The following is a 57,671-nucleotide window of genomic DNA, read 5'->3' as shown; positions in this document are numbered from 1 at the left end:
AAATAGGACTTCCAGCTGTCCAGCTTCAACTAGCATGCACGTATAGTGGTCATGCCGATGCGGATTCAGTGCTTTTAGGATGCCCGGAGTTGAATCGTCCCATATTCCAACAGCCATACTGCTGCTGGAATTCATGCTGTTCACTAAAATAGAATCTCTTTTTGGCATGCGGCGTAATTTTACTTTCAAATTTAGTTTATATACTTTAAGAATTACTATCGATTACAAAATCAACCACGTACCGTATTCAGCAGATCGTGCGGATACCCGAGGCTAATGGAGCTTAAAGCATCCAGTTTGATCAGCTCATCAGTTGTCAAATTAATTTCAGCCGCTTTGATACTTTGCTCAAATTGATTTATAGTGCGTGCTCCCAGTAATGGAAATGCCTCTTTTGATAAATTCCATGCAAAAGCGATCTGACCGGGCGTTGCTTCCTGTTTTTCCGCGATTGACACCAGTTCATCAATGATCAGTTTGGTTTTCTCGTTTTCCGAATATTCAGCGTCAGAAGAATGACTGATGCGCCCGGCTTCTCCCTTTCTATATTTTGCGGTGAGCAGTCCGCCGGCTAGTGGCGAATACATCATTACACCAAGACCAAATTCCTTTGCCATCGGGATCAGTTCACGGTCTGCGGTACGTTGCAATAAATTATATTCAATCTGTAAAGCGGTGAGTTTTGTTGCTGATGCAATGGCCGATGCCTTCCATGCCGGGAAATTAGTGAGCCCTGCATACACTATTTTCCCTTCGCTGACCAGATCTTGAAGTCCCATGGCAATTTCTTCCCACGGAGTTACTCCATCATCATAATGAGGCATATAAATATCGATGTAGTCCGTCTTCAATCTTTTCAGACTTTGTTCAACAGCCTGTCGCATAGATTTACGGTTATTCCCAAAATTACTGATGGAAGGGTTGGGATCACTACTTCGAGTATATTTTGAACAGATAATAAAATTACTTCGCTGTCCCTCTAAAAAGTTGCCTACGATTTCTTCTGCCTCTCCAAATTGGTAAACATCGGATATATCGATAAAATTACCACCTGCATCTGCATAAGCTGTTAAGATCTTTTTCGATTCTTCGGGATCGGCTCCATAGCCTTTTCTGGTTCCAAAGTTGGCAGCTCCCAAAATTATTTCACTGGCATGCAGTCCTGTTTTTGATCCAAATAACTTGTATTTCATATTTTTATATTTACTTTGTTTCAAAGGTAAGGGCATAAAGTAATCGTGTCAATTACGGATAAATTTATCTATACCCACTTTATACCTTCGTAAATTATAGCAGCTATGTACGAAAAAAAGCTTCCGGTTAATTTAGATTGCGGTTTACATCTGTTCCTACAGGTGGTCCAGGGAAAATGGAAAATAAACCTGCTCTGGGCCATTCATTCAGGTATCAAGCGTCCGGGCGAGCTGCAACGTAAAATCCCCAATGCAACCCGCCGTGTACTTGATGCGCAGCTTGGACAATTGATTGAACATGGATTGATCAATAAAGTCGTCTTTGATCAGCTTCCGCTGAAAGTTGAATATGAACTGACTGGGCTGGGTGAAAGCCTTATACCAGTCATTGCGGTAACGGCGCAATGGGGTGAGGATCATAGAAATGAACTTGAGCAGCTGTTTAAAATCTAATCATTAACTTTTTAAGCATATGCTATTTCAATCTGCGTGAGGGGTTACAGTGCATGCTATATTCCTACTACCATGGCAATTCACCATCTTCTCCAAAGAACTTTCCCGTAGGTCCATTCTTATCAAGCATAGCGTACCTGGCAAGGTTAATACAATTTTCTGCGGCAGATTTCCCACCACTGTTACCGTTAAAATCCGTGGAAGTCCAGCCCGGGGTAACACAGTTAATTTTAAATCCAAGATCTTTATATTCATATGCTAAGGCAACCGTATAAGCATTTAAGGCTGTTTTAGAAGGGCCATAACTTATAGATTTAGCATTATATAGAAGCCATTCAGGTTCCTGGTGCTTTGTGAGTGAAGAGAGATCACTGGTGATATTTTCTATTACAGGGAGGGCAGATCTTTTTAAGTATGGTAGAAATGCTTCTGTTACTGCAATTGTCCCGAAAAAGTTTGTTTCAAAAACTTCCCGCACATCAGAGAGATTTAAAGGGCTTTCTTTGCTTTGTCTTCTGCCTAGAATGCCGGCATTGTTGATCAGGATATCAAGAACATTGCTATGTTTTCCGAATTCTTCGGCAGCTTTCTTTACAGATTCTTCATCTGATATATCGATCTCTAATAGAATACAGTTTTCTAAACCTGAACTTTTTAAATCATTAATGGCGCTTTTACCCATTTCAATATTTCGGCAGCCTAGGTAAACAAAATATCCTTTTTGAAGAAGATATTTGGCAAGTTCAAAGCCAAGGCCTTTATTGGCACCTGTAATAAGTACTTTTCTCATTGTAATTTGTTTCGTTGTATATAAAGTAAAATGTGATTATTGAATTCAGCGGGGAATCTTTTCAGAAGAGGCATTAAAGCCATAATATTTTTTAAATACAGTGGAAAAATGTGAAAGATTTCCAAAGCCAACCTGTAAATATATTGAAGAAGGAGCTTGCTTTTCTTCAAAAATAAGCCTTTTCGCTTCTTCAAGGCGCATTTTCATGATCCATTTGTGCGGTGGTAGATGATACATCCGCTTAAAATCTCTCTTGAAGGTGGCCAAGCTGCGGCCCGAAAGGTAAGCAAATCGTTCCAAAGTAATATTATGAATATAGTTCTTACTCATAAACTCTCCCAATTCTATTTTTACTGGTTCGGTAAAATCAAAAAGGCTATTTTTGATACCAGGCCATAATATTTCGAGCAACAAAAAAATCTCTTTCGTTTTGGTGGTACTTAATTGACCTGGAATGTTCTGTCCTGAAGTGATGTAGGGTTTTAACGATTCGAAAAAACCTGACATAAGATCATTTTTAGCAACAAGAAATCGATCACTATATTCTTTACAGGTACCGGAATTTGTAACTGCTATATTTGGGTCTTCCAGTAATAGTATATTCAAAAAATCGCGTGTAAGTAAAATTTTCACCATCTCAAACTTTTCTCCATTTTCGCTGTCCATCAATGAAGCTTTTACCAGCTGGTTTTTTCGTAGTAAGATGGTTTGCCCCGCATCTGCCCGGTATGTCTTACCATTTTCATAAAATAATATGTACCCTTTTTGGATATGCCATATCTTATGTTCTACCATAAAGGATTCGATGGGTGAATTATTTTGTTCAGTGCAGTAGAAAAATACTTGAGGCTGTTTGATATCTGCCATTTCGTTAAAATTATAAAGCAAAATTAATCGGATTTTTAAATTCTTGGTTTTCTATAAGGCTCAAATTAACTTTTCTATTTAGCTCATTGGTAAACGTTGCCCAACCTGATAGAAACAGGTATTAAAAGCGAAATGCTAAATAATGCCCATCATGCCTGCTATATGACATGCTTCAAGTGCACTTTTTACCCGAAGTTTTTCCATAATATTCTGCCTATGACGATCGACGGTGTTTATTCTTAACTGCTTTATTGCCTTTCCTGTCAGGCCTGTTTGACTGTTTAGAAGATGTATTGATTATAAAGATGCTTCTCGCTTATCCTACGACCAATCCCACTACTAGTTATCTTGCTTCAAAGATCACAACCTTAAAGGGCTATGCTCTTAGCTTCACCGTCATTTCTCTATTGGTGAATCTTATTATTTTCCTGTTAAAGAAAATGAAAAAGTGACATACATGAATGAAGTGCAGTAAATCAAAATTTGACGCCCGATTCATAAATTATCTGCTAAAACAAGACGAGCATAACTGAGGCCCAACTATAAACAATAACACCAAACAGTCGAACCATTTAGTGTTATTCTTTGGAAATGCAGGGTATTTTACTTCGCAAACAGTGCTTTTCGCAAAACAGTCGCTGCATCCAACACAGATTCCTGTACAGCGTGGATATGCGCTAGCGGATTCAGCATCCCGTAATCGTGAATAACGCCTTTATACTCTGTAAGAGTAGTTGGAACACCGGCATCATCCAATTTTCTTCCATAGGCGACACCCTCGTCATGCAGAATATCATTCTCGGCCACCTGAACAAGTGCAGGAGGCAAACCTTTCAGCTCTTCCAGAGAAGCTTTCAGTGGTGAGGCATATTTGTTGTCGCGTTCTTTTAAATCAGGCAGGTAATTGTCCCACATCCATTTCATCAACGGCGTTGTTAAAAACCGTTCCTGTGCAAATTTTTTGTACGATGCTCTGCTGAAGTCGGAGTCTGTTACGGGCCACAAAAGTACCTGCTGTTTTAGCTTGGGACCATTTTTGTCTTTGGCCATCAATGCCACCACTGCGGCCATATTTCCACCGACACTGTTTCCGGCAACAGCAAGCCTGCTCGCGTCGACCCCGATTTCTTTTCCATGCTCGGCAACCCATTTTGTTGCGGCATAAGCCTGATTGATGGCTACGGGAAATCTGGCTTCCGGAGATGGGGTGTAATCCGGGAACACGGCTACTGCACCACTGTTGACAACAAGGTCACGAACCAGTCTTTTGTGGGTAGGGTAGTCTCCCAATACCCATCCACCGCCGTGAAAGAACATAAATACGGGCAGGCCAGCTTGGGCACCTTTGGGTTTTACGATATGTATTTTTAAGGTCTGCCCGTCCTGGGTTATGGTTCTGTCTGATTCCTGGATATCGGAATAATCGAAGCTTACTGATTTTTGAGCGCCTACCAACACCAGTCTAGCGTCTTTTGGTGAGAGTGTTTCCAGCGGTTTTCGGTCGCCGCTGTTCAAAGCTTTTAAGAATGCTCTTGTTTCCCGGCCAATGTTGGGGTCTTGAGATGCGGGGTTTGATTGTGCCATGCTATTGGAATTTATGATGGCGAGTGCCGCCAATGTTAAAACTGTTGAATAGATTGTCTTCATAGTAATTATTTTTTTAGGTTAATGCTTAAGATGATTTTGAAGCTGAATGCTGCGCTTACTGGACAGGTTCTTTCGGCCTCTCGGGCAATTTTTTCAAATTCTTCCGCTGAGATGCCGTCTACTTCTGCATCAAGTAGCAGTTCCGACTGTGTGATTTTACCATTATCCAAGGTAATAATGGACTTTGTTTCGAGTCTTTCAGGGGTATAACCTGCCTGTGTGAGATCAAGGCTCAGCTTCATTGTAAAACATCCTGCATGGGCAGCAGCAAGCAGTTCTTCGGGATTTGTACCGACACCTTCAGCGAAGCGGCTGTTGAATGAATACTGGGTCTGGTTCAGAACGGAACTTTGTGTGGTCAGATGTCCGTTTCCTTCTTTGATGGTGCCGTTCCAAACGGCGGTAGCATTACGTTTCATACGCTTTATTTTTGATTGTTAATTTCTTATAGGACAAAGGTATGTCATATAGGCAATCTAAATAAAGAGCAAAAAGTCGATATAAATTGTACTTTTTTCCTTTTCTAGTCTAATTTTTAATTCCTTTCCGAAAAGCCGCAGGAGTTTTTCCTGATTTCTGCGTAAAGATGCGATTAAAGTAAGCCGGATCTTCATAGCCCAATTGATAAGCGATTTCCTTTATAGTAAGCTCGCTGTAAAGGAGCAGGCGTTTAGCTTCAAGGACGATCCTGTTTTTGATCATCTCGTTCGGATTTTCAAGGTTGAGTTTATGGAATTTGTTGGAAAGCGTTTTCGGGGCAAGGTTCAGTAGGTCCGCATAATCGGCCACACTGTGTTTTTCCTTGTAATGAATATTGACCAGTCGGCTGAAGTTTCTGAAAAAATCCTGATCCGTGCTGACAAGGTCGAGCGTTTCATTTTGGAGGTTTTGCTTTTTCCACTGCCGCGTTGCACGGATGATAATCTGCTTGAGGTATGTTCGGATCATTTCTTCAGACGAACGGTCCTGCGCATGAAGCTCATCGCCGATCTGAGCGAATAATTGCGATATGCTATGTAGCTCATCACCCTGCAGGTCCACTGTCGGATTCTCAAAAATATTATTGAACAAGAGTCCGTCGCAGGCAACCTCATCATCATGAATCTGAATACAGTAGAAATCCCTGTTGTAATGGATTAAAAAGGCTTTGTCTTCATTAGCCGACTGAATGTCAAGATATTGATTGGTATTGATGAAAAGCAAGGAGGGATTTTGGGTTTCATAAGCAGTGAAGTCCACCGTTAGTGCGTAACCCGCTGGAATGAGCAATACTTTGATGTAATGGCGGAAAGTTTCGCCGTTTACCAGGTCCAGCGAGGAGGAATCGAAAGAAATCAGGCCTAATTTTTTATGGTTCGATTCGAAAATGGAAGTAGCACTGTTCATAAGGACGTTTGTTTATGTTCAAATGTATCTCTTTTGCTGATAAAACTAAAATAAGCGATACAATTTCCAGGCTATAAAAAAATAGGGCTGTTCCGGTTATTCACAATCGTCTCTGGACGTATTGATCTGTAAAATGGCATTCTTGGTTATGGTAGAATAGCTAGTTGTCGCTTTTTTTTAGGATTAGTGTGTGCTTGTTTATTGCTAAGCGCTGCCTATTCCTCTTTTTATAAACTATGGTAAATACGATAGCAAAGGCAATGGTAGATCCCCTCAATATGTTCGCGTAAACACCTCCTAACGATGTATTGTCAAAGTCGAACAAAATCCAGGTCAAGTTCATCAGCGTATGCGTCCATATCGGAACCCATAAGTTATAATTCCATTCCGCAAAAAGCCAGGCAAAAAAGACTGCTCCCAGAAATGTGAGCATAAAAATGCCCATCATCCTGTTGATATCTTGGCTCTGATATAAATGCCCGGAAGCAAATAGGACTGCACCAAAAAATATCGCTGGAATAAAACCCAGTTTTGTCTTTCGGAATAACTGGCCAAAAAGAAAACCCCTGAAATATAATTCTTCCATAAAACCGGCGATAACTGTTTGTGCAATCAAGGTCTGCATACTGATCTCCTTATTCAGACCGAATATAAAAAGACCTCCAGCCAGCATGGGCGACACAAAAAGAAGACTTAATGTTATTCCGGTCGCAAAATTGCCAGAAAGGCCCAGACTTTTAAATACTCGTTCGCGCTTGCTGAGGACGTAAGTTCCTAGAAAAATAGGTACTCCGATGATGAAATAAGTAAGTATATAGCTCAATAACCCTTGCCGGGTAAGTGTATCGAGTTCTCTTTTGATGGGGCCGAAAAATAAAAACAGCATATAATAAAGAGAGAAGCTTATTAAAACAACAAGTATTACGCTTAACGTTGGGCCGGTTTTCATAACATGGAGATTAGTTTTTTACACGATAGCAAATAAACATCTTGTGATAGCTTATTTTTAAATTTGGTCAGTAACAATCAATGTCTCAAATATAAAACATTGATTGTTATATAGCAATTATTCATCATTGTGCATTAAGCCGCTTTCGGGACTATGTGCTTTGCAAATACTACAATGACTAGATGACCGAATGTTTATTTTAATACAAACGATCTCAATTTCAAGCTGTTCTAGCTAATAAGACAGAATTTCGTTTCTGCTGATTGTTAAGGATGGCTGAATGGGGGATTCAGCCTCCTTTAACACCAATGTTTTGCTGATAAAATAGCTCACAGAATTCCCAAGTTTTATAGGATAACCCAAGATGTAAAAATGATAATGCTAATATTATTATAATACGTATATTTACCTTGTTGACAAACACTTTTAAACCCAATCAATTGTATGATTAACTTGCACGGTACGGATTCTACCTTTACAGTATCCCAAAAGCATCTCGCGCAAGCGCTCGCACAGGCACGTATGGGCTTCTGGGAAGTTAGCCTACTGGAAAAAAATTACATGTCCTGTACGGATCAATGCAAAAGAAATTTTGGTTAGGATATAGCAAGGGAATTTAGCTATAGTGATTTGTTGGGCTGTATTGTGGATGAAGACCGGGAGGCAATGCAGGCGAGTGTCGCGAGGTCTATTGAACTACAGATACCCTATATTGCGCAGTATCGTGTAAGGCATGGTGATGATAGCATCCATTGGATTGAGGCACGTGGATGGGTTACTTATGACGAGAATGGCTGCCCGCAGGTCATTCCGGGAACGACGCTTGATATTACAGAGAAGAAGGAGCTGGAAATTTTACGCGATGAGATGTTGAGCATCGCCATGCATGAAATTAAGACACCGCTATCATCCGTAAAAGGAACCCTGCAGCTTCTGAACAGGCAGTTGACAGCGCAAGAAAATGCTTTGTCAAATAAACTCGTAGAAAATGCGCTCAAAGCCACTGACCGTATTAATCGTCTTCTCAATGAGATGGTAGCCCCCGTGATGGTAATGGCCAAAGGAATCGAACTCGATAAATCCACGATAGATTTGACCCAGCTTATCCTTGAAATAAGCCAAAATGCTGCTCTCATATTTCCCGAAAGTGAGCTGCACTTACATTTGCCCGATGATACCGTATTTCTGGGCGCGGACGGTTATCGAATCGGACAGGTAATTACCAACCTGATCAATAATGCCATTAAGTATAGTGATAAAAGATCACCCATACACATCACGATGACAGCAGATCAGCATGAAATATCCGTACTGATAAGCGACCTTGGGATGGGAATAAAGCCTGAGGATAGAAAAAAAGTATTTGAGAAGTTTTATCGCTCCAATGGACACAATCATATCGAAGGTTTCGGTATCGGGCTTTTTCTATGCGCCGATATCATATTGCGCCATGGTGGTCAGATCCATGTGCTCGATAAAGAGGGGCCGGGCACCGATATCGCTTTTACCCTTCCATTAAATAATACCGCTAATCATTTAAATTATTAGGGCAAGTAAAGCGACTAGTAGGGCGGGAATCATAATGATCAGTCCCAATTTGAGGAACCTCCATGCGCTGATATCGTAGCCATGGCGCCTAAGTTCTTTGAGCCATAAGATTGTTGCCAGTGATCCCGTAACGGACAGGTTAGGACCCAGATCTACACCGATTAGTATCGTGCTCCTAACAATATCGGGCAGCTGGATCTGAGATAGCGCAGTTCCCGCAATCAGACCGGCGGGCAGGTTATTGATCACATTGCTGCCGTCGCATCGTTTGACATAAAGATCGTAACGACGGTCCCGACCAGGTAAATAAGCAGAAAAAGTTTCGTCGTCGAACCCGCGGAAAGTTTGATGGCATGGGAGGCGAGCCAGTCAAACAGACCCTCGCGTCGCGCCGACTCCGCCAAACTCATCATTCCTATCAAGAAGAGGTAAACATCAAGCCCCTTGCCGATACCCGTCCAGGCGGCTTGGAATGAGATCAGTCCGAAGAGTAATAATAGGATGGCACCAGTGGTAGCCCAAATGGCTTCCTGGATCTTAAACGGCCGGATGATAACCCCCGCAGTAGCAAATGCCGCGATGAGGAAAATGTAAAAATTGGAACTCATTCTTTATGTGGTCATAAAATAATCAAAACTATATCAGTTTGAATGGTGTTATTCACCTGATCTTAATTTAAAATTGATTATTTCAAAAAGCGGGCTGCTGCGTGTAGCCCGCTTTTAATTTTTCATGGAAATATACGTAATAATAAGAAACGAAAATTGTACTAAAGAAAAACTGTTACACTTTTAAAATGGAAAAAATAGCGAATATTCAAGCAACAGGACAAGTTGTAAAAGCTGATCGAGCTAAATTGTATTAGCAGTGTGTAATACTTTTGATTGTTTGACCATATTTTTTAATAAATTGCCTTTTTTGTGCTAACAGGCCATAGTTAGAGGAAAGGATAGGTGTTTTAGGGCGATGGACTAGCAAAGTCATATTAATAAAGCAGTAAATTGAGCCAACATATTTATGAATAGGAGAATAATTATTTGCGAGGACGATACACTTATATTAGATGTGTTAGGGCTTGCATTAGCGAACGAAAACCAGGAGGTCATATCCGTTGCCCATAGCCCGGAACTCATGGCTACGATAGACGAAAGACAACCTGACCTGTTGATTGTGGATCTACAGATGCCATGGCTGGCCGGAGACGACATTGTGCGGCAACTCAAGGCATCCGAAAAATACAGCTCAATAAAAGTGATTATGATGTCGGCGAGCCTTCAAGGCAAAGCGATAGCTGATGCTTGTGGGGCCGACGCCTTCTTGGCCAAACCATTTGAACTGGATGAACTTGAATATTTAGTGGATAAATTCCGCACGATCTGATTTTTGGTGTAGAATTTTTAACTAAATACCATAATTCGTCATTGGTACAGCTGGGTTCAAAGTCAGTCAGGGAAGGCGGGGTCTGAATTTTATTCTTACCTTTAGCACTATTAAGATATTAAGGATGATTCAATTTTTCGCTGCATCGGGTAATGAGGCACTCTTCGATTTGCTTCAGCAATCCACTGATCCCACCGCAATTTATACAGGTGAGGATTTAAATATCAAGTTTGCAAATGATGCAATGCTTAAGATATGGAATAAAGATGAATCCATCCAAGATAGATCTTTGGCGGATGTATTTCCTGAGCTAAGAGGACGGGCCACCTTTGATATGCTCCGTGACAGCTGGTATTCGGGAAATATAGTTGAGGTTTGCAATGTATCTTCAACGACGACAGTGAATGGTAAAACGACCACTTTGTATTATGATTACAAATATAAACCAGTTGCCGATAAAGCTGGCAAGATCTATTGCATATTGCAGACGGCCAGTGATGTCACGAAAAGACAAGAAATCTATGAGCTGCTCAGCAATCGAGGAGATGATGAAAGTACTTCTAAATTTACGCTTCAAAAGGAAGAACCGCATAGTCAGAATGACCACCTCGATAATTTGAATGACACAATTTCCCTGCTTCATGAGAAACTGACAACTAGCGAAATGAGTTTTCGCGACCTTTTTACGCAGTCACCCAGTGCCATGATGCTGGTAAAAGGGGATGACTACGAGGTGACCATGGTGAATATGGCTATGCTGGAGTTGTTGGGCAAAGATGTGGCTATAATAGGGAAGCCCCTATTCCAGGAATTTCCCGAAGTTAGCGAGCAAAAAGTTGCCCAGATGTTGGTCGAGACCTACACAAATGGTGTAGGGCAATCTGATAATGCTGCACTTGTAAAGATTGAAAAGGATGGCCTGCTGACAGACTGTTTTTTCAATTTCAGTTATACGCCATTTATTGAAAATGGTAAAATATCCGGCGTGATCTGTATGGCAGTTGATGTCACCGTGCAGGCGGAAGCTATAAGGCGCTTGGAGCAAACTGTCGAAGAGAATATATCACTCGGAACCAGTCTCCGGGAAAGCGAACAGCGACTGAGGTCAATATTGGAAACCATGGCTGAAGGTGTTGGCGTCACAGATGCTTCAGGGCAAATGGTCTATGCCAATCCCATGGCTCAGCGAATTCTGGGATTAAAAGAAAGCGAGATCAAGAAGCGCACGTATGATGATCCCCAATGGCAAAATTTGCGTATAGATGGAACTCCGCTGCCATCCGAAGAGCATCCCATGTCCATTATGTTGAAAACGCTGCAGTCTATCACCGATCATGAGATAGCAGTACAGCCTCCAAATGGAGATATAATATATCTTTCGATCAACGCAGCACCCATGTTTGATGAAATGGGGGTACTGACAGGGGGAATAGGAACCTTTATGGACGTAACCGATAGAAGGCGCATCACACAGGGCAAAGATGATTTTATCAGCATCGCAAGCCACGAACTCAAAACACCGGTAACATCGCTCAAAGCATCATTACATCTACTTCAAAAGAGAGGCATGGAGCTATCCGAAGAAGTTAAAGTTAAACTAATTGATCAATCTGTTAAAAGTCTCGATAAACTTAACGTTTTGATCAATGAGCTGTTAGACACCAGAAGGCTTGAGCAGGGGCATTTGAAGTTAGATAAAAAACTTTTTGCGCTATCGGAATTGTTCGAAGATTGCCGTGCTAATTTTACCCTGCAGACGACAAGAAAAATCACTTTTGGAGGTGACCTGAAAGAAAAGGTTGTTGCCGACAGCCATCAGATTGCACAAGTTATGGTCAACCTGATCAACAATGCGATTAAATATGCGCCAGAATCCGACATTGCTGTCAAAGTAAATAAGCTTGATGAAAAAGAGCTGATGATCAGCATCAAGGATAATGGCCCCGGTATACCAAGGGAAAAATTGTCACGGCTGTTTGAAAGGTATTATCGGACAGACTATCAGGGACAAAAATTTTCTGGCCTTGGCTTGGGACTTTACATCTGTGCAGATATCATTAAGAATCACGGTGGTACTATCGGCGTGGAAAGCGAGGTAGGGCAGGGAGCAACCTTTTGGTTCACATTGCCCTTGTAGCTTTCTGCGATATTTGTAAGAAGCAATGTAATTGCAACATGATGTTTACAAAAGCTTTCGCTACGTCAATGTTACATTGGGCTTCTGCGTCATTGTTTATATTTGTAGTGTACGCAAATCAAAATGCTGTACATTAGATATCATACAACCTATGTTAAGACGAGTCATATTTCAATTTCTCTTACTGGTAAGCGCTATGCTGCTGATCGTGAAGCCTTTGATCGGTTTTTCATTATATCATCAGGCAAAGACGCAGGGCGAGAATGAGTTTATCACCGTTATCAAGGCCTTTAGTAAACGAAAACAGGAATACCTGGATTGGGTTGATGTTAAAGATAGTGTCTGTCTGACGCTCTCGCCGGTTCGTCACTTTGTCGCTAAAGTAAGGGAGTTTTTTATTACCCACTTTTTCAACACCTTCTTTCCGAATTCCAGCATGTTTTCGATTGGTAACTTGCTATCCAAAGTAATATTGCCGCTGGAACGGCTATACCTGCGTAATCTTCAGCTGACTTTATGATAAAAAAGCCATTTTAATCGTATTGAGTGGGTCCCAATTGGACCGCAAACATTCATTTATCTTAAAATAAGCTTTTTATATGTTTCAAAAACTTGTCCTTATGGGGCATGTGCTGCTCTGCTGTAGCTTCTTTAGCTATGGACAGGAGAGTCATGTGCCTATCAAACTCAACCAGCTGCTGTCTTCGGTAACGCAGCATGCGCCATCCTTACGTACCGACTACGTGCGTACACAGGTGCAGCAGGCCCGCGCCGCAGAAGTCAAAAACAACTGTCTGCCGAGCCTACAGCTGTCGTATCAGGCAGACGTCGGCTCCAATAATAATGTGCCAGGGCCTTACTTCGGATTTGGCCTCGTGCCGACCAATAATGGTGGTATCCGTGCCGCTAATAATTATCAGGCTGTGAGCAGCAATCTTGGCATTGCCGCCTTCCAGTGGGAGGTCTATAATTTTGGTCAATTTAAAGCCCAGGACCAGCTCGCGCAGGCGGAGGTGGCCGTGGAGAACCGTCGTTTTGAACAGTCGAAATATGACTTACAGTCCTTCACGATCTATAGTTATCTGCAGTTATTGAAATTGCATGACCTGATCGAAATCCAATCGCGCAGTATAGCCCGAAATCAGGAAATACGTCAATCGATATTTGCGCTGGTCAAAAGTGGTATCCGGGCGGGCGTGGATACCAGCATGGCCGATGCTGAAATATCCCGTAGCCAGCTTGGCCTCATTGAACTGGACAATCAGCAACAGCAATTACAAATTCAACTGGCTACTTTGGCGGGTATGCGGCCAGCGCAGATTGTAGCGGATACCACTGCCGAAAAGATCCTGTTCGAGCAGGTAAAAAACGCGCCTATTGAACTCGATGGCGGCCGTCAGCATCCTATGGTAGCCTATTATAATGCTTTGTTCGACAAGGCGAAGATGGAAGAAAAGCTGGTTGTCAACAGCTACCGTCCCAAGCTGTTTCTCTCGGGGGCTGTATGGGGCAGGGCATCCAGTGTACATAGCGATAATAGTTATGGTTCGCTAACCGACGGCTTTGGTCTACAGCGTGGTAATTACCTCGTTGGTCTGGGAATCAACTACAACCTGTTTGATTTGCGCCGCAAAAAGGTAAAACTCCATACGCAGCGTCTTATGGTGGATGAGGCTGGTCAAAAGCTACAGGAACAACAGGCCAACATCGCCATGAATATTGCACAGTCTACCACTGAAGTGGCAACTGCTGAAAGACGTCTGAAGGAAATTCCGCGTCAGACCAAAGCTGCCAATGCCGCCTACCGCCAGAAATTTTCCCTGTATAAAAATGGGCTGATTGATATTGTGGAGGTCAACGTTGCCCAGAACATGCTCAATCAGGCAGAGCGCGATTACATCACCGCCAAGTATAATTATTATCTGGCATTGTTCCACCAGGTGGTGGCGCAGAACAATGTCGATGGCTTTCTTCAACTTTTTAACTAATTACTTATGTCACTAGTCACAGCTGCTTTACGAAGGCCGATTACCACAGTGATCATCACCCTCAGCCTGCTGCTCTTTTCGGTCCTCGCTGTACTGAAAATACCGATTGATATCTTTCCGCAGCTCAATTCACCGACCATTTACGTCATTGAATCTTACGGCGGGATGTCCCCACAGCAGATGGAAGGTTTTTTCTCCTCCCGGATGCAGGATCAGTTTCTCTATGTCAACGGAATCAAAAATATATCCGCCAAAAATATTCAAGGGCTTACGCTCCTAAAACTTAGTTTCTACGAAAATACCGATATGGCCGAAGCCTCAGCGCAGGTAGCGCTGCAGGTAAACCGGGCCATGAAGTTTTTTCCGCCAGGGGCATTGCCACCACAGGTGGTCCGTTTTGATGCTTCCTCTTTACCCGTGGGTCAGCTGGTGCTTTCTTCCAAGACAAGAAGCCTCAAGGAGATCTACGATATGGCGAGCACGCTGGTACGCCCCATGTTTTCTGCAGTACCGGGCCTCTCGGCACCGCCGCCCTTTGGAGCCAACTCCAGGACGATCACGGTCAATGTAGACCCCAATAAATTACGGAGCTACAACCTGACTGCCGATGAGGTGGTAATGGCATTGTCGAAATTTAACGTGATGTCCCCATCGGGTAACCTGCACCTCAACAATACGATGTATGTGACCACGATCAATTCACTGATCAAGAATGTTGCAGATTTTGCTGATATCCCTATTCTGACAAAAAATGGGATCCCGATTTATATAAAAGATGTCGCACGCGTATCGGACGCCTCGGATGTGACGGTAAGTTATGCACTTATCAACGGTCGGCGCTCCGTTTATATTCCTGCCGTTAAGACATCGGATGCGTCCACCTGGGCAGTGGTCAGCAACCTAAAGGCTAAGCTTCCGGAAATTCAGAATCTGCTGCCAGAGGATGTGAAGGTGTCTTATGAATTTGACCAGTCCGTAGCGGTTATGAACTCGGTGCAGAGTCTTTTGCACGAAGGTGGGCTCGGTGCTCTGCTTACCGGCCTGATGGTACTCTTGTTTCTGCGCGACTGGCGAAGCAGCTTGATTGTGATCGTCACCATACCAGTATCCATTCTGATTGGCGTCCTGCTGCTGACATTGTTTGGCCAGACCATCAATATTATGACCTTGAGCGGTTTGGCCCTAGCCATTGGTATCCTTGTCGATCAGGCCACGGTGACCATCGAAAGCATACACCAGCATCAGGAACAGGGTACGCACAAGCGTAAGGCGATCTATAAGGCCTGTCAGGAGATTTCCGTGCCGCTGCTCTTGATTCTGTTCTGTATTTTGGCGGTTTTTGCACCTTCTTTTATGATGACGGGGATTCCCCGGGCGATGTTTCTGCCACTTTCTTTATCGATTGGATTGACGATGATCGCTTCGTATTTTATGGCCCAGACCTTGGTACCTATTTTATCCAACTGGCTGCTCAAAGAGCATCATATCGGTCATTTCAAGTCCGACTCGCCGGGCTTTTTCGATAAGATCAAAAAACGTTATCGCTTCGGATTATACCGCTCCATGCGCCATAAGGGCAAAATTATCATCGGTTATCTGTTGCTCACGCTGGCGCTTGCGGCAGCGGCATTTGTTTACATCGGCAAGGATATGATGCCCAAGGTTAACAATGGGCAGTTTCAGCTCAGGATTAAAGAGCCCGATGGAACCAGGCTGGAGCGAACCGAAGAGTCTGTCAAACAGGTGCTGCAGGTAATCGATAGTACGGTCAACCATCAGGTTGCCATCAGTTCGGCCTATGTTGGCCTGGTGCCCAGCAGCTATGGCGTCAGCAATCTTTATGTATTCAACACCGGAACGCACGAAGCCGTGATCCAGGTGAACCTGAATGCGGACTACCATGTGAATATGGACGAACTCAAAGATGTTTTACGACGTAATATCCATTATAAACTGCCCAAATTGCGCCTGAATTTTGAGCCTATTGATATGACCGAAAAGATTATGAGCCAAGGCGCTGCAACGCCGATCGAGGTGCGGATAGCGGGAAAGAAAATGGACGAACTGAAGGTCTATGCCGATCAGGTTGTCAGCTCATTGCGGCACATCGATTATCTACGGGATGTGCAGATTGCGCAACCGCTCCGGTTGCCGACCATTTCGATTGCCATCGACCGGCTCAAAGCCTCACAGCTTGGTCTGCAGATGGATGATATTGCTCGTTCGGTAACAGCCAGCACTTCCTCTAGCCGGTTTACGCAGAAGATCCAATGGCTTGATGAAAACAATACCTATACCTATCAGGTTCAGGTACAGGTGCCTGAATATGTGATGAATACGATGGACGAGCTGCGCGAAATCCCGCTCGTGAAAGGGCAGCTCACACCGACCTTGGGCGATATAGCCAGTTTCAATACACAATATCTACCAGGTGAGTATGACCGTCAGGGGCCAAGGCGATATTTGACCGTGATGGCAAATATCCATAAGAAAGACCTGGGGACAGCAACAGCGGATGTGCAACACGCTATTCGTGAACTCCCAGCTCCGCCGCGTGGTGTTGTGGTGGAAATGAAAGGTATGTCGACACTATTGCTCGATACCATGGGTAGTTTGCAGTTGGGGCTAGCCTGTGCAGTTGTTGTTATATTTCTACTACTGGCAGCGAATTATCAAAGTGTGAAGCTTTCGCTGACCGCATTGGTGACTATTCCTGCAGTGATCCTAGGATCCTTGGCGATGCTATTGCTCACAGGGTCAACACTCAATCTGCAATCATACATGGGGATGATTATGTCTACTGGTGTCTCCGTAGCCAACGCCATTTTGATCGTGTCCAATGCGGAAGCATTGCGGCTGGAATTCCGAAATGCCAGGACGGCAGCGCTGGCCAGCGCAACAACGCGGCTACGGCCGATCCTGATGACCAGTATGGCAATGATTGCCGGCATGATTCCTATGGCCATGGGAATGGGGGAGACGGGTGAGCAGGCAGCTCCATTGGGCCGGGCCGTGATCGGTGGCCTGTTTGCGTCCACATTTGCTGCTCTTTTTATTCTGCCGCTCCTGTTTGTGTGGATGAAGGAAAAATCCACGTTCAATTCCGAATCACTTTTGCCGCAGGACGATCCTGATCATCAAAAGCCAATGGTGGAAAAAACACAAATAGTGTAAATTAAAAAAAATGTAGTGGTCTTTCCTAATCGAAACCCAGCAGTATAAACTGGTAGGATAAAGACAGAAATTACTATGCAACAGAAAGAGAATTGTATTTAAAGATAAAATCGCCAAAGGCAGCATGTATGCCTTAAAGACACAATTGAGTAATGAACAAGAATATCAAACGGATGAAAAAAATAGGCTATTTACTAATACTGACAGGATTACTTTCCGCTTGCGGTCAAACCGAAAAGCCCATTGACCTGACGCCGAAAAATCCGGCTAAGGCCAGTACCTATCAGACCACAGTCATACAAGAGAAAGTCATGTCCAGCAGTGTGCGTTTACCCGGTAAGCTCAAACCTTTTAATGAGGTAAATATCTATGCCAAAATGAACAGCTTCGTCAAGCATATCTTTGTGGACAGAGGTACAGTTGTCAAAAAGGGACAGCTGCTGATGCAGCTGGAGGCGCCAGAAATGCTCGCTGCGGTGCAGGCCGCGCATTCACGTTTTGTGCAGGCACAGGAAACCGCTTCTGCGAGCAAGGATAAATATAAAAGGCTCAAAAATGCCGCACAGGAGGAAGGGGCGGTATCACCACTTGATCTGGACAATGCGCTATCAAAGATGAAAGCTGACGAAGCGGTAGCCATGTCGGAAAAAGCAAATGTGGAAGAAGTTGAAATGTTGCAGTCTTACCTGAATATCAAAGCGCCATTCAATGGTGTGATTGTACAGCGTAACGTCTCCGAGGGAGCACTGGTCGGACCGGGAAAAGGAAATGATCAACCCCTGTTGATCCTACAAGATCTCAATAAATTAAGATTGGAAGTGCAGATCCCCGAGACCTATGTCGATAAAGTCGACCTCTCGAAAAAGGTCGTTTACCGTTTTAATAACACCCCGAACAAGGTGTTTGAAGGGATGATAGCCCGTTCAGCGAATTCCTTGGGCGCCATGCAGTCTGAAGCGATAGAGGTCGATGTCGCTAACTCGGATAATAAGCTCAAACCTGGTTTATACTGTGAGGTCGATATTCCATTGTCTGCCGGAGCCAATTCTTTATTGGTACCTTCCAATAGTATTGTGCGTTCTACAGAGAGGCAGTATGTGATCCAGCTCATAGATGGTAAGACACATTTTGTGGATATCAAAGAAGGTGTATCCACACATGATTCTACCGAAGTTTTTGGAAAGCTAAACAGGAGTGATCAGATTTTGCTGCATGCCAATGACGAAATCAAAGAGGGAGTCAAACTTCCCTTGGATAAGTAGGTATACATCATTATCTCCAAACAGTATGAAAGGTCCTTTTGGGCCTTTCATTGCTTACATTGTATTTTATAAAGAAACGCTTGTTTACTAATTAAGGCCAGAAAAATAGCTTCAGCTAAAAGCTGCAACCATCATGAAATCAACCTCGAAAAATGGCTGGTATACATAATAAGGCTAGGCGTTTCTATATGAAATCCGTATATACAGGGGAGTCGCTTCTGCTTTAGCTCCCCCATCGAGCCATTCGTCGACCCCGTATATACAAAGCTCTGTGAAATCTGGATCCTCATCTTTCTTTTCGTCTTTTCGAACTTGAAGTACCTGGTCCTCCATGAGGTAATTGCTGATCGCAATGCCAAGTTTTTGACTAAGCTCAGCGGGAAGTTGGTTAAGTTTATCCGCCTGATTGGAGCCTAGATTAAAGTTGTGCTCCATCCAGTCCACAAAATTATCTCTCATAAGCTGCAGCGCTAGTGCGCGATCTACCCTAGGTAGCGCGAGAAGTGTGGCAACTTTAGCTGCCAAACCAAACTCGTCTAAGTTTTCTTTCATAAAAATTCTCTTTTGGCAAATATTTATTTTAAAGATTACTTAAACGAATGCCAAGGAATAACCTCCGTGATTTTGGAGGATAATCTTCTTTTTGAAGATTCAATTTTGCTTAATACTTGATTAATTTTAATAAATTAGATGTTCAAACAATATAAACCTTAGTCTAATAACAGTATTTGGTGGAATGATATGAAAATGTTAAGATTATTCGTTGAGAGCTTTTTCGTCTCTTCGATTTTTAATTTAATTGCAAATAATGGATTTAAGTTAAATAGAATTTGGACGCAAGCCTATTGGACCTGGACATTGGCATTTGCTTTGGCAATAGTCGTTGCTGCGCTGCTCATTCGTGTTCGGTTGAAAGTTTTGTGGATCCACTGGCAGAAAAAATATACGCAATTGCAATTATTTAGAAGGGGACGCGTGCAGACCAATAGTTTACCAAAATCAGAACTGGTATGGGCCATTCTGTCCACATCCTTAGCACTTTTAATGGTCTATCTCTGCTTTATCTATCTAATCGCTTTTGTACGTAGCGGTAGTACGTATATGATTTTTATAAATTATTTGCTCCATTATATGCCTTTTGTTGCTACAGGATGCTTGATCTATGTAAGCTATGTTTTTATGAGAGGGCGATTATGGTGGTTTACGCCAACAAACGCATTGACGCTTTTCAGCGATCTGTTACCAGAAAAAACAGTTCCTGTAGAAAAAGTGGTCACCATACTCCCTCCAAGCGCATTGGATAAAAGTATCCCAATCGGATCACTCTATGATGTGCTTTACATCCAAGCTCGATTCGATCTAAGTGCATTGCGAAAAGATGTTGTTCGTATGTTTGATGTTCCTTTCTATTTTTCTAAAAGAGGAGAAAAACAAGTTGTACTGATTGATGGTACGCGATTAGAGGCCGGTCGTTTTTTGCAGGAGCTAGAAAAAAGAGGGCTTGACAAATGGTTTTTCCGTATAAGTAGCACCTGTAGAGTGAATATGATGCATATCCATTTCCCAATTTCGCCTAATGCGTCCCAGCTGGAGTTTCGCAAGGAGGTGTTTCAATGCCTGCGGTTGAACATGACGGAAATGGAGATCGGAAACCTGCTTCTGGTAACCGAATGGATGCGAAAAGAAAAAAAGCTAAAAGATTTTTTGGATAACGTACATAATCTGCGGCATAAGGGCTGGGACCAACTTATACCATTGAACTGATAAATTCTGCTATGATAAAGATCAAACGGGTATACTTCAAATATGGTGCATCATTTCCCTGACCGACTAGGCGTTTAAAAAACAATTTGCTTACAGCCCGAAGAGCCTACCCAATACCGAAAAGTCCACCTAATATTTAAAGGACTAGGCGGCTTTCTGCACTTCTTTTTGTGAAGGCAAGCCCCTTAAATTGGCTCCGTCACTTGGCTTAATTTTGAAATACTCGATTAAGGATAATAGGGATAAGCCAGCAATTAACTGCAATGCCAAACTGAAATCCCGCATCTGATAAACGGTATCCTGATAATAGCTGCTTGCTAGGTGAAGTGTTACCGCTCCCAGGGCGATACCCATACCCAGTGCCATCTGCTGTGCCGTATTGTACAGCGTATTTGCATTGCTGAGCTGTCCATTGGGTACGTCTGCGTATGCCAAGGTATTCAGGCTGGTAAACTGGAGCGACCGTGTAAGTCCTGAGAAGAAGAATACGATGGCCACAAGCCAGATCGGCGTTTGCAGGGAGAGCAGGGAAAGTCCGGCCGTAAAAATTGTTAAAATAATACCGTTCCCGATCAAAACCTTACGGAAGTCAAACCGCCGTGTGATCCAAATGGCCACCGGTTTCATACTCATACTGCCGAGCATGTTGGCCATATAGAGGAGGCCCGCATGAAATGGGCTCAGTCCAAAACCCAGCTGTAGCATCAGCGGTAGGATAAAAGGAGCAACATTGATCACCATACGGGTAATCGAGCCGGAATATACTGTGACACGGAAAGTTTTTATTTTGAGGATACTATAATCGATCAAGGGATACTGGATACGTTTGGAGTGCCATACCGCAACAGCCATCAGCGCAAAGCTTGCCAGGATAGTGACCAAAGGTTTGGTATAATCTCCGTTGGCAGCGCCGATCATTTCGGTGCCCAGCATGATGCCGGCAAGGCCAATCCCGCTGATTAAAAAACCGATAATATCAAGTGGACGGCTATTTTCAGATTCCATTGCCGGAATAAATGTATGCACGGCCCACAGCGCAAATACGCCGAAGGGTATGTTGATAAAGAAGATCCAGTGCCAGCTAAAATAGGTCGTAAAAAATCCGCCCAGTACAGGACCAACAATAGGGCCTAATAATCCCGCCCAGGCAATATAACCGATCGCATCGACCAGATCTTTCTTTGCGGTATGCTTCAGTACGATGAGACGACCAACTGGAACCATAAGTGCTCCGGCTGTACCCTGGCAGATGCGCGCTATAACGAAAGATGTCAAGTTGGTACTCAGTCCACAGGCGATCGACGAAAGTATAAATCCTATAATTGCTGTATTGAACACTTTTTTTGCGCCGTAGCGGTCGGCGATCCAGCCACTGATCGGTATAAATACGGCCAGCATGACGGTGTATGAAGTAATGCCCGCACTGAGGTGTACCACATTACTCTCAAAATCATGTGCCATTTTGGGTAAGGCCGTGGATATCGCTGTGGTGTCGAGCATCTCCATAAATAGTGTGCCACCAACAATGAGCGATATGATGCGTGATTCTTTCTTCATTTTGCTCTTCTTCAATCCCGAACGGGATACATGTGCGACAAAAGTAAGCCTATCGCCAAAAAGAAAAGTCATTTAAAGGCAATTAAATGACCAACATGTATCGGCAAGGGACAAAAGAAATGGACTCGCTAATAACGAGGTTATTTTGACATGGCCTCCAGCACTTTTAAATGCGATCTAAATGCAGTCCAGAAGCTCCGAAACTCGTTGTATTGTATTTTATATTCCTTGCAGGTCTGCTTCACAATCCTATTGAGCGCAGGATAATGCACATGGCTGATCTTTGGAAAAAGGTGATGTTCAACCTGAAAATTGAGACCGCCAAGCAACCAGGTAAGTACCTTGCTGCCCGTAGCAAAATTTGCGGTGGACTGAATCTGATGAATCATCCATTCTTCTTCGACCTTTGACTGGTCAATGGTTTTGAATTCGGTTTCTTCCACCACATGGGCCAGCTGGAATACTGTGGCCAGACTCATACCACACACAGTACCAGAAATCAGCAAACCGATAAGTGTGGGCAGCCACCCGACGAAAATGATCGGAATAATGACAAATAAGCTGAAGTGAATTAGCTTACTGACCCAAAAAATAATACGCTCTTTGACCGGAAAATGAAATTGCTCAGTTTTATGTCCCATGCGTCCACGGAAATATTTCTCATAATCCTGATAAAAGATCCACGCTAAATAGGAGATTCCATAGAGCAGCGGAAAATAAAAACGCTGATAGCGATGGTGTTTCCGAAGTTTCTGATCGTGGTGTATACGCATAAACTTGACTTCGATATCGTGATCTTCGCCATCGATATTTGTATAGGTATGGTGTGCAATATTATGTTTGAGTTTCCAAAAGTAGATATTGCCGCCCAGTAGATTGAGCGAGTAGGAGAGCACAGTGTTCAGGTTTTTATTATCTGAAAAAGAGTTGTGCCCAGCATCGTGCATAATGTTAAAACCAATCGCAGCGAGGTTAGCTCCGAAAATGATACATAATGCTATCGAGATACTCCAATGCAAAGGTGCGAATACCAGAAGGAGATACAATACCGCAAAGCTGATCAGGAGGATAGAGGCTTTCAGATAGATCTTACGATTTCCGGTTCTTGGCTGAAGTGAATTTTGAAAATAGTTATTGATTTTTTGTTTTAACGCTTTAGAGAACAATGTATTGACATTGCTGAATTTTACTGACTGGGACATTGGGGTTTTTACTCGAGAAATATTCTTAATTTTTATTACGTTCGATCTTGAGCGATAGAACAATGTAAATATACGCTATAAAATTTGAAATATCGCGATCGTAAAGTTAAAGATCGTTAAAGGTCAATTTATCGGAGAACAGGTCAGCGGGATTAACACTAAAATTTATTTTATACTGTTCTGTCAATTAAACGATTGCCTGAATGCTAAAGGTGAAACATTGGTTTTTTTCTTAAACAATTTGTTGAACGATTGTGGATGTTCAAAACCGAGTTTATAGGCGATCTCTGCCACGGAAAGGCTTGTCGCCGTGAGTATTTCCTTGGCTTCATCAATTAACTTGTCGTGGATGTGCTGCTGTGTGTTTTTACCGGTAACGGAACGTAATAAATCGCTTAAATAACGTGCTGATACATGGAGGTTTTCTGCTAAATACTCTACCGTTGGAAGCCCTTGTTTTAAGGTTTCCTCGCTGTCGAAATAATCATCCAGCAATTTTTCCAATTGAGTTAGCAATGCGTGGTTAACGGCTTTCCGGGTAATGAATTGACGCTCATAGAACCGGTTGCTGTATTGTAAGAGCATGTCAATTTGCGACAGAATAATACCTTGGGTATGTTTGTCGATATGCTGATATTCCTGTTCGATTTTAAGGAAAATTTCTATAATGTCTTTTTCTTCGCGTTCGGAGAGATGTAATGCTTCATTAAGCGCATACGAAAAGAAATTGTAGTTTTTTATTTTGCTGGCTAGGGGATGTGTATACAAAAAATCATGGTGAAATAGCAGCATATAACCTTTTCCGCATTCGGCATTCATCTTTCTGATTTCAGCAATCGTTAACGATTGGATCTGCTTGGGCGCGATGAAATTCATCGTTCCTTTGTCGAAATCATAATAGTGCTGGCCGTACTTTAATGTTGCAGTAACGTCTTTTTTAAGCGAAATACTATAGAAATTCACGCAGAACTGCTCCCAGATGTCGCTTTCAGCGGGTTTTATTCCAGCGACATCAATTACACTGATGAGTGGGTGTAACGGGGCCGGCAAGGACAAGTGCCGGTGAAATTCGGATATGGAATTGATACTATGCATCGTTTTTGTTATACAAATTTACAAAAAACAACTGCCTTAGCGGCAGTTGCTTATTTAAAAAATCAGGCGCCAAATTGTTTTGCGATTTCTTGCCTGAACGCTTCTTTTCCGATTTGTAGTCGTCTTTCATAGAGTGCATGTGCGTCGTCGCCTGCCAGATAGCGTACTTGATCTTTATGGTCCGTTGCAGCTTCATACACCACCTCGGCAATCTGCTCTGCCGTGGATGCATTTTGCATCATCAGACCCATTTGTTCGAACAGTTTGTCTTCAATGTCCTGATAATCGGAAGTTCGGTTCATATCCAAAGAGCGACCTGCAAAATCTGTCGCTATTCCGCCCGGAGCAACTGTTTTAATGGCGATTCCAAATTTCTTCAATTCAAAGGACATGCTTTCGCTCCAGCCCTCCAAAGCGAATTTTGTCGCATGATACATGGAATGTAGCGGGAATCCCATAAAGCCGCCAATGGATGTCGTCGAAATAAATAAACCACCTTTCTTCGCTCTAAAATAAGGGATAAAGGCTTGTGTAACGCGCAGTACGCCCAATAGATTGGTGTTGATTTGACGAAGTATTTTTTCGTCGCTCAAGCTTTCAAAGGCACCCATTAACCCATAACCTGCATTATTGAAAACGACATCAATGTTGCTTAAAGAGATGGCTTTTTCGACAGTTTCTTTGATTTGGACGGGATCGGTTACATCTAATTTTAAGAGCGTTATGTTTTCGATCTCGGTAAGTTCGGTTTCATTTTCGGGATTTCGCATGGTTGCGATCACATTCCAACCCGCTTGTTGGAATAGTTTGGCAGTTGCTTTTCCCAATCCGGAAGAAGCTCCTGTTATGAAAATTGTCTTTTGCATCGTGTTATTGTTTGATTCCATAACACAAATGTCTAAAGAAAGCATAGGGTACCTGTTGCCAAATTGAGCTTGATTGTAGCCAAAATGACGCCTGGCTATCATGCATGATTCTACCGAAGTTTTGGAAAGGCTCAACAGGAGTGATCAGCTCTTGCTGCATGCCATTGACGAACTCAAGGTGGGGATTACTGGACAGGAAGCCGTACCTTAAATGTGGTTCCTCCGGCCGAGTTGCTCTCTAAAGCGATCTGCCCGTTATGCAGTTCTACAATTTCACGGCAGAGATACAGTCCTATGCCAAATCCCGAGATTGTTCCGACCCTATCTTTTCCTGCCCTGTAAAATCGATCGAATATCTGATCCCGGTCTTCTTCGGCAATGCCCATACCTTGGTCGCTGACAAAAATTTCGATAACGTTATTTGCCTTGGACGAATAACCAAATGTAATCTGGGTTCCTATCGGCGAATATTTGGCTGCATTTTCCACCAGGTTTTGGACTACCTGCGAAATCTTGTTCGGGTCAGCATCAATGGATAAACTTTGCGTCAGGTCAGCGACAATTTGATGCGTGTTTATCCTCAATTTAAATTCATCTTCAAGTTCAGCAAATAATTCCTTTAGATCAAACACTTCTCTTTCTATCATCATTCTCCCGGAGTCGAACCGCGAGATATTCAAGAATCCATTGATTAAGCTCTTCATATTGCGGACCTGCCGAAGAGATTTCATCGTAATGTCCTGGTAATTGGTATCCGTTGTAAGGGATGCTTGACGCTGCATCAATTGAAGATAAGCATTTATGGAGGTCAGCGGTGTCTTCAATTCATGGCTAACGATGCTTATAAAATCATTTTTCCGCTGTTCCTCAGCTTTCTGTTCGGTAATATCCCTTAAAGTACCATTGAGGCTGGCAGCGTTTCCCTTGGCATCATAAAACACTTTACCGCGTGCCTGCACGAGTCTGCCTTTGGGATCTTGTGGATGGAGGATACGGTATTCAATAAAGTAATTGCCATCTGACTCCTGGCTAAGTGCATCAGTTATAGCAGCCTTTACACGTTCCTGATCCTGATCTGCAATGGAAGCAATAGCTGCCGAGAGATCCAGCTGCTCCTCATCGGCCAAACCAAACCATGATTTTAACAGGGCGTTTCCGGAGAACAGATTATTTTTGGGCTCGTAATAGAATGTTGCAAGCTCGCCGGCTTCAATAGCCATGGACAGCATTTGTTGGTCCTTTTCACTTTTCCGCCGTTCAAGGACTTGGTCCGTAATTTCTTCCAGGATGATCAGAATGCCCGTAACGTCGTTATCAGCTGAAAAAATAGGTTGATAGATGGAGTTTACAATAGCCTCCCGCAGGCCGTCCTTATGATGCAGCAGTATGGAAAGTTCATTGTTTGTTTTCCGTTCGCCTTTTTCATACGCTTCCCGGAGCCATTGGCTCATGGGCTGGCCTTGTAGCTCGGGTCTTGCAATTTCGTGGGGCAGACCCTGCACATCCGCTAATTGATGTCCCCAGATTTTTAATATGGTCGGATTGGCTATGTCAATGATTAACTCCGGTCCCTTAAGCATCGCTATGCCGACGGGTGCCTGCTCAATAATTGTCCGCACTTGCTCACGGCTTTCTGCCAGAAGTTGTAAGGAACTGTTGAGTTCATCGTTTGTAGCGGTCAATTCTTCTAGCGTTGCCGCCATTTCCTCCATAAAACCTTGTTCATTTTTTTCTTTTTCCTGTATTTGTTGCTGATGCTGCCTTCTTAAAGTAACGTTGCGGGCAGTGTTTAAAATACACCAGGTTTTATTGTTTTGGTCTAATAGGGCTCTATATTCATAATCGAAATAATCAGTCACCGGAACACCATTCTTGATGAGTCTGGCTGGTGCCTCGGTAACGGAATAGGATTTGCCTGTTCGCCAAACCTCTTGCAGAATAGCTAAGAACGGCTGGTCTTCCAGTTCGGGAATAGCACTGATCAGCGCTTTACCAATAACGGAAGCATCTTTGCCCCATAGGGAAAGCATGCCCGCATTGGCAAACTGAATGGTCATCTCTGTCCCCGTATAGATTGATGTTGGCTCGGGAGAACTGCTCAGCGCCTGTAAGATGTGGTCCTCGCCAAAAGCGGCACTGCCAAATTTATTATTGATGTCCATTAGCCCAAAGATAAAGAATACATTTTTATAAAAGAATAGCTATCTTTTGGCATGATTATTTGTTGTAATTCGTTATAAAAAAAGTATGAAATAGGAGCTTGGTTAGTGCTCGATTAACATACTTTTTGGGATATTCGTATTGGCGTAATTGCTTATTTTAAAAATTTTAGAGGATCTATATTTATGCAAGGCACAATTGACGGGATAAGCGGGGAACCACATCGTTCACAGGTGTTCCGTTTAACATATAAAGGACAGGATTATCAGCTGGTGTTGTTGAAAAAGTCTTTATCAAAGCTCGATACGGAATTGCCCATTCTGCTCGATGGAATTGAGCAAAATCTGGTAAAAAGAGGTGACCACTGGTTTTTTGAAAACAGGCATTCAGATCAGCATTTTGCGACAGAGATTTGGCGCAATTTATCCCTTCGATATCGGCTTTAGTACAAATTGTCTTCCTTTTAGGGGAGCCCCTTCTACCTAATTTCGTGTTGTCATCTGCCTCTGATTTGTGTCGCTCAAAATACGGATCACAAAAAATATTTTTTAATATTTGTACATGGCTTTATTTATAACACTCGATAACGTTTATCAATTATATTCTATTGATCCTTCAAAAAAGACAGACGGTATCGTTGTATTCCATCAATTGGCCGGATCAAGTGCGGGGTATACCGAGCATAGTCGGTTATTTGACGGATTGTTACTTGGTTTCATGCTAAAAGGAGCTATGAAAATGCAGATCCATTTCCTGGATTACGAAATAAAGGCCGGTGATATAGCTGTTTTACCACCGCAGTTATTAATGGATACAAAATACCTTAGTGACGACGCAGAAATTGTCACCATTGGAATCTCGCTAGATTTTATGTCCGCATTTCCAATGTTGCGTGAATTTGTAATGAATGATCAGCTACGCTGGCAACCTGTAGTTAGGCTTCAAGAGGGCGAAGGTAGATTGCAAAATGAACTGATAACTTTGATAAAAGGATTTTACAATAAAAAGCCAAGCCCGAATAAAGCCGAAATGCTTAGACATCTGGTCATGGTAATGATCAATATGATCTCCGAATTGTATTCAGAACTGCCCAATTCCAAGAGTTTACCAAAAAGCCGCACACACGAGATTATCGATGATTTCTATCAATTAATTTTAAAACACACCAAAGAACACAGAAACGTTAATTTTTACGCGGAGAAATTGCATTTAACACCACAGTATCTTTCCACTTTCCTGAAGGAAAAAACGGGTAGATCGGTAGCGCAATGGATTGACCATATATTGATCTTGGAAGCTAAGACGCTCCTTAAATCGACCAACCTATCGATCAAAGAAATCAGCAATGCATTAAACTTTGGCGAGACCAGCATCTTCTGTCGGTATTTTAAAAGAATCAGTGGGGTATCTCCAACATCCTATCGGAATCAAAAGAACATAGCCAAACTTCCATAGGTAATCGACAAATAACCTTAAAAATTGCACGTAAATCCCATTAAGGTGTCAATGCCTACTTTTTTGACGCTGTCTATTTTTATACCATGAAAAAAACAGCGAAAAAAGCAGCCGTTGGTTTTATATTTATCACGCTGCTAATTGATATTACAGGTTGGGGAATTATACTTCCCGTTGTACCTAAACTTGTCGGTGAACTTATCCATAGTGACATCACTGAAGCGGCGAAATATGGTGGTTGGTTGGGTTTTGCCTATGCTTTCACCCAGTTCATATGTGCACCGATGGTCGGCAATCTCAGTGACAGATACGGAAGACGTCCGATCCTGTTAATTTCGCTCCTGGGGTTTGGATTGGACTATCTCTTCCTTGCATTGGCTCCCTCTATTGGTTGGCTATTTGTCGGACGCATCCTAGCTGGCCTCACTGGAGCCAGTATATCAACAGCAAGTTCGTATATTGCCGATGTATCTACGGATGAAACCAGAACGAAGAATTTTGGTTTAATAGGTGCCGCATTTGGTCTGGGATTTATCATAGGGCCGATACTGGGAGGCTTGCTGGGGCACTATGGTGCGCGAATTCCTTTTTATGTTGCATCGGTTCTCTGTCTATTGAACTTCATCTATGGTTATTTCATTCTTCCCGAAAGTTTGGACGAAACCAAAAGACGCCCATTTGAGTGGCGACGCGCAAATCCGATCGGATCGCTAAAATTGCTGGCAAAACATCCAAAAATTTCAAGTTTAGTAATTGCATTAATTTTGGTCTATATCGGACTCCAGGCCGTACAAAGTAACTGGCATTTCTTTACCATGTATAAATTTGATTGGTCGGAAAGAATCGTAGGTATATCGTTAGGTGTACTGGGGCTTTTACTTGGATTAGTCCAGGGTGTTTTGATCAGATGGACCACGCCAAAATTAGGGGAGCAAAAAAGTATCTATTATGGTTTGATGTTTTATGCACTGGGTTTATTCCTGTTTTCTTTTGCAGCGGAAGGCTGGATGATGATGCTGTTTCTTATTCCTTATTCATTGGGTGGCATCTGCGGGCCTTCACTTCAGTCGATGATCAGCAAAAGTATCCCCTCGAATCAACAGGGTGAGCTTCAGGGTGCATTAACAAGTCTGGTAAGTGCAACTTCCGTCGTTGGGCCGCCTATGATGACTAATCTTTTTTACTACTTTACACATGATAAAGCACCGTTTAAGTTTTCAGGTGCTCCGTTCTTGTTGGCCTCTATGTTGATGATGCTAAGCGCCATGATCATCTATTATACGTCAAAAAAAGCAAACCATCACTTGCGTCATAGCTGAATTTGCATCTACCCTTAATTTGGTTAGAAATTTCCTCAATTCGACTACAATTGACCATTTGTAGATGGTGAACTTTGTCCTAATAAATTTAAAATAATTAGACATGCAGACAAATGAAATAAAAGTAGCCCTTGTTACGGGCGCCAATACAGGTGTTGGTTTTCAGATAGCCAAAGCTCTTGCTGAACATGGATATGATGTGTTTGTTGGATCGCGAAATTTACAAAAAGGGGAGGATGCCGCCAACCGGATAGGATTTAATACGCAGGCTATTCAGCTGGATATTACCGACACCAACTCAATCAAGAATGCAGTAAGTAAAATTGAAAACGATTTTGGGTACCTTACTTTGCTGGTCAATAATGCGGCGATTTCAAACACTGGAACTCCCGGTCGCACCATGTGGGAAATTCTTAGTGCCCAGAAAGCAAGCGTTGCATCAATAGATGAAATGCGTCAGGTCTGGGAAACCAATGTATTTGGCACCCTTGCCATAACACAGGCATTGTTACCCTTACTGCGGAATGCGAAACAATCAAGGATCGTAACGGTTTCAAGTTCCCTAGGTTCACTAACGCTGAATGCCGATCAGGACAATACCTTTCGTAGTGGATTTGATGCGGTATATGGGGCTTCCAAAACAGCGTTGAATGGAGTTTTCCTCTCTCTTGCAAATGAGTTGGAAAATACAAATGTTAAGGTAAATCTGGTAAGTCCGGGTTTTACAGCTACAGCCCTGAATAACTTTGAAGGGACGGATACGGTGGAAGAAGGGGCACTTGAGCCGATACGCGTTGCGCTCGCAGAAGATATTCCTAATGGGAGCTTTACGGGACCGGCTACTTACCGAACAGAACAAGGCGGTCAAGTTCCCTGGTAGAATCACCGATTCAAAGACCTGTAATCATGCGTTACAGGTTTTTTTATAAATTTATACTATGAAAAAGAAAGACGGTAAGTTAAGGCGCTTTATATCCATATCAGAGAGTCATGAAGCTTTTGGCCTGCCAAAACCACAGCATCCCTTGATTAGTCTGGTTCATTTTAATCAGGACAACCCATTCAATACCGATATGGCTCCAATCTATGATGTCCTCAGTTTCTACAAAATAACGTTTATAACAAAAAATAGCGGAAAACTCAAGTACGGTAGGGGTTATTATGATTTTAATGAAGGAAGTATGCTTTTCTTTGCACCCAATCAATTGGTGGGTAGCACAGAATATAATAAGGATACCTATGCCTATCTGCTGCTGATTCATCCTGACTTTTTCCTGGGTTCTCCCTTAGCACATAAAATTAGAAAGTACGGCTATTTTACCTATTCTGTGAATGAAGCGTTACATTTATCTGATCAGGAAAGAGAAACGATGATAGCTATCTTGAACATCATGAAAAATGAACTGGACAATCGGATAGACGAATTTAGCCAAGAAGTCATTATTTCCCAGATTGAGTTAATGCTGAGTTATGTCAACCGATTTTACAAGCGACAGTTCATTACTCGGAAAAATGTAAACAATGATATTTTACAGAAGGCAGAGGCGCTGTTAGATGATTATCTGAACAATGATAATTCGGTTGTTCGAGGTGTTCCAACTGTACATTTTCTTTCGGAACAGTTGAATCTCTCTGCAGGTTATTTAAGCGACATGCTACGTGCGCTCATTGGTCAGAATACCCAGCAGTTTATCCACAATAAACTTATTGAAAAAGCCAAAGAGAAATTATCAACAACACAACTTACGGTAAACGAAATCGCTTATGAACTGGGGTTTGAGCATGCCCAAAGTTTCAGCAAACTTTTCAAGAAGAAAACTGCTCAAACGCCACTGGAATTTAGGGGCATGTTTAATTGAATGAATTTGACGGGATAGTTGTATGCACATTAATCCACGTTGGATCGCATTATCTTCCGTTCGGCGGAGTAAAGCCTTCATAAAAGTCGGATAATCTTTTTCGCTCTAATGGAAATTCTAGCCCAAGGTTACCTAAGGCTTTGCATAAGGTAACCTTTCGATGCGGCTTGTGGTATGATAACTATCTAGACCGCTTGTGGTAACGGTCCCGGCTTCTTCGATATCAATATAGCCATCCTCTTTTAAATAGTTGTCCGGTACCAAAACAGCCTTGATCTGACCAATGACCAATGTCGTGCCATTCAGCTCAATGGCTGTTTTCTGAACAAAATTGCAGGCGAATTTTATTTTACTTTCTTGGACAAAAGGCGCCGGAATATTTTCCAGATATTCAGGGGTAAGTCCAACCTGTTCAAATTCGCTAACACCTTTTGGGTATTTGGCACTGCATTGATGCGCCTGATGTACAAATGCAGGGGAGACATGATTGACCGTATAACACCCCTGATCCAATATATTCTCCAGTGTGCTGCTAAAATCTGTTGCCGGCCGGAGTATGATACCGCAGAGTGCCGGATCTGCGCCCAGGTGGAACAAACTGCTGAAAGTGGCCAGATTTTCATTGCCGTCTCTGTTTTTTGTACCGATCAATACCAGACTTTTAAAGCCGCCCAGCGAGTTGATAAAATTAGCTCTGTATCTTCTTTCAAATGCCGCAATGGCCTGTTCATTATAAATCATAGTGTATGAATACTTTTTTAAGTGTTAGCGATCCTGTTGATCATGCCCTTAAATATGAAGCCGTGAAAAGGCCATACGGCATACCAATAGAGCCTTCCGGCGATGCCTAGCGGTCTGAAGGTCGCGGTCTGGACCAGGATATTATCTTCGATTTTAAATTCTAGCCATGCTTCTCCGGGGAGTTTCATCTCCGCATAGAGCAGCAGTCTTTTCGTTTTTCGATCTGCGATCAGCACGCGCCAAAAATCAAGTGCATCGCCGGCTGCGAGGTCACTTTTATTTTTGCGTCCCCGACGCATGCCTACTCCGCCGACCAGTTGATCCATGAAGCCCCGGATTTTCCAGAGCCAGTTGCCATAATACCAGCCCGAATTGCCGCCAATGGACCAGATTTTGGTCAATGACGCTTCACTGTCGGGAAGTGAGGTTGTACGGACATCCTTAAAGCAGCCATAGCTGGGCACTTCCAGCAGCCGGGTAAGCCCGCCTGATAAAATTTTACTGGTCTGTGCGTCTTTCCAGCTGGACACCACGTTGTCGCTTTCAATTTTTTGAAAAGCTAAGCGGATGGATGCACGGTAGCTGATCAGCTGGATGCCGAGTTCTTCGGCTAGATGATTTGGTTGACAGACCACTTCCACTTTCATGCTGTCGACCAAGTTTTTGGCCAGGTTATAGGACGTCGAAGTCACAAAATAGAGCCAGTAGGAGGAGAGCCGCGGCGTCATGAGCGGGATCACAATGATATGCCGGCTGAGTTTCCGTTCCGCAGCATATTGCAGCAGCATTTCTTTATAGCTGAGGATGTCGGGACCGCCGATGTCATAGCTTTTGTTAAAAGTCTGCGGTCTGGCGATGACCCCAATCATAAATTCGATCACATTGCGTATGGCAATGGGCTGACATTTCGTTTTCAGCCATCTGGGTGTAATCATTAGGGGAAGTTTTTCCACAAGGTCGCGGATGATCTCGAAAGATGCGCTCCCCGAGCCAACGATGATACCGGCGCGCAGCGTGGTGATCGGAATGCGGCCGCTTGCCAGGATGTTTTCAACGTTCCTTCTTGAGTCGAGATGCTTCGATAAGTGATCCGAATTAACTATTCCGCTCAGATAAATGATCTGCTGCGCGTTGGTTTTTTCAATAAAGTTCCGGAAGTTGGTCGCACATTGGGCTTCCATCTGCTGGAAATCACCGGATTGCGTAGCCATTGAATGGATCAGGAAATAAGCGATATCAATTTCAGCCGGAATATTTTTCAGGGTCTCCTGATCTAAGAAGTCAACTTCGATAACTTCAACAGCTGCCGGGATGGCCGAGGTGTCAAAACGATTCTTATCTCGTACACAGCAGATCACTTCATGTCCCTGCTCCAGCAGCACTGGCAGAAGACGTTTTCCGATATACCCGGTAACACCGGTCAAGAGAATTTTCATAGCCTGATTTCTTAAGTGCAGCTGTTCATTTTATTATATACAAATATACCAAAAATGGAGCTAATTTGTTTTTATTTGGTATATTATTATTCTATCACCTTCCTATCGTCTTTTCAATTAACCTGTGCGCGACACTGTGGTTCTTTGACTTGATGTCGCCTTTCTATTATCGTGTGAACGCCCCTGTTGCTCTTTGACTTCTTCAGAGAGAACAAATTAATGACCGGACGGAAGGGCTGAAAGGAAATAAAAAAAGGCGCACGGGAGGGTGCGCCTTACAGTTTATGGATACAGTTTTGATAAGCTGCTTTGGTTGAGGTTCTTAACTTCTGATTTCCCGCCGCATAAAAATGTAATAAGACCAGGCAAAACAGATCATCATGGCTGCGCTGAGTCCACTGATCTGGGGCCATACCATGAGAAAACTTTCCCGAAAGGAGAGTGGCGAAGGGATGGCACCGACCATCTGTTCCATCGAAATGGGACCCAGGCTGCGTACCGAAGGCATCAATAGGGTGGTGGTTGCATCAGTGTAGAGCTGGCTCGGTGATAAGCGAAGTAAATTTAAGATGAGTTCGTTATAGCCAATATATTCCTGCTCAGAAATATAATTGGGATTGGGCAAAAAGGGACGTATTGCCAGGTTGACCAGGATAGGGAAAAATACCGTAAAAAACAACCAGATGCCGATTGCGGTAAGTGCTGAGGTGGCCGGCTGGCGAAAACGGATCGACAGCAGGATGGAAAGGCTCAGCCAGAAGGCAACATACAGCACACTGATCAGGGTGAAACCCAAAATACGTACCAATTCCTGCGGTTCTATCCGTACACCAGTGCCCAGGAGACCGCCACCGATCATCAGCATGACCAGCGCAACAAATAACGTACCTACCACGGCCAGCGGCGCCAGAAACTTGGCAAACAGGAGATTGTCACGGTAAATTGGCTGCGCCAGCAAACGGGTGAGTGTCCCTTGGTTATATTCCGCGTTGACGGCATCGAAACCCAAGGCTATTCCCAACAAGGGTGCTAAAAAGTTTAAAAAAACATGAAATGGCGGAATGGAATTATCCGTTATGGTCAGTAGCTTTAAATATAAAAACGACTGATCGGGATCGCGCATATTGCTGACAGCATCTTTGAGCCCCATGGATGATACGTAGAGGGAGGCGCCGAAGGTCAGCACGATGAGCAGGATCAGGATAATAAAGCGCCAGCTCCGGATATGTGACGCAATTTCTTTGCGGACCAGCACCTGCATCGGTATGGCTGGCCGCTTATTGATATCTTTTGAAGAAACCGTTGGATTTTTCATAGACAGTATCTGTTGTTATGCTATTCTCAAAATAGGTATTATAAATATCATCGAGCTGGTAGTCGTTGCGGTTCACCGCTACAATATCGGCGCCATTGTTTACCAGCAGGCGCACAGCCATTGCTGTTGTATCGCTGTCGGTCATTAGCTCGATCGTGGATCCGTTGACCCTAAGATCACGGAGTCCAGATAGATCCTTTAATACTTCTTCAAAGCGTTTGATATCGCCCTGGGCATGCTCAAGGGTAATGACTGTGCTGATGCCTTTCTGTTGCTGTAAATTTTGGGATAGGCTTTCGATAGATCCTTCGACCAGCAGCTTTCCACCAACAAAAATACCCACCCGATCGCATACACGCTGCACCTGGTGGAGGTGATGTGAAGAAAGCAGTACAGTAAGGTTGTGTTCTCTGCTGAGCTGTTTGATGAGTTCGAGGAATTCGTCAACACCTTTGGGATCAATACCCAGTGTTGGCTCATCAAGGATGGCGACCTCGGGAGCCTTGATCAGTACTTCAGCCAAACCTAGCCGTTGTTTCATCCCACGGGAAAACGCGCCAGTTTTTTTATGCATTTCCCGTTCGAGTCCCACGACATGTAACATGTCTTTTGCAGCAGCTTGGGCATGGGATTCTGTTAGTCCATTTAACCGGGCAATAAAGCTTAGGTTTTCCAGCGCGGTCATATCCGGGTAGAAGCCTACATTGTCAGGCAGGTAGCCGACTTTGCGTTTCACCGCGATCGGATTGCGCGTGGCATTATGTCCGCAGACATAGGCTGTGCCGGCTGTGGGTTCGGTCAGCCCCAGCATCATGAGAATGCTGGTGGTCTTTCCGGCGCCATTGGGGCCGAGCAGACCAAAGATCTCTCCGGGATAAATGTGCAGGTCCAACTGGTCTACGGCGGTTACTTTGCCATAGCGTTTTGTTAGTCCTGTCAATTGAATGATAGGATCCTTCATCATGATAATCTTTTTGTTGCGCCCTTATCTGCGGCCGTATTTGCGGATGAGAAAATACACCAAACCAATGGCCAAAACGATGACCAGCATGCCGATCCAGCCAGAAAGCAAAGAAGTCTTCACAATCATACGGAATGAAATGTCGGCGTTGCTATTGGATGACTTGATCTCAAATTTTGCCGCATAGTCACCGGCGATGGTTTTGTCGGGAACTTTGAGGTTGACTTTGACGTCGATAGATTTACCTGCTTCGAGCTGTTTGATGTTCGAGGGTTCGAAGCTTGCTTCCCATCTGCTGGGTAATTGGGAAGTCAGTTCCAAAGCATTGAGTGGCAGGGTGCCCGTGTTTTTGACTTTAAGTAGAATTTCCTTGCTGCTGCCGGATACGACTTCGTCGCTCAGCCGCCCGCTGGGGGTGGTCAATTCAAGGGCATAGGAGCCTTTAACGACTGCTTCGAGATCAAGCTTTAAGGTGTCGGTCGGGGAGATCGCCCGTACCGGAATTTTATATTTATCGGGCTTGGCCGTGATCGGACAGCTGATTTCAATGCTGATTTCCTGGGCTTTATTGGGTTGCATCTGCAGGGAAGTCACCTGCGACCCTTCTACGCGGTAGCTGATCTGCCATCCATCAGGCAGCTGGGCATTCAGATTGTAGTTAACCAATTGGGCGGATCCATTGGTCAGGGTCGTTGTATAACGAAAAGGTTCGTTGCTGGGTGCTTCAATATTGACGAGCCTCGCTTCGAAACCGGATTTAAGGGGCTTTGCGGTTTGCCCCGATAGATTGAAACTGTTGGCCAGCACAACAAGTGCGATAAAAAATGGCCTGAAAGAAAAACGTCGTTCTGTGTTTGTAATTAGTAATTCTGTTAACATGATCCAATAACTAAAATTTATATTTAAATAGAATATTAGCTTTTAAAAAATGTTGGTTTGGGCAACAGGTGCCTTTTTGAAAACCGTGCCCAAATTAAAAATCAATTTGATAAAAATCAAGATTGAAATAAAAAAAATAATGTAAAAAAAATGTGTTTAAACGGTCTAAAAGCTGGTAGTTGACGGTAAATGTCGTTGCAGGCTGACATCAGTCAAAGTTGATTGAGCGGAAGGTCTTCTTGATGATCATCTTGGTATTCTCGGCCAATTCATCCAGTGTACAGTGTATGGACCGCAACTGCGTCTTCGGAATTGCGGTGTCGTTCAGCAGAAGATTGATGCGCAGCCGTCTGCTATCGGAGGTTTCGTGCTCACCGAGCAGTTCATCAAATAGTTCATGAATAATCTTTTCACAGCTGTTTTTGTCAAAACTGGCGATCGTGATGTAACGTCCGTGGCAGTACATCTGTATTTCAATATAGTAATTCGACGTTTTCATAGTCCGGGGATTAAAGACTGAAAAATAGGTTAGCCTCCAGGGGAGGCTAACCAGGTTATTGCTGCTAGCTGGATCTTTAGGATATTTCGATCATCCGCGGTTCTTTCTGTTTGGCTTCTTCTTTCTTTGGTATTGTCAATCGGAGCATGCCATTTTCATAGCGCGCCCGGATATTGTCCTGATCGACAACCTCCTTTTGAAGTTCGAAGCTGCGCTGAAAAGATTGGTAGCTAAACTCACGGCGTGTATAGTTGTCTTTATGTTCCTCGTTTTCTTCCTGCTTAGCCGAAGATATGGTCAGGAGATTGCCGTCGAGTGTGACCTTGAAATCGTCTTTGGCCATACCGGGGGCAGCGACCTCCACTTCGAAAGTGTCTCCGTTTTCCTTAATGTTGACTGCAGGAACAGTGGTACTTGTTGATGAATAGTTTTTGTTGTCCCAGTTTAAAAGCTCACGGTTAAAATTATCAAACATGGGCGAAAAAAGTGAAAAATTGTTCCAGTTTCTTTTTGCAAGTTTCATAGTAACCTCCTTTTAATGAAGTATAACAATAATCTATAATTGTCAGCCGGCCGACTGTATTAAAAATTGCACAAAAAAGATACCGAGTTCAAAAAACTGATTTTTTTTCACGAAAACTGTCAGATTTTACATGAAAAATTGACAGCAATAGTAGAATCTTCGACAGCATAGTGCTAACTTTAATTTTTTTCAAATGATATCCAACTCAACCTTGTCTTTCTCAATCTTGACCTTTAAACTGGATGTGCTGTCGTGCATTTTGCCGGTAAAGGGGCTGATCAATTGACGTAGCGGCAACAAGCCGAGGTGCCTAGCGTTTGATGGAGGCGACATTGACCATTCCTGAACAAGCCAGTCTGGACGCTAAAGCGATTGAAAGACCAACCGGACCAAGTTAATGACCGTGGCCTGGTATGTGAGGGGGTATGGCTGCCGTTAAGACATTTTTAGGCCAATTGCTGTCGGAAATGCTTGAAAATACAACGAATTGTAAATGATTGCTGTCGGATATTAGATGGAAGAATATAGCCGCTATAAAATCAGTAAATTCGAGGAAAATTGAACGATCGTTATCGCTCAATGACATCTTAAAAACAATCATAATGAGAAAATATTTGTGTATAATACTTCTTTTTATAGCCGCAGCAGGTAGTCTGCGTGCCCAGACGGTGACAACTAAATTGGTTCCGCTCCGTTTAGCGGCAAGCTTTGAACGTGTAAAAGAATCTCTTCCGAATATGGCCGGCCAGTTTGTGGACAGCAAAATGAAAATCACAGCCCTCGAAAGCACAGATTCCACGGCCAGCTTTGAAATTGAGGAGCAGGGAATAAGTATTGAGACGGTTGTGGATAACGAAAAAGACTATAATAAACTGGTCGCGGCAGCAGCGAAAGATGTTTCCAAACCAAGTATTCATCTGCTGTATACGTATACCTTAAAGAATAAAAAATTGAAAGTGCCGCCGCCGAGAAAGATCTTTTTTGCTCCGGAGTATGGGGTACTCTGGACCTTGATCGTAAAAAAAGTGGCCGAAAAGGAAACCGAAATTGCCCTGCACTACAAATCGCTATCGCCTGCATTCGCCGAGAAAATCGAAAGCGAATTTGAAACCGATTCCTATTACAACCACAAAATTGTAAAAATAGCCGTCAATGATAAGCGCATGCGTCACCTGATCAACGAAGTTTTGATCAATCAGATGCATGTCGACAGGGACTATCCCGCGCCAACGTATCCCGCGCGCAATTAATGATCGCTGGGCCGCTTATCGTTCATGTCCGTTTATTGCTCTTTATTGTGCCAAGCTTGCTGTAATTTTTGGCTTTCGCCAGCAAGGAATACCGGGCATAAAAGTCCTGATGCAGGATTTATTTACTAATTTTATTAGTATATTAATCGTTTTTAGTATATTTGTTTGGTTAATGGGCGATACCCAGCGATGCTACACTCAAGCACAGGAAATGGCAGGTGTACGTATGAAAGGATTGGGAGACGATAAAAACAGATAAAATGCACGTAAAGTTTATTCAGCTGATCAAACAACACAGCCAGCTATCGGAATCCGAGATTGAGCTGCTCAAAACGTATATGGAGCCTGTGCGCTATGCTAAGCATCAGCTCATTGAAGAGGAGGGAAAGGTACCGGCTTACCTCTATTTTGTGGTGTCGGGCTTTGTTCGTCTGTTCCATTACAATGATAAAGGCGATGAACTGACGACACATATCAACTGCCCGCCGGGATTTATCTGCTCTTACCAAAATTTCAGCAACCAGACTTGCACCGAAGAAAATCTGGAAAGTATCACCGACTGCGAACTGCTACGCATCAGTAAGGCAAACCTCAATCTGCTTATGGTGCAATCGCCTGCTTTTAAAGATTTTAGCATGTATGTGTTTCAGCAAGCTTTGAGTTACAATGAGAAGAGATCGAAAGAGCTAGCCACGCTTACGGCTGAAAAACGTTATCTCAAACTCATGGCCGAGCAGCCGGAGTTGCTGCACAATGTACCCATGCAATATATCGCATCTTTCCTCGGTATGAACCCCAAAAGTTTGAGCCGAATCCGCAAACAGATCATTAGGTAACATTTGTGAACTGGTTTTGAATGGCCAAAGCAGAACTTTGTGCTATCATTTAAAATCAAACACATGACAACAAAAACACTGGTATTGGTGTCGGGTGCAAATGGGCACCTGGGAAATAACCTGGTCAGACTGCTGCTCACAAAGGGTTTTCAGGTACGCGCTTCTGTGCGAAATCTCGATAACAACGCTGCATTGAAAAACTTGCCTTGCGAACTCGTAGCGGCAGATATCACCGATAAGGCCTCTTTTGTCAGGGCGCTCCAGGGCGTGGATACGTTCTATGCCGTGGGGGCGGCTTTTAAGCTATGGGCCCGCGATCCGCAAAAGGAAATCTACGACGTGAATATGCAGGGTACCCGCAATACCATCGAAGCCGCCGCAGAGGCAGGCGTCAAAAAAATCATCTATGTAAGCTCCATTGCTGCGTTGGATTACACGCATACGCCCACAAAGGAGAGCAATGGTTACAACCCCGACCGGCGGGATGCCTATTACAATTCCAAAAACGATGGCGAAAAGCTGGCTTTTAAACTGGCAGCCGAAATGGGCATCGAACTGGTGTCGGTCATGCCAGGTGCCATGATTGGCAGCGAAAGCTCCCTGCCCCTCAACGTTTCCTACGATGTGCTCCGCCTTATTCTGACCAAGCAGATTCCTGTCGATACCGGCATCGCCCTCAATTGGGTGGACGTCAAAGATGTCGCCGAGGGCTGCTACCTCGCCGCCCTCCACGGAAAAGCAGGCGAACGTTATATTTTGGCCAATGAAAAGTGTATGACGATAACTGATACGACCAAATTGGCACAGAAACTATATCCCGAATTAGGGCTCAAGATTCCAGCAGCCGTTCCCAAGATGTTGCTTTACGGAGTCGCAGGAGTTATGGAGCTCGCAGGACGGTTGAAAGGTGCGGCGCCAACGATTACCCGCAAAGATATTGCGATGTTTTCGGGGCTGCAGCAGGATTTTGATATCAGCAAAGCACGCACCGAACTGGGCTTTAATCCCAAAAGCGGCGAAGAGGCGGTACGTGAGGCATTGGCTTATCTGATGGAACATCGCCTGGTTTAAAGGTGGCCGAGACCAAGGACGCTTGATGTACAGGCTTATCAGGCGGAGCATCGAATGGTTTAAAGCGGCTTAGACTTTGTTTTAAGCCGAAGCAAACGCATATCCGATGTGATATCGAATTGCTTAAATTTGGATAAAACCTAGACTCGCACCTTTATTTAAAGGCTTTCATCAGGATGCGGTTCGGCATGCGGTATGGTAAACCAAAAATTGCTGCCTTGGCCGGGACTGCTGTCTACACCGATCTCACCACCATGGCGCTTGACAATTTCTGCCGAGATATACAGCCCCAGTCCGAGGCCGGAATATTTCTTGCCATCGGGATAGACCCTGTAATAACGCTCGAAAATCTGCTGCTGTAGCTCGGCTGGAATGCCTTCGCCATAATCCCTTACATGGATCTTAACAGATCGGGGAAGCTGCTCGATCCGCACGTCAATGGTATGCGAAGCCGGTGCATATTTGATGGCATTGTTGATCAGGTTGGAGACCACCTGTTCGATGCGCTGTTCATCAGCATGGAGCCTGGCCTCGATGTTGCCCTCCAGGTTGAGCTGGTGCTTGCCAATCATATTGATGTCGCGAAAGCAGGAGCGGATCATCTTGGCTGCTGCAAAAGTTGTGGTATTCAGTTCGAGCTGCCCTAGGCTGATGCGGTGCATATTCAACAGGTCATCTACGAGTGCGGTTATTTTTTTGATGCTGGCGCCCGACATGTCAATAAGTTTGCCGATGGTGGCATCTGCCGATTTGTCTTTCAGCATCTCCAGCATCTGTATTGTCCCCCGAAGGCTGGTAATGGGGGTTTTGAGCTCGTGGCTGGCGATACTCAGAAAATCTTCTTTTTGCGCCTCGTAATTTTTGCGAGTGGTTACATCCACCGTTACCCCGATCAGATCGATTGGGGTGCCTTCGGCATCATAGTGGGTCAGTCCCGAGGAATTGATCCAATGGAGCGAACCATCTGGCCAGCGGGTCATATATTCGGCCTGATAGGTAATCTTTTTGGCAATGGCTTCCTCCACTTTTTGCTGCACCATATCGCGGTGTTCGGGGATAATCGCCTGAATGAAGTCGTCAAATTCAAAGGTCTCATTTGGCGGTAGGCCAAAATGGCCTTTACAGGTAGCTGAAGCCTGGTTTTTCCAGTTTTGAATATCCAGGTGATAGGTGCCCAGTTCGCCGGCTTTGAGGGCCATTTCCAGCTCCTGGTTGAGCCCTTCCAGATGGTTGTTCTGCCGGATACGCTCGGTCACCTCGTTGGCGATCACAATAATGGATTCTGTTTTTCCGTCTTCGCCTTTGACCGGTTCGTAAATAAAATCAAAATAATGGGTGCTTACTATTCCATCCTCTTCTAATTCCACTGGAGCCGTATCACCGATATAGGCTTGTCCACTTGTGAACACGTTGTCGAGCAGATCAAAATAAGGCTGGCCTTCGAGCTCGGGCAAGGCCTTTGCCAGCGGCGAGCCTACCACGGCATCGGTTTTACCCCATATATGGAGTACCTTATCGTTGGCGACCTCGATCTTCATTTCGCGGCCCGTTAGAATGGCAAAGGCAATAGGGGCTTTGGTGATAAAGGATTTCAAGCGCTGCTCGTTCTTCTTGAGGTTTTTGTTGAGCAGCAGGGTCACATCGTACGATTTGAAAAGCATGCTATTGGTCTGGGTAAGCTGCGCATTGGCAGCTTCAAGCTCGCTGTTGAGATCGAGCAGCCGCTGCTGCATATTGGCCAGATGGGTATTGACGGCGGCAACCTCTTCGATCTTCGCTAGTGCTGATTGGCGCAAAGCGACCTGATCCATAGCTGTTTGGGCAAAGGAGGCCAGCTTGTCCCGTTCGGCTTCGCTAAACTCGCGCGGCTGATGGTCGGCAATGCTGAATGTGCCGATCAGAAATCCATCGGCTGTCACTAGCGGAGCACCGGCATAGAAGCGAAGAGCATGGCTGTCGATCCAAGTGCGATCGCCTGTCCAGGCTTTTTCGTGTAGCAGATCTTCAATCACCATCACCTGCTGATGTTCAATGGTACTGGAAAAAAGGCTATTCGCACGGTTGATAGGCTCAGCCTGGTCGATGCCCAGGCTGGATTTAATAAAGATATGATCTGCACCGACAAAGGTGAGCAACAGCGCTGGCACCTGAAAAACCTGTGCAGCTAGTTGCAGTAGACCATCAAAAATGCGTTCGGAAGGACTATCAATAATATCGTAGCGCTGTAATGCCGCTAGTCGATCCATTTCCCTACGGTTTACAGCAGCTTCGTTGAATGCATTTTCTATCATATGGCCCGATCAATCTTTGAAGTAAAGATAACCCAATCTCGGCGAAATTGCTATTGCAATGCAATAATTTTTCCTTATAAAATAAAAAAAAGCTACCGTTTACTTTTCGGTAATCGAACCTGTCCGAGATGATCGTTACTGTTTTCCTATTGTTCCTGAAAGTGAAAGCCTACACGGATCGCTTTCAGGCCAACGAGGCCCTGGAGATCTTCCACCTCAAACTGTTCTATTTCATTCGTCAATAAGTCCTTGTGTTGAAGTAGGTTGATGTAGCCTAGGTACTCTGTCTCTTCATGTACATTGGAGTAAACAATGACCAGTTTACCTTTTTGGGTAATGCGTTCTGTAGAGCCTTTGATCTTGGCTTTGTCGATCCGTTTCTTGGCAATTTCATAGCGCACATTGTAGGAGCCATCGATATCGAACTGCTTCTCGTCCATGCGAAAGCGGATGGAAATGGGCGTGGCAAAAACCAATATCAGGGATGTTACCTCGAGCAGGTGGGGCAGTGAGGGTTGCAGCTGCCTAAATTCCTGTTCCATGGCACACATCACCTGCAGTTGCCACAGGCGTAAATTGCGCAGATAATACAGCTCAAAATTCCGGTCCGGAGCAATGGATGCCCCGATATACATATTGTGCTCGATACCATCTGTCTTGTAGCGCTCGTAGTAATGTGGAAAGTACTGTTGGGCTTCCACCTGCTTCTCGTCGAGGACGGCCACCAGCTTTTTGTTGATCAGCGTGATGGAGTTGTCATAATCCTGGCGGGCCTCATAAAAACCGCCGATGGACAGGTTGATCCGCTCAAAATAACGGTCTATGGACTCTGTGGCGAGGCTATTTGTGTTATTCTTTCTGAAATTCTCCAGAATAGGATGGATATCCTGGTTAAAATAATCGAGCATAAGCTGTTCCGTATCCGTCAGCAGCCCATGTTGCAGCGTCGTCAGATTTCGTTCCAAATCGAATATTTTCTGCTCAAATAGGGGTAATGGCTGCGTCTGGTTGACCGCCGTAAACAGCGCGATAAGCTCCTCACTCTGATTGATCAGATCTTGCCGGATGGCCTGATTTCGGGATTCGGAGGAGCCCTGTACGTCGATTTGCCCATAGAGCGGATAAACATGGTCAAAGACGATTTCCTGCAGGGCATAGTCTTTGCCGAAGGCGCGGTCGTTGAGGAAATGGATGGCTTCTTCCTGAAACCGCCATTTGACACTCGGGTGGATCGATGTATATTCTTTTTGGATCACCGCTTCAATCTGGTTTTCAGTTTCGGAAAATGCTTTCGAAACTTTATCCTTTATAAAGGGCAAGATGAAATTGAGCTTGTTGGCATTGACCGAATTGAGTTCGCGTACCCTGGAGGAAGACATTTCCAGTAAACCCAGCACTTTGTCGCCCTCGATCAGGGGAACAAAAATAAAGCTCTTTACATTTTGCTGCTTCAGCTTATTGATAAAAAAGGCCTGTTTTGGATCAGCAATCGGCAGTTTGTCAATATCCGGCACAACAAGGTATTCGTCCTTGCTGAGCATGCGCTCCAGGGTCTCGCTGCAGAGCATGCTTTCACACTCCTCGATGGTCGAATCGTAAAGTAGATGACTGTACAGCTGTTTTTCGACAAGCCGTAAGTTGTACTCGTCCCTGACTTTTTCAAAGGAGGTGAGTCCGATCCGCAGATCATTTATTTTATAAATCGACCTGAAGATGCTTTCTATTTCCGCCATTTGGATCGCACTTTTTTCGCGCAGCAGATTGCTCTTGAAGCTCGATACCGCATTTTCAATGGTGGCATCGAAGAGCGTCATAATGGAAAAGCCCTTCAGGATCCAGCTCTGCTCGGGGAATTTGGACTTCCATAGGGCAATATCTGAAAAGTTGTCGACGAGTTCGGTAATATCTTCTGCCGAAAGGTCGATAGCCTGTTCTGTCGGAAGGACATCGATAAAATCGGCATTGAAGAGGACGCGGTAATGATGAATGATATTATTCTTGTCTGGAATATCCAAAAAGAGCGGGGCATCCATAGCATCCACCTTAAAGCCATAATATTGACTGATGATGACGCAGCAATTGAGGATATAATAGGTGTCGGGCGAGATGTCGCGCAGACTAAATTCATAGTGATCGCCGGCGTCCTGTAATATTTTTTCCAGTCTTGCGGTATGGTTGAACGTATAGAGATGGAAGGGAATGGTAATGGCCTTGATCTCATTATGCGTCAGTGAGCTTGGAAACAGATCTGCCAGCAGCACCTTGATGATAGGCTCGTATCGCAGCAGGTCTTCGGCTTTTTCTACGCCCTCGATAAGTTCGGGGTATTTGCTGATTTCTTCCAGCAGCGATCGGGCGTAATTAGCCTGAAAGCCAACCGGCGATAGGGCCGCTGCTTCAAAAGAGGGTATAATCTTATGAAAAGCGATCAGGGTTTTAAACGGACTGGAATCAAAGGCGAAATTAAACTGCATAATGGTTGTTCCCGACTAAATTAGATTATTGCTGGAAGATGTACAAAAATATAAAATAATCAGCGAAAAGAAAATCCAAAGCGCAAGGCTAAAAACGTTGTACTTTGGATTTTTCGGATGGGTCCGTCATCGGATGCGATGTAAAGCAAGATAGATGGTAGTTGCCGTTTTCATTATTGCCATACCTAGAATGGTGGCGGATTGCTGATAGGTGGAGTCGGATAAATATGTTGCTTGCATTTGGATTCGTTAAATTAATATTGTAATATTGCGATGTATTAATTGGCAATATGGGAATTACGAAAACAGAAATTTACACCGACGAGCAGAATAAACTGGCTTCATTCCTCAAGGTCTTAGCACATCCGGCACGGATAGCAATTCTTCAGTACATCATAAACCAAAAGGCATGTATCTGTAACGATTTGGTTGAGGAATTGGGATTGGCACAGGCGACGATATCGCAGCACCTGAAAGAGCTTAAAAATATAGGCATCATCCAGGGTACCATAGCGGGAAAATCAGTCTGTTACTGCATTGACGAAAATGTGTGGAAGCAAACCCAAGGTGTACTGAATACATTCTTTAACCAGGATGTAAAAGTAAAAGGATGCTGTTAGTGCATTTTTTTTGGCAATACGTATCGTAATATTGCGATATATTATTAATAAATAGCGCGTTTATTTTAAATTGAATTATTATGAGATTATCAGAAATTAAAGAAATCCTTCCAACCTTAACAAATGTTGAGTTTCAATTGGAAAACGGCAATTTTGTGCCCGAGCATTTCCATGTGACCGAGGTTGGTCAAATCACTAAGAGCTTTATCGATTGTGGTGGCGTTATCCGGAATGAGAGCGTAGTCAACTTTCAATTGTGGAATGCGGACGATTATGAGCACCGTCTCAAACCTGCAAAGCTGCTCCATATCATCAAGCTCTCTGAAGAAAAACTAGGACTGGAAGATGCTGACATCGAAGTGGAATACCAAAGCGATACCATCGGTAAGTACGACCTTGATTTTAATGGGAAAACGTTTATACTGAAAAATAAAACGACTGCTTGTCTGGCGCAGGATGCCTGTGGTATACCATCGGAAAAAACGAAGCTGAACCTGGCGCAGCTACCGATCGCGCAACCCTCATGCTGTACACCTGGATCAGGATGTTGTTAAATTGTTGATCATCGCATGATATACCCTAAATTGGCGGATACCATTGAGCAGCTCAATTGGACGCGATTGGATAACGAAGATAGCAGCGCCGTTTTAAAGCCTTTGATCCTTGCTATTCAGGAGAAGGTTGATCAATCGGAGGCTGTAAACCTCAATTTCATCTGTACCCATAATTCAAGGCGCAGCCACTTGTCCCAGGTTTGGGCGCAGGTGGCAAGTGCATATTTCAATATTCCAAAGGTATATTGTTATTCGGGCGGTACAGAAGAAACGGCCCTATTTCCTAAAGTAGCGGAGACGTTAGCCGGGCAGGGTTTCCATATCTTTACGGTTTCGGATACCCATAACCCTGTATATGCTATAAAATATGATGACAATGCGCTTCCCGTAATTGGTTTTTCAAAAAAATATGATAGCCCCTTTAATCCGGTATCGAAGTTTATCGCCATTATGACCTGTTCGCAGGCCGATGGGGGATGCCCGTTTATAGCAGGTGCCGATAGAAGGTTTCCGGTTACTTTTGAGGATCCCAAAATCGCTGATGATACGCCCGACCAGACCAGAATATATGCCGAGCGGAGCCTTGAAATTGCAAGGAGCATGTTTTACGTCTTTTCAAAAATCAAGCGATAGCCATGCGATCGAAATTAAAATTTCTGGACGTTTCCGGATCAAGGAAATAACACATACAAACTGAGTATGCTACTGACGGGAATACTTATGTTGTCGTAACCGTCTTTGCTACATGCTTCGGCTATTGTCACGACGAGTGCCAGGGTACATATCATGGTGATTTCGCTTAGGTGCAGGCTTGGCTCATGGAGATAGTGTCCAATTACGATCACTGTAATAAAAGCGCATATAAAGAACACGGCGGATCCTACCAGTGTTTTTCGCGCACCGAATAGGCGGTAAGAACCATAAGGCCATTTTTTGCCGGATAATGCCGCCATCGGATCACATAGTGCTAAGGTGAGTAGCGGCAAATAATAAAAAATAGCCCCCTTGCCCAACATGGCCTGGGCGAGAAAGCAGAGATAGACCGCTGCGGGATAGGCTAGGCTACCGACAGATTTTCGGTCGATTGCATGGATCGATTTCAATAAACCGAACTTGATGGATAGCAATAAAATCAAGGCGAACAATCCGCATAGGATAAAAACAGACCAGTGGCTTGTGATCAAAATCGGAAATAATAGGCAGATTATCCCTGTGCCTACATGAACGAGTTTTCGGGTAAACTCGGCTTTAACCTTAAACTGTTGATACAATAGTTCAGCTAGTGCGAATAGCAGTAAGAATAGGCTAGCTAAGAGAAGCATATTCCATAAATCGTTTTTCATCATCTTGTTTTTAAAGGTAAATGAGCCCATAGATGGCTCCGCTGAATATAAAGCTGTCAAATCGGTCTAGTATTCCGCCATGCCCTGGAATGAGGGTACCATAATCTTTAATTCGGCAGATTCGCTTGTACCACGAAGCCAATAGATCGCCCAACAATGCTGAAAAGCAAATAAAAAGGCTAGTCATTAAAGTTTGCATGTCGGACAATTCCATGGACGGAAAGAGGAACAAGCTGGTACTGCTGACAATGACCAAAGCGCCAACTAAACCCGCAATTGTTTTATTGGGACTAATCGATGGTATCAGTTTTCTTTTGCCGAATAATTGACCGCAGAGTTGGCTGAATCCATCAAAAACCACGACCGTAAAATAGATGAAACAAACCTTTTCTGTCGATGCCCTGTTGCCAAAATTTATAAACGCAGCGATAAGCGCGAGGTAAAGGATTACTACAGAACAAAAAAATAACAGCGACCGTGCTGAAGATAGATGAGCCTTGCCAATTTCGTAAAGACCGACTATTCCAATGCAAATGGCCAAAAGACTGATATAGTCCGTATAAATGGACAAAAAGACAAGGGTCAAAATAAGGAAGTAAAAACCCAGTTTTAGCCAGCGTTCCCTTGCTTGCGCAATTGGACTATTCCTATTGAGATAGCCAGTGACCAATGCGCCAATGCCAAAAAATAACAACAATATATTCGCTATTAATACATACATGATTAAGCCCTTCTGTGTAATTGGATAAGGAATATACTTTTCAGATTGGATTGCAGCTTCGGGAGGATAATCACGAGCACCAATTCTTCCAGGTAGGCCAGATAGCTTACGGCTAACATCAGGTGGAAATAAAAGGCGTTGAATCCGAATACAAAATAACCAAAGATAAATATGCCCTGAAGATAGCCCGTTAATTTATAGGACCATAAGTGGAAGCTGGGAAAGCGTTTAAATCGGATAAGCGCATAGATCTGGGGAATAATCCAGAGGACAATGAGCAGGATAAATTCGATTTTATAGGCCATTACAAAGCCTTTTTCCAATGTTATCATGCCGATGAAAGCCATCAGGTATGTGCCGATATCTGCGACAGAATCTAATTTGGCGCCAAATTCCGTCTGAAGGTTAAATAGCCTGGCAATTAGTCCATCGAGGATATCACTAATCAGGTTGATGGATAATAAGAGGATAAAGAGATCCCTGTCTGCGGTGAAAAGTGCATAGCTGATAAAGGGCAATGCCAGTATACGGTAGGCGGAAAGTGCACTGGGCACATTCCATCTGTTTTCTTTTTTAGTTTCCATTTTGTAGTGATTTTTTTCTGCCAAATTTTTGATGTGCCTGTGTAAACTGACCTGCGGAAAGGGCTGCGGCGATCGATAATTCTCCTGCGAGAACAAGTGCTGCTGCTATTTCAGCATATTTTATGGCGTTCCCTTCGCCATAGCAGTCCATCATTTCCAGGCACTCTCTTTGAGTCGGGAGCTTTGTTCCACCACCGACAGTGCCGACAATAAGATTGGGCAAGGTCACGGCCGCATAGAGTGAACCGTCTTTATTCAGCTCCATGCGCGTGATACCGGTTGCTGCTTCGGCAACACAGGCGACATCCTGACCCGTTGCTAAAAACAAGGCGGCCAATCCATTGGCGTAGTGCCCCTGTGCCCCTATAGCTCCACTTTGAATAACCCCCATGGTAGATGTACGCCAATAGCGGTCCATCAGTTCGGATGAAGTTTTAAGGACTTCGGACACGATGTTGGCTGGCAGTGTTATTTCGGCAGTTACCTTTTTGCCCCTAACATGATGGAAAGCCGCGGCGGTTGCTTTTTTGTCTCCCGAGCTGTTTCCCTCAATAAACCAGTGACTGGGTTTGATGGGACAAGAGGCCATCATAAATTGGCAGAGAGCCTCTGTGCAGATGGTAACCATATTCTGGCCTGCTGCATCTGCAGTGAAATACTCAAAGGAGATGGTTAAATGATTGCCTTCGATCTGTATGCGGGTATCGGTTAACTTCGCAAAACGGCTTGTACGCCTTACGATTTCCTGAAAGTTTTCTTTCTCTGCGAGGAACCAGGAAACGAAGAGACTCAGATCCTTGATGTTTTCAAATTTGAATACAGGGCTTCTTTGAACCCCTTCTTGCAGACAGATCGATGTTATCCCGCCGGCCATTAAACAGGCTCTGGATCCGCGGTGATAAGATGCAACCAATGCCCCTTCCGTGGTCGCAAGCGGGATATGGTAATTTCCATTGGCCGAAGTTCCATGAACCTGAAGAGGGCCGATAACGCCCGTCGGGATTTGACTCATACCGATAAAGTTTTCAATGTTGCCCTGGAAGAGCGCTGGTTCTAGGCGTGTGCCCGTCAAGATCGGGAATTGCTGGCCTGTTGCGCTTTCGAGGTAGCTTGATAATGCTGCGGTGCCCTCATGACTAATTTCGCGCGAAAATGGCAACGTCTTTGACATTTCACTTGGGCTGGCTAAGCCCTCTGGTTTATTTAATACGATTTTCATAACTGGCTTTTAATAAATAAATATCGATTGTCTTCCAAAGTTATTGTGATAATCGCAGTTTAAATTGTGGTAAACAATAATATAATTTTTTATTTTTGTGATTATCGCAAAAAAAATAGTGAGCTTATGTATCAGGAGAAGTTGATTCAGGAAATACAGCGGAAAATCGATCCCGCGAAATCTCTTATCGAGGTGATTGCAGGCGCCCTCGATATTAGTTATGATGCGGCGCACCGCAGAATCTCCATGAAGAGCAAATTTTCAATTGGGGAGACGGTGCAGCTTGCAAATCGCTTTTCACTTTCTTTGGATAAGCTATTTCAGCAAAGTGATCACATCTTAGTGAAAAAAACGCCAGAAATTCAGTCCTTTAATGATCTGTCAAATTACCTGGAGCATTCGTTTAAATCCTTAACGGAGTTTGAACCCAATCTGCGGACTTACCTGTATTACTCGGCTAAGGATATTCCGATCTTTTATACCATCGATACAGGGTTATTGTCCATATTCAAAAAATATGTATGGCTCAATTTATTGGGGTCGGACGGATTGGAACTGTCTTTCGAATCTTTTTTGGCGAATACACCTATCGATGGTAGAGGCCAGAAGCTGCACGATTATTATTCGTCCATCCGGGTGAAAGAGATCTGGAACGATACCACCATTAACAGTACCCTGCAGCAGATCATCTATTTTTCGCAGGCCGGTTTACTGACTGCCGAAAACGGAAAGCTGCTCTGTGAGCAGCTTAAAGAACTGCTATTTTCACTGGAGAAAAGTTGTGTACCAAACAACGACCAGTACCAGCTGTACTACCATGAGTTATTGATTTTAAACAATAATGTCCTTGTTGGAAATAACGACCGGAGGTCACTATTCGTTCCGCATACAATGCTTGGTTATTTTATTACCAATGATAAAGACAGCTGTCAACACGCCTTCCATTTCTATCAGCATCAGCTCAAAAACTCCAGGTTGTTAAATACAGCAGGAACGCGGGACAAAAAAATGTTTTTTAATAAGGTGTACCAAAAGATCGACCGCTATAAAGCACAGGTAAGTGTGGATCATGAAATGTAAAGGTTGCTCGATGTTTATACTTCACCGAGCTTCATCTTTACCGCCAGGATATGTTTGCAGAGACCTCTATTTGTCCTGTTGTTCGTAAACCAGGTACAGGTACATTGCAGATCATTCCCTTTGCCGACGACAATATGGCTCAGGTTCGCACTACCTTTTACTTCGGCCTTAATGCCATTTTTGTCGTGCTGCAGGAGCAGCACAGCATCATCGTCAACCAACTTAACGGCATTTTGCAACCTTGGATTACAGCGTTTTAAGCGTGAAAGTTTAAAGGGAAGCTTTCTGTAAAAATAATTGTTGCTCCACAAATCGTAACCCAATAATCCCATACTGGAGAGTGAGGCTTGCATGGTTGCCATGGTGCCGAGCTGAATGTCATGTTCTATGGAAACTAGCGTAGGTTGAAAAACCTCATTGGTTTTAAAATAATTATTGATGCTCAAAAGCCATTCTTCGGGCAGTTGAACCAACAGGTTTTCGATGTGCTTACTTTCACCAGAAAACCCCCGGTAGACACTTTCGGAAAGTAGAAACAGCATTTGTATGTCTTTGAAATCCAGTACTACCGCTGTGCTTTGCTGATCTTCGTGTTTATAGAATGAAACACTGTCTACGTGCAAAAGCAGGTTTTCGATCAGATTGAGTCGATGGATACCACCTATTTTTAAACTGTTGGGTTTGGCAACGGCAGAAAAAGTATAGCTGTTGCCCGATTTCGATAAAAAGTATTCGGGCTTGACTGCGCTTTTCGGCAGACCTTTAAAGAGCTGCAAAGCTTCAATTTTGTTCAATTTAAAGGCAAGCTCCATTTGCGATAAGTACACCTGGACATTGCCCAATCCTTTAATCCAGCGATCGGGCAAACTCACTTTTTTCTCCGTAGTCTCCGCGCGCGAAGTGATGACTTTCAACTCATTGGAACCTACGCCGACGATCAATTTATCGCTGCGACCAACGGTATTGAAAGCCCGGATCGTTGCATCGTTAAAATCGACATTGGTACAGCCAGATTGAATAAACTCCCCGTCAATTCCTGTTTGCAGGACGTCAATACGCGCGTAAACACTGTTGCAGGATGAAAATGCTTCAAAATGTAGCTGACCATTACCGACAGAAACGATTGGATCGCGCATATTAATGCGCTGATCGGGGCTAATAGCAAAATGAGAGCGTACCGTTTTACCGAGCGTACTTAAACATTTTGAAGCAACAAATGAATGTATAATGCTGCCATGAAAGAAGCAAGGAACCTGATTGTCCTGTTCAATTTCAGAACAATGCGCTAGGATAAAAGATTTGTCCCGCCCACCCATAGCAATCGTAGAAGTATGTTGATACTGATATTCAAAGTCTACATCCATTTGCGTTTTACTTTACTTAAAAATACCTGATTTACTTCCTTATGAAGTTGGGCCGAAATTTCGGCGTAATAAGCAGCCAATTTTTTGCTGTTCACTGGTAGACGCTCAGCATCAAGGTGCTCTAGGGTCTTTTCTAGGCATAATAATTGGAACGCTTTGATCTGCTGTGCGACAAATGGGCGGTCTAAATATTCGATAAACCTGTTGACCGGCGCATACCCGGCGGCAAGTAGTCTGCCGATTACATGAGCAAGGTAGGAAAGATCCTGTTTGCTATTCAACAGCGCAAACTGTACATATTCTGCAGCCAGATCCCGCGAGATCTTCTTTTCAAACAATAAACAAACAGCAATATAGAACCATCCGCTGCCTCGTACCTCCAGGTGATTATCCATCACAAATTGCATCGGGTACAGGCAGTTTTCCATCTCCCGGACTTCATTTCCTGAAGCGGTGTCTGGGATATAGCGACATAAAGTCGGACCAATGTACTGTGGTGTTAAGCTGAGTTGAAAAGCAATGGCCTCCCGAAATCCTGTCGCAAAAGACGCTGTATGATAGAATAACGGCGGGTAATGTTTGGTTTCTTCCTGTCTCTTCCAGGTATAATTCCAGTTGTGTTCCAGAAACATTCTGTGCCAGGTTGCGTATTCGTTTTTGTCGACCGCAATTTCGAATGTGATCTCAAATGGATTTACGACAGCGGGATAGCTTTTAGCTGAGGTATGTTCAAATTCCGGAAATACCTGATCGGGTTGCTTGATCCGTGTTACTTGCGCCCAGAGGGCCAATACATCTGTTGTGGGCTTAACATGGTCTGTAACTCCCAGAAAGTACTGCATTGCAGCAGCGTAATTTCCTTTTAAGGTCTTCACAAGGCGAACCGTCTCTTCATCTGTTTCTTGGTATAACAATCTATTACAAGCGACGATCAGATCTTCCATCTCTATAGCAGCCTTTTTTTGTTCATACGCGAGTAAGCGTTTTATCAGTACGTTAGGATGCAGGTAAAAGGGGAGGTGACTCGGTGTCGACAGAAATGGTAAGCTGTTATTGTTGACGAGTTTTTGTCGCATCCAATCCAGCTTATGCTGTGCGAAGGGGATGCTGTCACTTTTATGACCAGTTTTTTCGGTGCTATCTTCGCCAATCCAATAGTGCATAAAATCAGCGAAAAAGCCCATGTAGTCAACATCCCAAAAACGGCTGAACAGCTGTTTGCAATAGGGTTTCAATTGCTTTTTGTAGTCTTTTGGGATATCGTTCTGTAACTGATTCAGTCCTTCGAGGAAGATATCGAAATCTAAAGCAGACTTCGTTCTGATGAAATTGCCGATCTGAAATAGCAAAGCATCCCAAGTGGATGGAATCACGACCTGTTCCAGTTGTTCTGCTTCGAATTGTGCTTCCGCCTCTTCAAATGCGGGTTCTGCTACAGAAGGTGTCGCTTGTGCCAAGCCAAGAATTTCGAGGGTCTTAAGTTTTAAATTACTGCGGTGCGGTTCAACGAGATCGTTCAGGACTTCCGGATCAGCAGCCTGTGCTACTAAAAGCCGGGCGCCTTTTTCCTGTACTTTTGAATCAGTCTGTAGTAACAGCATGGATAGCTCTGCGGAAATATCAAGCGTGCTATGTTCCTCTTTTTTCAGCAGGTGCTCGAGGATATCCAAACACTGCAGCAATGATTTTTCTATTTTTTCCTTTGGGAAAATAGTGATCACATGATCAATAAATCCATTGTCATCAAAACCTTCCATTTTATAGATTGTTTTGAGCTGTCGGACCGAAAAATTTATAAGACTGGTATTACCAGTATTCAGGAGCGAAAACAAAAGCTGTTGCTGTTTCAGATATTCCTGTTTTGTCGTATTAAATACACCCAACAGCCGGGTATGCCAATCTAAATGCGGTTTCTTCCAGTTATTGAGTAACGACTCCATTAAGCGGGGAATAATAGCGCGGTCAAATACATAGCCCTTCTCCTGCATGATTTGTATGACCTCTGTCCAATACTCAGTCACTTTTTTACATACAAATCCCTCACGCGCTTTCCATTTGGAAATGTCGAGCACAGGAATTTCATAGTGGTGGAATTGTAGAAATACGCTGTCGATTGCCGCTGGATTTTTCAATAAAAAATCGGCCTCCTCTTCCGTGCTTCTGTCATACGTATCAACTGTCAACAAACAAGCAACAAAATAGCTTTCATCAAAAGTGATCCAACCTTGTTGGTAAAATGCCCATAATACCTTGAAATCAATACCGTCAAAGCGGTCCTTTTGTGAATCTTTAACGATCTTATGCAGGTAGACGGGTGGGAAAAGCTGATAAAAGGCCATTAAGGGTTCTACACCAATGGCCGGATTTACCAGGTAGGAGCTTAACGGGCAGGAATGCCAAGTTCCATTTAAGCGTTTAATCTGTGCGATATCCTCAAATTGGCGGGTACAGGCAATAAGTGCAAAATTGAGCGTGGCATTCACCTTTTTACGGTTCTCATAAAACTCAAGTCGTGCCTGACTATCTGAATTATCGACATTCTTTCCTAAAATATCGGTGTCAATATCCAACGAATGCAAGTGTTGTATAGTTGCTGAGCGTTCATCGGGATTTAGTACTTTACAGTGGTTCAGCACTTCGACCCAATTTTTGTCTTTGATATATTGATTGAGTTTATTCATATAGTTAATTAAACATTCAAAAATATCATAAATCCGATAAGGTCCTATAAAAAATGTTTTTTCTTTCGGCGGTATTAATCTACGCCTTTGGTACGCATGGGGATCCTATAGATGGCTGTTGAGGCGGTTATAAATAAGTCGCTGCGATCTTTGCCTCCAAAACAGACATTGGACGTCCATGGTTCATTTACTTCAATATGTCCGATCAGCAGGCCTGTAGGACTATAGATAAAAACGCCTTTGCCTGTGAGGTAAATATTTCCTTGCTGATCCAAAGTCATCCCGTCAGATCCCTGATCAATAAGTGCCGTCTGTCTGCTGAGTTTGCCGTTAGATTCAATGCTGTACCGGTATGTTTTATTCCGTTCGATATCGGCGACATACAGGTATCTTCCATCGGCCGATCCTACAATGCCGTTCGGTTTGCTTACATCTTCAGCTACTACGATCGGTTTTTTTCCTTTTCCGGGCGGGAGGTAGTATACTTTCTGCCCAGCGATCTCTGGCTTTTTCCTTGTCCAATACTCGCGCAGATAAAAGGGGTCTGTAAAGTAGATGCCGCCTTTCTTGTCTGCCCAAAGGTCATTTGGACCATTCAGTTTTTTCCCATCAACTGCTGAGAGCAGCACGGTAACCTCTCCATCTTTGCTGATTGACCAGATTTCGTTCTTTTCGTCGGCACAGGCGAGGAGCTGACCCTGATGGTTAAAATACAAGCCATTGGCGCGGCCTGCAGCATCTTTAAAAAGCGTAAGTTGCCCTTTGGTGCTATATTTCCAGATTTTGTTATTGGGCTGATCGGTGAAATAAATGTCCCCGGACTTATCCACTGCCGGTCCCTCGGTAAAGGCAAACTGCCGAGCTATTAATTTCAGGCTGTCCTGATGAAACAATTGCGCGCTGAGGTCTAAACCCTTTAAGGAGAAGAGCACGGACAGTAGGAGTGTCGGCCAATGCCGGCGAGAATGAGCTGAATGGGACATATTGTCTAATTTATCAATTTTCGGACAAAAAATAATTTTCTCGGACGTATTAAGTTCGGATAAGTCTTTGGAGGCAAGGGGCTAAAACACGAAAAGCCCATCGTTAGATGAGCTTTTTTGTACCCCGGAGGGGAATATGATTGAAACTTTAAGTACCTTTTTTGATGTTTTGGATCAAATTATTCACGCAGATCA

Annotated in this window: 57 protein-coding genes (1 of these 57 running past the window's edge); 23 read left to right on the top strand and 34 right to left on the bottom strand. The window is 43.8% G+C overall.

The features are described 5' to 3' along the window. Both BGP15_RS17685 and BGP15_RS17680 read right to left on the bottom strand, forming a co-directional pair. Window positions 1–168, bottom strand: partial view of a helix-turn-helix domain-containing protein gene (locus BGP15_RS17685; RefSeq protein WP_286770311.1) — the 5' portion only. 699 nt of this gene lie to the left of the window's left edge; the window shows 168 of its 867 coding nt (coding positions 1–168); its start codon is at window positions 166–168; its stop codon lies off the left edge, out of view. 62 nt (window positions 169–230) lie between these two features. Then, window positions 231–1,193: an aldo/keto reductase gene (locus tag BGP15_RS17680; protein WP_286770310.1), complete on the bottom strand. Its 963-nt coding sequence runs from the start codon at window positions 1,191–1,193 to the stop codon at window positions 231–233. Between the two features lie 105 nt (window positions 1,194–1,298). Here BGP15_RS17680 and BGP15_RS17675 point away from each other — a divergent pair, with 105 nt between their 5' ends. Then, a complete protein-coding gene (locus BGP15_RS17675; RefSeq protein ID WP_286770309.1) occupies window positions 1,299–1,646 on the top strand; it encodes a winged helix-turn-helix transcriptional regulator in 348 nt (115 codons plus the stop codon). A gap of 67 nt (window positions 1,647–1,713) precedes the next feature. On the opposite strand, the gene BGP15_RS17670 is transcribed toward BGP15_RS17675, so the two are convergent. From BGP15_RS17670 to BGP15_RS17640, 7 genes are all read right to left on the bottom strand, one after another. Beyond that, window positions 1,714–2,436 (bottom strand): SDR family NAD(P)-dependent oxidoreductase, encoded by a 723-nt coding sequence (locus BGP15_RS17670; RefSeq protein ID WP_286770308.1) that lies wholly within the window; start codon window positions 2,434–2,436, stop codon window positions 1,714–1,716. A gap of 45 nt (window positions 2,437–2,481) precedes the next feature. Further along, the gene (locus BGP15_RS17665) at window positions 2,482–3,303 is read right to left on the bottom strand and encodes a helix-turn-helix domain-containing protein (RefSeq protein ID WP_286770307.1); all 822 of its coding nucleotides are present in this window, start codon (window positions 3,301–3,303) and stop codon (window positions 2,482–2,484) included. Window positions 3,304–3,438: 135 nt separating this feature from the next. Continuing rightward, complete coding sequence (locus tag BGP15_RS17660) at window positions 3,439–3,540, bottom strand: LuxR C-terminal-related transcriptional regulator (protein WP_286770356.1); 102 nt, start codon at window positions 3,538–3,540, stop codon at window positions 3,439–3,441. A 366-nt stretch (window positions 3,541–3,906) separates the two neighbouring features. Continuing rightward, window positions 3,907–4,950 carry an alpha/beta hydrolase gene (locus BGP15_RS17655; RefSeq protein ID WP_286770306.1) on the bottom strand — a complete coding sequence of 348 codons (1,044 nt, stop codon included), beginning with the start codon at window positions 4,948–4,950 and terminating at the stop codon, window positions 3,907–3,909. 5 nt (window positions 4,951–4,955) lie between these two features. Next, a complete protein-coding gene (locus BGP15_RS17650) occupies window positions 4,956–5,369 on the bottom strand; it encodes an OsmC family protein (protein ID WP_286770305.1) in 414 nt (137 codons plus the stop codon). A gap of 109 nt (window positions 5,370–5,478) precedes the next feature. After that, window positions 5,479–6,336: a helix-turn-helix domain-containing protein gene (locus BGP15_RS17645; protein WP_286770304.1), complete on the bottom strand. Its 858-nt coding sequence runs from the start codon at window positions 6,334–6,336 to the stop codon at window positions 5,479–5,481. A 160-nt stretch (window positions 6,337–6,496) separates the two neighbouring features. Continuing rightward, a complete protein-coding gene (locus tag BGP15_RS17640) occupies window positions 6,497–7,285 on the bottom strand; it encodes a CPBP family intramembrane glutamic endopeptidase (protein WP_286770303.1) in 789 nt (262 codons plus the stop codon). A 444-nt stretch (window positions 7,286–7,729) separates the two neighbouring features. On the opposite strand from BGP15_RS17640, the gene BGP15_RS17635 reads away from it, so the two are divergent. Further along, window positions 7,730–7,885, top strand: coding sequence for a hypothetical protein (locus tag BGP15_RS17635; protein ID WP_286770302.1), 156 nt, complete (start codon window positions 7,730–7,732; stop codon window positions 7,883–7,885). 30 nt (window positions 7,886–7,915) lie between these two features. Next, entirely contained in the window at window positions 7,916–8,833 is a 918-nt protein-coding gene (locus tag BGP15_RS17630; protein ID WP_286770301.1) for a PAS domain-containing sensor histidine kinase, read from the top strand. On the opposite strand, the gene BGP15_RS17625 is transcribed toward BGP15_RS17630, so the two are convergent. Both BGP15_RS17625 and BGP15_RS17620 read right to left on the bottom strand, forming a co-directional pair. Then, complete coding sequence (locus BGP15_RS17625) at window positions 8,822–9,082, bottom strand: ArsB/NhaD family transporter (RefSeq protein ID WP_286770300.1); 261 nt, start codon at window positions 9,080–9,082, stop codon at window positions 8,822–8,824. The genes BGP15_RS17630 and BGP15_RS17625 overlap by 12 nt on opposite strands. Further along, window positions 9,079–9,441: an SLC13 family permease gene (locus BGP15_RS17620; RefSeq protein WP_286770299.1), complete on the bottom strand. Its 363-nt coding sequence runs from the start codon at window positions 9,439–9,441 to the stop codon at window positions 9,079–9,081. The genes BGP15_RS17625 and BGP15_RS17620 overlap by 4 nt, the downstream gene beginning before the upstream one ends. Window positions 9,442–9,850: 409 nt before the next feature. On the opposite strand from BGP15_RS17620, the gene BGP15_RS17615 reads away from it, so the two are divergent. The 6 genes from BGP15_RS17615 to BGP15_RS17590 all read left to right on the top strand — a co-directional run bounded on the left by BGP15_RS17615 (window position 9,851) and on the right by BGP15_RS17590 (window position 18,774). Continuing rightward, window positions 9,851–10,213, top strand: coding sequence for a response regulator (locus tag BGP15_RS17615; protein ID WP_286770298.1), 363 nt, complete (start codon window positions 9,851–9,853; stop codon window positions 10,211–10,213). 124 nt (window positions 10,214–10,337) lie between these two features. Further along, window positions 10,338–12,350, top strand: coding sequence for an ATP-binding protein (locus tag BGP15_RS17610; protein ID WP_286770297.1), 2,013 nt, complete (start codon window positions 10,338–10,340; stop codon window positions 12,348–12,350). A 151-nt stretch (window positions 12,351–12,501) separates the two neighbouring features. Next, window positions 12,502–12,870 (top strand): hypothetical protein, encoded by a 369-nt coding sequence (locus tag BGP15_RS17605; protein ID WP_286770296.1) that lies wholly within the window; start codon window positions 12,502–12,504, stop codon window positions 12,868–12,870. Between the two features lie 79 nt (window positions 12,871–12,949). Beyond that, on the top strand, window positions 12,950–14,338 hold the full coding sequence (locus BGP15_RS17600) for a TolC family protein (RefSeq protein WP_353681992.1): 1,389 nt from the start codon (window positions 12,950–12,952) through the stop codon (window positions 14,336–14,338). A gap of 6 nt (window positions 14,339–14,344) precedes the next feature. Continuing rightward, the gene (locus tag BGP15_RS17595; protein WP_286770295.1) at window positions 14,345–17,512 is read left to right on the top strand and encodes an efflux RND transporter permease subunit; all 3,168 of its coding nucleotides are present in this window, start codon (window positions 14,345–14,347) and stop codon (window positions 17,510–17,512) included. Window positions 17,513–17,664: 152 nt separating this feature from the next. After that, the gene (locus tag BGP15_RS17590; protein WP_286770294.1) at window positions 17,665–18,774 is read left to right on the top strand and encodes an efflux RND transporter periplasmic adaptor subunit; all 1,110 of its coding nucleotides are present in this window, start codon (window positions 17,665–17,667) and stop codon (window positions 18,772–18,774) included. A gap of 174 nt (window positions 18,775–18,948) precedes the next feature. Here the strand turns inward: BGP15_RS17590 and BGP15_RS17585 are convergent, their stop codons facing one another. Continuing rightward, on the bottom strand, window positions 18,949–19,326 hold the full coding sequence (locus BGP15_RS17585) for a hypothetical protein (RefSeq protein ID WP_286770293.1): 378 nt from the start codon (window positions 19,324–19,326) through the stop codon (window positions 18,949–18,951). A 195-nt stretch (window positions 19,327–19,521) separates the two neighbouring features. Between BGP15_RS17585 and BGP15_RS17580 the strand changes: the two genes are divergently transcribed. Further along, window positions 19,522–20,538: a hypothetical protein gene (locus BGP15_RS17580; protein ID WP_286770292.1), complete on the top strand. Its 1,017-nt coding sequence runs from the start codon at window positions 19,522–19,524 to the stop codon at window positions 20,536–20,538. A 144-nt stretch (window positions 20,539–20,682) separates the two neighbouring features. Here BGP15_RS17580 and BGP15_RS17575 read toward each other — a convergent pair whose 3' ends face one another. From BGP15_RS17575 to BGP15_RS17555, 5 genes are all read right to left on the bottom strand, one after another. After that, window positions 20,683–22,167 carry a DHA2 family efflux MFS transporter permease subunit gene (locus BGP15_RS17575; protein WP_286770291.1) on the bottom strand — a complete coding sequence of 495 codons (1,485 nt, stop codon included), beginning with the start codon at window positions 22,165–22,167 and terminating at the stop codon, window positions 20,683–20,685. A gap of 68 nt (window positions 22,168–22,235) precedes the next feature. After that, complete coding sequence (locus tag BGP15_RS17570) at window positions 22,236–23,297, bottom strand: fatty acid desaturase family protein (RefSeq protein ID WP_286770290.1); 1,062 nt, start codon at window positions 23,295–23,297, stop codon at window positions 22,236–22,238. Window positions 23,298–23,480: 183 nt separating this feature from the next. Then, window positions 23,481–24,392, bottom strand: coding sequence for a helix-turn-helix domain-containing protein (locus BGP15_RS17565; RefSeq protein WP_286770289.1), 912 nt, complete (start codon window positions 24,390–24,392; stop codon window positions 23,481–23,483). A gap of 62 nt (window positions 24,393–24,454) precedes the next feature. Then, a complete protein-coding gene (locus BGP15_RS17560; RefSeq protein ID WP_286770288.1) occupies window positions 24,455–25,258 on the bottom strand; it encodes an SDR family oxidoreductase in 804 nt (267 codons plus the stop codon). A gap of 185 nt (window positions 25,259–25,443) precedes the next feature. After that, a complete protein-coding gene (locus BGP15_RS17555) occupies window positions 25,444–27,420 on the bottom strand; it encodes an ATP-binding protein (protein WP_286770287.1) in 1,977 nt (658 codons plus the stop codon). A 183-nt stretch (window positions 27,421–27,603) separates the two neighbouring features. Here BGP15_RS17555 and BGP15_RS17550 point away from each other — a divergent pair, with 183 nt between their 5' ends. The 5 genes from BGP15_RS17550 (at window position 27,604) to BGP15_RS17530 (ending at window position 32,051) form a co-directional block, all read left to right on the top strand. After that, window positions 27,604–27,864: a hypothetical protein gene (locus BGP15_RS17550; RefSeq protein ID WP_115049072.1), complete on the top strand. Its 261-nt coding sequence runs from the start codon at window positions 27,604–27,606 to the stop codon at window positions 27,862–27,864. Between the two features lie 115 nt (window positions 27,865–27,979). Continuing rightward, window positions 27,980–28,873, top strand: a complete 894-nt coding sequence (locus BGP15_RS17545) for a helix-turn-helix domain-containing protein (protein ID WP_286770286.1) — start codon at window positions 27,980–27,982, stop codon at window positions 28,871–28,873. A gap of 86 nt (window positions 28,874–28,959) precedes the next feature. After that, window positions 28,960–30,192 carry a TCR/Tet family MFS transporter gene (locus BGP15_RS17540; RefSeq protein WP_286770285.1) on the top strand — a complete coding sequence of 411 codons (1,233 nt, stop codon included), beginning with the start codon at window positions 28,960–28,962 and terminating at the stop codon, window positions 30,190–30,192. A gap of 103 nt (window positions 30,193–30,295) precedes the next feature. Next, window positions 30,296–31,072, top strand: a complete 777-nt coding sequence (locus tag BGP15_RS17535) for an SDR family NAD(P)-dependent oxidoreductase (RefSeq protein ID WP_286770284.1) — start codon at window positions 30,296–30,298, stop codon at window positions 31,070–31,072. A 58-nt stretch (window positions 31,073–31,130) separates the two neighbouring features. Continuing rightward, the gene (locus BGP15_RS17530) at window positions 31,131–32,051 is read left to right on the top strand and encodes a helix-turn-helix domain-containing protein (RefSeq protein ID WP_070561169.1); all 921 of its coding nucleotides are present in this window, start codon (window positions 31,131–31,133) and stop codon (window positions 32,049–32,051) included. A 132-nt stretch (window positions 32,052–32,183) separates the two neighbouring features. On the opposite strand, the gene BGP15_RS17525 is transcribed toward BGP15_RS17530, so the two are convergent. The 8 genes from BGP15_RS17525 to BGP15_RS17490 all read right to left on the bottom strand — a co-directional run bounded on the left by BGP15_RS17525 (window position 32,184) and on the right by BGP15_RS17490 (window position 38,738). After that, window positions 32,184–32,792, bottom strand: coding sequence for a flavin reductase family protein (locus BGP15_RS17525; RefSeq protein ID WP_286770283.1), 609 nt, complete (start codon window positions 32,790–32,792; stop codon window positions 32,184–32,186). 17 nt (window positions 32,793–32,809) lie between these two features. Continuing rightward, window positions 32,810–34,228, bottom strand: coding sequence for an SDR family oxidoreductase (locus BGP15_RS17520; RefSeq protein WP_286770282.1), 1,419 nt, complete (start codon window positions 34,226–34,228; stop codon window positions 32,810–32,812). Window positions 34,229–34,550: 322 nt separating this feature from the next. Next, on the bottom strand, window positions 34,551–35,543 hold the full coding sequence (locus BGP15_RS17515; RefSeq protein ID WP_286770281.1) for an ABC transporter permease: 993 nt from the start codon (window positions 35,541–35,543) through the stop codon (window positions 34,551–34,553). Then, window positions 35,506–36,507, bottom strand: a complete 1,002-nt coding sequence (locus BGP15_RS17510; protein WP_286770280.1) for an ABC transporter ATP-binding protein — start codon at window positions 36,505–36,507, stop codon at window positions 35,506–35,508. Before BGP15_RS17510 ends, BGP15_RS17515 begins: the two co-directional genes overlap by 38 nt. Before the next feature lie 21 nt (window positions 36,508–36,528). Then, entirely contained in the window at window positions 36,529–37,383 is an 855-nt protein-coding gene (locus BGP15_RS17505) for a COG1470 family protein (protein WP_286770279.1), read from the bottom strand. Between the two features lie 208 nt (window positions 37,384–37,591). After that, on the bottom strand, window positions 37,592–37,882 hold the full coding sequence (locus tag BGP15_RS17500; RefSeq protein WP_286752106.1) for a hypothetical protein: 291 nt from the start codon (window positions 37,880–37,882) through the stop codon (window positions 37,592–37,594). A 76-nt stretch (window positions 37,883–37,958) separates the two neighbouring features. Beyond that, complete coding sequence (locus BGP15_RS17495) at window positions 37,959–38,405, bottom strand: Hsp20/alpha crystallin family protein (RefSeq protein WP_286770278.1); 447 nt, start codon at window positions 38,403–38,405, stop codon at window positions 37,959–37,961. Window positions 38,406–38,594: 189 nt separating this feature from the next. Further along, a complete protein-coding gene (locus BGP15_RS17490; RefSeq protein WP_286770277.1) occupies window positions 38,595–38,738 on the bottom strand; it encodes a hypothetical protein in 144 nt (47 codons plus the stop codon). A 269-nt stretch (window positions 38,739–39,007) separates the two neighbouring features. Between BGP15_RS17490 and BGP15_RS17485 the strand changes: the two genes are divergently transcribed. The 4 genes from BGP15_RS17485 (at window position 39,008) to BGP15_RS17470 (ending at window position 41,562) form a co-directional block, all read left to right on the top strand. Continuing rightward, window positions 39,008–39,655, top strand: coding sequence for a hypothetical protein (locus BGP15_RS17485; protein ID WP_070561216.1), 648 nt, complete (start codon window positions 39,008–39,010; stop codon window positions 39,653–39,655). Beyond that, on the top strand, window positions 39,609–39,914 hold the full coding sequence (locus tag BGP15_RS17480; RefSeq protein ID WP_286770276.1) for a hypothetical protein: 306 nt from the start codon (window positions 39,609–39,611) through the stop codon (window positions 39,912–39,914). Before BGP15_RS17485 ends, BGP15_RS17480 begins: the two co-directional genes overlap by 47 nt. 1 nt (window position 39,915) lies before the next feature. Next, the gene (locus BGP15_RS17475; protein WP_286770275.1) at window positions 39,916–40,491 is read left to right on the top strand and encodes a Crp/Fnr family transcriptional regulator; all 576 of its coding nucleotides are present in this window, start codon (window positions 39,916–39,918) and stop codon (window positions 40,489–40,491) included. A gap of 63 nt (window positions 40,492–40,554) precedes the next feature. Beyond that, complete coding sequence (locus BGP15_RS17470) at window positions 40,555–41,562, top strand: NAD-dependent epimerase/dehydratase family protein (RefSeq protein ID WP_286770274.1); 1,008 nt, start codon at window positions 40,555–40,557, stop codon at window positions 41,560–41,562. A gap of 158 nt (window positions 41,563–41,720) precedes the next feature. Here the strand turns inward: BGP15_RS17470 and BGP15_RS17465 are convergent, their stop codons facing one another. Both BGP15_RS17465 and BGP15_RS17460 read right to left on the bottom strand, forming a co-directional pair. Beyond that, complete coding sequence (locus BGP15_RS17465) at window positions 41,721–43,853, bottom strand: ATP-binding protein (protein WP_286770273.1); 2,133 nt, start codon at window positions 43,851–43,853, stop codon at window positions 41,721–41,723. A 146-nt stretch (window positions 43,854–43,999) separates the two neighbouring features. Then, window positions 44,000–46,327 (bottom strand): GAF domain-containing protein, encoded by a 2,328-nt coding sequence (locus BGP15_RS17460; RefSeq protein WP_286770271.1) that lies wholly within the window; start codon window positions 46,325–46,327, stop codon window positions 44,000–44,002. A gap of 290 nt (window positions 46,328–46,617) precedes the next feature. Here BGP15_RS17460 and BGP15_RS17455 point away from each other — a divergent pair, with 290 nt between their 5' ends. The 3 genes from BGP15_RS17455 (at window position 46,618) to BGP15_RS17445 (ending at window position 48,134) form a co-directional block, all read left to right on the top strand. Next, window positions 46,618–46,947, top strand: a complete 330-nt coding sequence (locus BGP15_RS17455) for an ArsR/SmtB family transcription factor (protein WP_286752100.1) — start codon at window positions 46,618–46,620, stop codon at window positions 46,945–46,947. Window positions 46,948–47,027: 80 nt separating this feature from the next. Continuing rightward, window positions 47,028–47,501, top strand: coding sequence for a DUF6428 family protein (locus BGP15_RS17450; RefSeq protein WP_286770270.1), 474 nt, complete (start codon window positions 47,028–47,030; stop codon window positions 47,499–47,501). A gap of 15 nt (window positions 47,502–47,516) precedes the next feature. Further along, window positions 47,517–48,134, top strand: a complete 618-nt coding sequence (locus BGP15_RS17445) for an arsenate-mycothiol transferase ArsC (RefSeq protein ID WP_286770269.1) — start codon at window positions 47,517–47,519, stop codon at window positions 48,132–48,134. 38 nt (window positions 48,135–48,172) lie between these two features. On the opposite strand, the gene BGP15_RS17440 is transcribed toward BGP15_RS17445, so the two are convergent. The 4 genes from BGP15_RS17440 to BGP15_RS17425 are packed head-to-tail and all read right to left on the bottom strand — an operon-like array spanning window position 48,173 to window position 51,368. Next, on the bottom strand, window positions 48,173–48,847 hold the full coding sequence (locus BGP15_RS17440; RefSeq protein WP_286770268.1) for a diacylglycerol/polyprenol kinase family protein: 675 nt from the start codon (window positions 48,845–48,847) through the stop codon (window positions 48,173–48,175). Between the two features lie 7 nt (window positions 48,848–48,854). Beyond that, window positions 48,855–49,565, bottom strand: a complete 711-nt coding sequence (locus tag BGP15_RS17435) for a phosphatidate cytidylyltransferase (RefSeq protein ID WP_286770267.1) — start codon at window positions 49,563–49,565, stop codon at window positions 48,855–48,857. Window positions 49,566–49,567: 2 nt separating this feature from the next. Next, on the bottom strand, window positions 49,568–50,149 hold the full coding sequence (locus BGP15_RS17430) for a CDP-alcohol phosphatidyltransferase family protein (protein WP_286770266.1): 582 nt from the start codon (window positions 50,147–50,149) through the stop codon (window positions 49,568–49,570). Further along, window positions 50,139–51,368, bottom strand: a complete 1,230-nt coding sequence (locus BGP15_RS17425; protein ID WP_286770265.1) for a hydroxymethylglutaryl-CoA reductase — start codon at window positions 51,366–51,368, stop codon at window positions 50,139–50,141. Before BGP15_RS17425 ends, BGP15_RS17430 begins: the two co-directional genes overlap by 11 nt. 126 nt (window positions 51,369–51,494) lie before the next feature. Here BGP15_RS17425 and BGP15_RS17420 point away from each other — a divergent pair, with 126 nt between their 5' ends. Beyond that, window positions 51,495–52,448: a hypothetical protein gene (locus BGP15_RS17420; RefSeq protein WP_286770264.1), complete on the top strand. Its 954-nt coding sequence runs from the start codon at window positions 51,495–51,497 to the stop codon at window positions 52,446–52,448. Between the two features lie 14 nt (window positions 52,449–52,462). On the opposite strand, the gene BGP15_RS17415 is transcribed toward BGP15_RS17420, so the two are convergent. The 3 genes from BGP15_RS17415 to BGP15_RS17405 form a co-directional block, all read right to left on the bottom strand. Beyond that, the gene (locus BGP15_RS17415; RefSeq protein ID WP_286770263.1) at window positions 52,463–53,812 is read right to left on the bottom strand and encodes an SWIM zinc finger family protein; all 1,350 of its coding nucleotides are present in this window, start codon (window positions 53,810–53,812) and stop codon (window positions 52,463–52,465) included. Further along, window positions 53,803–56,493: a DUF6493 family protein gene (locus BGP15_RS17410; protein ID WP_286770262.1), complete on the bottom strand. Its 2,691-nt coding sequence runs from the start codon at window positions 56,491–56,493 to the stop codon at window positions 53,803–53,805. Before BGP15_RS17410 ends, BGP15_RS17415 begins: the two co-directional genes overlap by 10 nt. Window positions 56,494–56,567: 74 nt before the next feature. Then, entirely contained in the window at window positions 56,568–57,476 is a 909-nt protein-coding gene (locus BGP15_RS17405; protein WP_286770261.1) for an SMP-30/gluconolactonase/LRE family protein, read from the bottom strand. Window positions 57,477–57,671: the final 195 nt, after the last annotated feature.

The sequence above is a fragment of the Sphingobacterium sp. 40-24 genome, assembly GCF_001899705.1.
Taxonomy (GTDB): Bacteria; Bacteroidota; Bacteroidia; order Sphingobacteriales; family Sphingobacteriaceae; genus Sphingobacterium; species Sphingobacterium multivorum.
Note: the sequence above shows the minus strand (reverse complement) of the source record. Positions and strands in the feature narration are given on the sequence as shown.

Bases quoted from the DNA above. Each gene is read 5' to 3' on its own strand.
- BGP15_RS17505 (WP_286770279.1), bottom strand. From the start codon at position 37,383: ATGTTAACAGAATTACTAATTACAAACACAGAACGACGTTTTTCTTTC.
- BGP15_RS17635 (WP_286770302.1), top strand. From the start codon at position 7,730: ATGATTAACTTGCACGGTACGGATTCTACCTTTACAGTATCCCAAAAG.
- BGP15_RS17650 (WP_286770305.1), bottom strand. From the start codon at position 5,369: ATGAAACGTAATGCTACCGCCGTTTGGAACGGCACCATCAAAGAAGGA.
- BGP15_RS17485 (WP_070561216.1), top strand. From the start codon at position 39,008: ATGAGAAAATATTTGTGTATAATACTTCTTTTTATAGCCGCAGCAGGT.
- BGP15_RS17665 (WP_286770307.1), bottom strand. From the start codon at position 3,303: ATGGCAGATATCAAACAGCCTCAAGTATTTTTCTACTGCACTGAACAA.
- BGP15_RS17430 (WP_286770266.1), bottom strand. From the start codon at position 50,149: ATGGAAACTAAAAAAGAAAACAGATGGAATGTGCCCAGTGCACTTTCC.
- BGP15_RS17605 (WP_286770296.1), top strand. From the start codon at position 12,502: ATGTTAAGACGAGTCATATTTCAATTTCTCTTACTGGTAAGCGCTATG.
- BGP15_RS17655 (WP_286770306.1), bottom strand. From the start codon at position 4,950: ATGAAGACAATCTATTCAACAGTTTTAACATTGGCGGCACTCGCCATC.
- BGP15_RS17495 (WP_286770278.1), bottom strand. From the start codon at position 38,405: ATGAAACTTGCAAAAAGAAACTGGAACAATTTTTCACTTTTTTCGCCC.
- BGP15_RS17535 (WP_286770284.1), top strand. From the start codon at position 30,296: ATGCAGACAAATGAAATAAAAGTAGCCCTTGTTACGGGCGCCAATACA.
- BGP15_RS17520 (WP_286770282.1), bottom strand. From the start codon at position 34,228: ATGAAAATTCTCTTGACCGGTGTTACCGGGTATATCGGAAAACGTCTT.
- BGP15_RS17420 (WP_286770264.1), top strand. From the start codon at position 51,495: ATGTATCAGGAGAAGTTGATTCAGGAAATACAGCGGAAAATCGATCCC.
- BGP15_RS17425 (WP_286770265.1), bottom strand. From the start codon at position 51,368: ATGAAAATCGTATTAAATAAACCAGAGGGCTTAGCCAGCCCAAGTGAA.
- BGP15_RS17595 (WP_286770295.1), top strand. From the start codon at position 14,345: ATGTCACTAGTCACAGCTGCTTTACGAAGGCCGATTACCACAGTGATC.
- BGP15_RS17445 (WP_286770269.1), top strand. From the start codon at position 47,517: ATGATATACCCTAAATTGGCGGATACCATTGAGCAGCTCAATTGGACG.
- BGP15_RS17450 (WP_286770270.1), top strand. From the start codon at position 47,028: ATGAGATTATCAGAAATTAAAGAAATCCTTCCAACCTTAACAAATGTT.
- BGP15_RS17515 (WP_286770281.1), bottom strand. From the start codon at position 35,543: ATGAAAAATCCAACGGTTTCTTCAAAAGATATCAATAAGCGGCCAGCC.
- BGP15_RS17575 (WP_286770291.1), bottom strand. From the start codon at position 22,167: ATGACTTTTCTTTTTGGCGATAGGCTTACTTTTGTCGCACATGTATCC.
- BGP15_RS17680 (WP_286770310.1), bottom strand. From the start codon at position 1,193: ATGAAATACAAGTTATTTGGATCAAAAACAGGACTGCATGCCAGTGAA.
- BGP15_RS17455 (WP_286752100.1), top strand. From the start codon at position 46,618: ATGGGAATTACGAAAACAGAAATTTACACCGACGAGCAGAATAAACTG.
- BGP15_RS17645 (WP_286770304.1), bottom strand. From the start codon at position 6,336: ATGAACAGTGCTACTTCCATTTTCGAATCGAACCATAAAAAATTAGGC.
- BGP15_RS17460 (WP_286770271.1), bottom strand. From the start codon at position 46,327: ATGCAGTTTAATTTCGCCTTTGATTCCAGTCCGTTTAAAACCCTGATC.
- BGP15_RS17530 (WP_070561169.1), top strand. From the start codon at position 31,131: ATGAAAAAGAAAGACGGTAAGTTAAGGCGCTTTATATCCATATCAGAG.
- BGP15_RS17560 (WP_286770288.1), bottom strand. From the start codon at position 25,258: ATGCAAAAGACAATTTTCATAACAGGAGCTTCTTCCGGATTGGGAAAA.
- BGP15_RS17675 (WP_286770309.1), top strand. From the start codon at position 1,299: ATGTACGAAAAAAAGCTTCCGGTTAATTTAGATTGCGGTTTACATCTG.
- BGP15_RS17620 (WP_286770299.1), bottom strand. From the start codon at position 9,441: ATGAGTTCCAATTTTTACATTTTCCTCATCGCGGCATTTGCTACTGCG.
- BGP15_RS17500 (WP_286752106.1), bottom strand. From the start codon at position 37,882: ATGAAAACGTCGAATTACTATATTGAAATACAGATGTACTGCCACGGA.
- BGP15_RS17475 (WP_286770275.1), top strand. From the start codon at position 39,916: ATGCACGTAAAGTTTATTCAGCTGATCAAACAACACAGCCAGCTATCG.
- BGP15_RS17550 (WP_115049072.1), top strand. From the start codon at position 27,604: ATGCAAGGCACAATTGACGGGATAAGCGGGGAACCACATCGTTCACAG.
- BGP15_RS17640 (WP_286770303.1), bottom strand. From the start codon at position 7,285: ATGAAAACCGGCCCAACGTTAAGCGTAATACTTGTTGTTTTAATAAGC.
- BGP15_RS17470 (WP_286770274.1), top strand. From the start codon at position 40,555: ATGACAACAAAAACACTGGTATTGGTGTCGGGTGCAAATGGGCACCTG.
- BGP15_RS17490 (WP_286770277.1), bottom strand. From the start codon at position 38,738: ATGTCGCCTCCATCAAACGCTAGGCACCTCGGCTTGTTGCCGCTACGT.
- BGP15_RS17415 (WP_286770263.1), bottom strand. From the start codon at position 53,812: ATGGATGTAGACTTTGAATATCAGTATCAACATACTTCTACGATTGCT.
- BGP15_RS17480 (WP_286770276.1), top strand. From the start codon at position 39,609: ATGTCGACAGGGACTATCCCGCGCCAACGTATCCCGCGCGCAATTAAT.
- BGP15_RS17510 (WP_286770280.1), bottom strand. From the start codon at position 36,507: ATGATGAAGGATCCTATCATTCAATTGACAGGACTAACAAAACGCTAT.
- BGP15_RS17600 (WP_353681992.1), top strand. From the start codon at position 12,950: ATGTTTCAAAAACTTGTCCTTATGGGGCATGTGCTGCTCTGCTGTAGC.
- BGP15_RS17435 (WP_286770267.1), bottom strand. From the start codon at position 49,565: ATGTATGTATTAATAGCGAATATATTGTTGTTATTTTTTGGCATTGGC.
- BGP15_RS17555 (WP_286770287.1), bottom strand. From the start codon at position 27,420: ATGGACATCAATAATAAATTTGGCAGTGCCGCTTTTGGCGAGGACCAC.
- BGP15_RS17580 (WP_286770292.1), top strand. From the start codon at position 19,522: ATGTTAAGATTATTCGTTGAGAGCTTTTTCGTCTCTTCGATTTTTAAT.
- BGP15_RS17465 (WP_286770273.1), bottom strand. From the start codon at position 43,853: ATGATAGAAAATGCATTCAACGAAGCTGCTGTAAACCGTAGGGAAATG.
- BGP15_RS17405 (WP_286770261.1), bottom strand. From the start codon at position 57,476: ATGTCCCATTCAGCTCATTCTCGCCGGCATTGGCCGACACTCCTACTG.
- BGP15_RS17410 (WP_286770262.1), bottom strand. From the start codon at position 56,493: ATGAATAAACTCAATCAATATATCAAAGACAAAAATTGGGTCGAAGTG.
- BGP15_RS17525 (WP_286770283.1), bottom strand. From the start codon at position 32,792: ATGATTTATAATGAACAGGCCATTGCGGCATTTGAAAGAAGATACAGA.
- BGP15_RS17570 (WP_286770290.1), bottom strand. From the start codon at position 23,297: ATGTCCCAGTCAGTAAAATTCAGCAATGTCAATACATTGTTCTCTAAA.
- BGP15_RS17565 (WP_286770289.1), bottom strand. From the start codon at position 24,392: ATGCATAGTATCAATTCCATATCCGAATTTCACCGGCACTTGTCCTTG.
- BGP15_RS17615 (WP_286770298.1), top strand. From the start codon at position 9,851: ATGAATAGGAGAATAATTATTTGCGAGGACGATACACTTATATTAGAT.
- BGP15_RS17585 (WP_286770293.1), bottom strand. From the start codon at position 19,326: ATGAAAGAAAACTTAGACGAGTTTGGTTTGGCAGCTAAAGTTGCCACA.
- BGP15_RS17440 (WP_286770268.1), bottom strand. From the start codon at position 48,847: ATGATGAAAAACGATTTATGGAATATGCTTCTCTTAGCTAGCCTATTC.
- BGP15_RS17670 (WP_286770308.1), bottom strand. From the start codon at position 2,436: ATGAGAAAAGTACTTATTACAGGTGCCAATAAAGGCCTTGGCTTTGAA.
- BGP15_RS17610 (WP_286770297.1), top strand. From the start codon at position 10,338: ATGATTCAATTTTTCGCTGCATCGGGTAATGAGGCACTCTTCGATTTG.
- BGP15_RS17545 (WP_286770286.1), top strand. From the start codon at position 27,980: ATGGCTTTATTTATAACACTCGATAACGTTTATCAATTATATTCTATT.
- BGP15_RS17590 (WP_286770294.1), top strand. From the start codon at position 17,665: ATGAACAAGAATATCAAACGGATGAAAAAAATAGGCTATTTACTAATA.
- BGP15_RS17540 (WP_286770285.1), top strand. From the start codon at position 28,960: ATGAAAAAAACAGCGAAAAAAGCAGCCGTTGGTTTTATATTTATCACG.